At 68.7% G+C, this 54,946-nt stretch carries 55 protein-coding genes and 1 tRNA gene (2 of these 56 only partly in view); 17 read left to right on the top strand and 39 right to left on the bottom strand.

The features are described from left to right. The 10 genes from PLC66_RS00780 to PLC66_RS00735 all read right to left on the bottom strand — a co-directional run. Nucleotides 1–193, bottom strand: partial view of a hypothetical protein gene (locus tag PLC66_RS00780; protein ID WP_324536913.1) — the 5' portion only. The gene continues 362 nt to the left of window position 1, outside the view; the window shows 193 of its 555 coding nt (coding positions 1–193); the start codon lies at nt 191–193; its stop codon lies off the left edge, out of view. Next, nucleotides 190–747, bottom strand: coding sequence for a hypothetical protein (locus PLC66_RS00775; RefSeq protein ID WP_324536911.1), 558 nt, complete (start codon nt 745–747; stop codon nt 190–192). The genes PLC66_RS00780 and PLC66_RS00775 overlap by 4 nt, the downstream gene beginning before the upstream one ends. Then, nucleotides 744–1,496, bottom strand: a complete 753-nt coding sequence (locus PLC66_RS00770; protein ID WP_324536909.1) for a hypothetical protein — start codon at nt 1,494–1,496, stop codon at nt 744–746. Before PLC66_RS00770 ends, PLC66_RS00775 begins: the two co-directional genes overlap by 4 nt. Beyond that, nucleotides 1,477–3,162, bottom strand: coding sequence for a GspE/PulE family protein (locus PLC66_RS00765; RefSeq protein WP_324536907.1), 1,686 nt, complete (start codon nt 3,160–3,162; stop codon nt 1,477–1,479). The genes PLC66_RS00770 and PLC66_RS00765 overlap by 20 nt, the downstream gene beginning before the upstream one ends. Then, nucleotides 3,159–4,334, bottom strand: coding sequence for a type II secretion system F family protein (locus tag PLC66_RS00760; RefSeq protein ID WP_324536906.1), 1,176 nt, complete (start codon nt 4,332–4,334; stop codon nt 3,159–3,161). The genes PLC66_RS00765 and PLC66_RS00760 overlap by 4 nt, the downstream gene beginning before the upstream one ends. A gap of 12 nt (nt 4,335–4,346) precedes the next feature. Next, complete coding sequence (gene gspG, locus PLC66_RS00755; protein ID WP_324536904.1) at nt 4,347–4,751, bottom strand: type II secretion system major pseudopilin GspG; 405 nt, start codon at nt 4,749–4,751, stop codon at nt 4,347–4,349. Between the two features lie 140 nt (nt 4,752–4,891). Then, nucleotides 4,892–5,767 (bottom strand): AEC family transporter, encoded by an 876-nt coding sequence (locus PLC66_RS00750; RefSeq protein ID WP_324536902.1) that lies wholly within the window; start codon nt 5,765–5,767, stop codon nt 4,892–4,894. Between the two features lie 83 nt (nt 5,768–5,850). After that, complete coding sequence (gene hslU, locus PLC66_RS00745; RefSeq protein WP_324536900.1) at nt 5,851–7,185, bottom strand: ATP-dependent protease ATPase subunit HslU; 1,335 nt, start codon at nt 7,183–7,185, stop codon at nt 5,851–5,853. 10 nt (nt 7,186–7,195) lie between these two features. Then, nucleotides 7,196–7,732, bottom strand: a complete 537-nt coding sequence (gene hslV, locus PLC66_RS00740; RefSeq protein ID WP_324536898.1) for an ATP-dependent protease subunit HslV — start codon at nt 7,730–7,732, stop codon at nt 7,196–7,198. A gap of 39 nt (nt 7,733–7,771) precedes the next feature. After that, on the bottom strand, nt 7,772–8,938 hold the full coding sequence (locus tag PLC66_RS00735; protein ID WP_324536896.1) for an STAS domain-containing protein: 1,167 nt from the start codon (nt 8,936–8,938) through the stop codon (nt 7,772–7,774). A gap of 188 nt (nt 8,939–9,126) precedes the next feature. Here PLC66_RS00735 and ybgC point away from each other — a divergent pair, with 188 nt between their 5' ends. The 13 genes from ybgC to PLC66_RS00670 all read left to right on the top strand — a co-directional run bounded on the left by ybgC (nt 9,127) and on the right by PLC66_RS00670 (nt 18,771). Next, nucleotides 9,127–9,585: a tol-pal system-associated acyl-CoA thioesterase gene (gene ybgC / locus PLC66_RS00730; protein ID WP_324536894.1), complete on the top strand. Its 459-nt coding sequence runs from the start codon at nt 9,127–9,129 to the stop codon at nt 9,583–9,585. Beyond that, nucleotides 9,582–10,250, top strand: coding sequence for a protein TolQ (gene tolQ / locus PLC66_RS00725; protein WP_324536892.1), 669 nt, complete (start codon nt 9,582–9,584; stop codon nt 10,248–10,250). The genes ybgC and tolQ overlap by 4 nt, the downstream gene beginning before the upstream one ends. Before the next feature lie 20 nt (nt 10,251–10,270). Further along, on the top strand, nt 10,271–10,684 hold the full coding sequence (locus PLC66_RS00720) for an ExbD/TolR family protein (RefSeq protein ID WP_324536890.1): 414 nt from the start codon (nt 10,271–10,273) through the stop codon (nt 10,682–10,684). Next, on the top strand, nt 10,681–11,625 hold the full coding sequence (locus tag PLC66_RS00715) for an energy transducer TonB (RefSeq protein ID WP_324536888.1): 945 nt from the start codon (nt 10,681–10,683) through the stop codon (nt 11,623–11,625). The genes PLC66_RS00720 and PLC66_RS00715 overlap by 4 nt, the downstream gene beginning before the upstream one ends. A gap of 39 nt (nt 11,626–11,664) precedes the next feature. Further along, complete coding sequence (gene tolB, locus PLC66_RS00710) at nt 11,665–12,942, top strand: Tol-Pal system beta propeller repeat protein TolB (protein ID WP_324536886.1); 1,278 nt, start codon at nt 11,665–11,667, stop codon at nt 12,940–12,942. Between the two features lie 68 nt (nt 12,943–13,010). Continuing rightward, nucleotides 13,011–13,526, top strand: a complete 516-nt coding sequence (pal, locus tag PLC66_RS00705; RefSeq protein ID WP_324536884.1) for a peptidoglycan-associated lipoprotein Pal — start codon at nt 13,011–13,013, stop codon at nt 13,524–13,526. A 1-nt stretch (nt 13,527) separates the two neighbouring features. Next, nucleotides 13,528–14,247: a tol-pal system protein YbgF gene (gene ybgF / locus PLC66_RS00700; protein WP_324536882.1), complete on the top strand. Its 720-nt coding sequence runs from the start codon at nt 13,528–13,530 to the stop codon at nt 14,245–14,247. A 4-nt stretch (nt 14,248–14,251) separates the two neighbouring features. After that, a complete protein-coding gene (gene queE, locus PLC66_RS00695) occupies nt 14,252–14,923 on the top strand; it encodes a 7-carboxy-7-deazaguanine synthase QueE (RefSeq protein WP_324536880.1) in 672 nt (223 codons plus the stop codon). Nucleotides 14,924–14,955: 32 nt separating this feature from the next. Then, the gene (gene queC, locus PLC66_RS00690) at nt 14,956–15,648 is read left to right on the top strand and encodes a 7-cyano-7-deazaguanine synthase QueC (protein ID WP_324536878.1); all 693 of its coding nucleotides are present in this window, start codon (nt 14,956–14,958) and stop codon (nt 15,646–15,648) included. Nucleotides 15,649–15,714: 66 nt separating this feature from the next. Then, nucleotides 15,715–16,824, top strand: coding sequence for a YeeE/YedE family protein (locus tag PLC66_RS00685; protein WP_324536877.1), 1,110 nt, complete (start codon nt 15,715–15,717; stop codon nt 16,822–16,824). 88 nt (nt 16,825–16,912) lie between these two features. After that, a tRNA-Lys gene (locus PLC66_RS00680) sits at nt 16,913–16,988 on the top strand. Between the two features lie 452 nt (nt 16,989–17,440). Next, on the top strand, nt 17,441–17,707 hold the full coding sequence (gene infA, locus PLC66_RS00675) for a translation initiation factor IF-1 (protein ID WP_324536876.1): 267 nt from the start codon (nt 17,441–17,443) through the stop codon (nt 17,705–17,707). Between the two features lie 173 nt (nt 17,708–17,880). Beyond that, the gene (locus tag PLC66_RS00670) at nt 17,881–18,771 is read left to right on the top strand and encodes a dienelactone hydrolase family protein (protein WP_324536874.1); all 891 of its coding nucleotides are present in this window, start codon (nt 17,881–17,883) and stop codon (nt 18,769–18,771) included. A gap of 272 nt (nt 18,772–19,043) precedes the next feature. Here the strand turns inward: PLC66_RS00670 and PLC66_RS00665 are convergent, their stop codons facing one another. From PLC66_RS00665 to peaA, 13 genes are all read right to left on the bottom strand, one after another. Beyond that, a complete protein-coding gene (locus PLC66_RS00665; RefSeq protein ID WP_324536872.1) occupies nt 19,044–19,607 on the bottom strand; it encodes a Gx transporter family protein in 564 nt (187 codons plus the stop codon). Next, nucleotides 19,588–19,977: a NusG domain II-containing protein gene (locus tag PLC66_RS00660; RefSeq protein WP_324536870.1), complete on the bottom strand. Its 390-nt coding sequence runs from the start codon at nt 19,975–19,977 to the stop codon at nt 19,588–19,590. The genes PLC66_RS00665 and PLC66_RS00660 overlap by 20 nt, the downstream gene beginning before the upstream one ends. After that, nucleotides 19,974–20,894 (bottom strand): RNase adapter RapZ, encoded by a 921-nt coding sequence (rapZ, locus tag PLC66_RS00655; RefSeq protein ID WP_324536868.1) that lies wholly within the window; start codon nt 20,892–20,894, stop codon nt 19,974–19,976. The genes PLC66_RS00660 and rapZ overlap by 4 nt, the downstream gene beginning before the upstream one ends. A 72-nt stretch (nt 20,895–20,966) precedes the next feature. Further along, on the bottom strand, nt 20,967–22,421 hold the full coding sequence (locus PLC66_RS00650) for an alanine/glycine:cation symporter family protein (RefSeq protein WP_324536867.1): 1,455 nt from the start codon (nt 22,419–22,421) through the stop codon (nt 20,967–20,969). An 89-nt stretch (nt 22,422–22,510) separates the two neighbouring features. Further along, the gene (gene ccsA / locus PLC66_RS00645; protein WP_324536865.1) at nt 22,511–24,718 is read right to left on the bottom strand and encodes a cytochrome c biogenesis protein CcsA; all 2,208 of its coding nucleotides are present in this window, start codon (nt 24,716–24,718) and stop codon (nt 22,511–22,513) included. 1 nt (nt 24,719) lies between these two features. Further along, nucleotides 24,720–25,733, bottom strand: a complete 1,014-nt coding sequence (locus PLC66_RS00640; protein ID WP_324536863.1) for a U32 family peptidase — start codon at nt 25,731–25,733, stop codon at nt 24,720–24,722. Beyond that, nucleotides 25,730–26,596 carry a hypothetical protein gene (locus PLC66_RS00635; protein ID WP_324536861.1) on the bottom strand — a complete coding sequence of 289 codons (867 nt, stop codon included), beginning with the start codon at nt 26,594–26,596 and terminating at the stop codon, nt 25,730–25,732. Before PLC66_RS00635 ends, PLC66_RS00640 begins: the two co-directional genes overlap by 4 nt. Nucleotides 26,597–26,688: 92 nt before the next feature. Beyond that, on the bottom strand, nt 26,689–28,191 hold the full coding sequence (locus tag PLC66_RS00630) for an aldehyde dehydrogenase family protein (RefSeq protein ID WP_324536859.1): 1,503 nt from the start codon (nt 28,189–28,191) through the stop codon (nt 26,689–26,691). Nucleotides 28,192–28,261: 70 nt separating this feature from the next. Next, entirely contained in the window at nt 28,262–29,578 is a 1,317-nt protein-coding gene (locus PLC66_RS00625) for an alginate export family protein (protein ID WP_324536857.1), read from the bottom strand. Between the two features lie 115 nt (nt 29,579–29,693). Next, complete coding sequence (gene peaD / locus PLC66_RS00620) at nt 29,694–30,848, bottom strand: quinohemoprotein amine dehydrogenase subunit beta (RefSeq protein ID WP_324536855.1); 1,155 nt, start codon at nt 30,846–30,848, stop codon at nt 29,694–29,696. A gap of 10 nt (nt 30,849–30,858) precedes the next feature. Continuing rightward, the gene (gene qhpC / locus PLC66_RS00615) at nt 30,859–31,185 is read right to left on the bottom strand and encodes a quinohemoprotein amine dehydrogenase subunit gamma (protein WP_324536853.1); all 327 of its coding nucleotides are present in this window, start codon (nt 31,183–31,185) and stop codon (nt 30,859–30,861) included. Beyond that, on the bottom strand, nt 31,182–32,612 hold the full coding sequence (gene peaB, locus PLC66_RS00610; protein WP_324536851.1) for a quinohemoprotein amine dehydrogenase maturation protein: 1,431 nt from the start codon (nt 32,610–32,612) through the stop codon (nt 31,182–31,184). Before peaB ends, qhpC begins: the two co-directional genes overlap by 4 nt. A 69-nt stretch (nt 32,613–32,681) precedes the next feature. Beyond that, complete coding sequence (gene peaA, locus PLC66_RS00605; RefSeq protein WP_324536849.1) at nt 32,682–34,265, bottom strand: quinohemoprotein amine dehydrogenase subunit alpha; 1,584 nt, start codon at nt 34,263–34,265, stop codon at nt 32,682–32,684. 325 nt (nt 34,266–34,590) lie between these two features. Between peaA and PLC66_RS00600 the strand changes: the two genes are divergently transcribed. Next, nucleotides 34,591–35,580: a helix-turn-helix domain-containing protein gene (locus tag PLC66_RS00600; protein WP_324536847.1), complete on the top strand. Its 990-nt coding sequence runs from the start codon at nt 34,591–34,593 to the stop codon at nt 35,578–35,580. A 60-nt stretch (nt 35,581–35,640) separates the two neighbouring features. Here PLC66_RS00600 and PLC66_RS00595 read toward each other — a convergent pair whose 3' ends face one another. Continuing rightward, nucleotides 35,641–36,537, bottom strand: a complete 897-nt coding sequence (locus tag PLC66_RS00595) for a LysR family transcriptional regulator (RefSeq protein ID WP_324536845.1) — start codon at nt 36,535–36,537, stop codon at nt 35,641–35,643. Between the two features lie 122 nt (nt 36,538–36,659). Between PLC66_RS00595 and PLC66_RS00590 the strand changes: the two genes are divergently transcribed. After that, on the top strand, nt 36,660–38,261 hold the full coding sequence (locus tag PLC66_RS00590) for an amidase (protein WP_324536843.1): 1,602 nt from the start codon (nt 36,660–36,662) through the stop codon (nt 38,259–38,261). A 150-nt stretch (nt 38,262–38,411) separates the two neighbouring features. Then, the gene (locus tag PLC66_RS00585; protein WP_324536841.1) at nt 38,412–39,764 is read left to right on the top strand and encodes a DcaP family trimeric outer membrane transporter; all 1,353 of its coding nucleotides are present in this window, start codon (nt 38,412–38,414) and stop codon (nt 39,762–39,764) included. Nucleotides 39,765–39,776: 12 nt separating this feature from the next. On the opposite strand, the gene qhpG is transcribed toward PLC66_RS00585, so the two are convergent. The 15 genes from qhpG to PLC66_RS00510 all read right to left on the bottom strand — a co-directional run bounded on the left by qhpG (nt 39,777) and on the right by PLC66_RS00510 (nt 54,529). After that, nucleotides 39,777–41,120 carry a flavin-dependent monooxygenase QhpG gene (qhpG, locus tag PLC66_RS00580; RefSeq protein WP_324536839.1) on the bottom strand — a complete coding sequence of 448 codons (1,344 nt, stop codon included), beginning with the start codon at nt 41,118–41,120 and terminating at the stop codon, nt 39,777–39,779. Beyond that, nucleotides 41,110–41,793, bottom strand: coding sequence for a subtilisin-like serine protease QhpE (gene qhpE / locus PLC66_RS00575; RefSeq protein WP_324536837.1), 684 nt, complete (start codon nt 41,791–41,793; stop codon nt 41,110–41,112). The genes qhpG and qhpE overlap by 11 nt, the downstream gene beginning before the upstream one ends. A 2-nt stretch (nt 41,794–41,795) precedes the next feature. Continuing rightward, nucleotides 41,796–43,526, bottom strand: a complete 1,731-nt coding sequence (locus tag PLC66_RS00570; RefSeq protein WP_324536835.1) for an ABC transporter ATP-binding protein — start codon at nt 43,524–43,526, stop codon at nt 41,796–41,798. A 94-nt stretch (nt 43,527–43,620) separates the two neighbouring features. Beyond that, nucleotides 43,621–44,541 carry an MBL fold metallo-hydrolase gene (locus PLC66_RS00565; protein ID WP_324536833.1) on the bottom strand — a complete coding sequence of 307 codons (921 nt, stop codon included), beginning with the start codon at nt 44,539–44,541 and terminating at the stop codon, nt 43,621–43,623. Beyond that, the gene (locus PLC66_RS00560) at nt 44,538–44,735 is read right to left on the bottom strand and encodes a DUF1289 domain-containing protein (protein WP_324536831.1); all 198 of its coding nucleotides are present in this window, start codon (nt 44,733–44,735) and stop codon (nt 44,538–44,540) included. The genes PLC66_RS00565 and PLC66_RS00560 overlap by 4 nt, the downstream gene beginning before the upstream one ends. Beyond that, on the bottom strand, nt 44,732–44,932 hold the full coding sequence (locus PLC66_RS00555; protein ID WP_324536829.1) for a DUF1289 domain-containing protein: 201 nt from the start codon (nt 44,930–44,932) through the stop codon (nt 44,732–44,734). The genes PLC66_RS00560 and PLC66_RS00555 overlap by 4 nt, the downstream gene beginning before the upstream one ends. A 111-nt stretch (nt 44,933–45,043) precedes the next feature. Continuing rightward, the gene (locus PLC66_RS00550) at nt 45,044–45,979 is read right to left on the bottom strand and encodes a hydroxymethylglutaryl-CoA lyase (protein WP_324536827.1); all 936 of its coding nucleotides are present in this window, start codon (nt 45,977–45,979) and stop codon (nt 45,044–45,046) included. Between the two features lie 95 nt (nt 45,980–46,074). Beyond that, nucleotides 46,075–47,766: an AMP-binding protein gene (locus tag PLC66_RS00545; RefSeq protein WP_324536825.1), complete on the bottom strand. Its 1,692-nt coding sequence runs from the start codon at nt 47,764–47,766 to the stop codon at nt 46,075–46,077. 105 nt (nt 47,767–47,871) lie between these two features. Then, nucleotides 47,872–49,872 carry an acetyl/propionyl/methylcrotonyl-CoA carboxylase subunit alpha gene (locus PLC66_RS00540; protein ID WP_324536823.1) on the bottom strand — a complete coding sequence of 667 codons (2,001 nt, stop codon included), beginning with the start codon at nt 49,870–49,872 and terminating at the stop codon, nt 47,872–47,874. After that, nucleotides 49,865–49,990, bottom strand: coding sequence for a hypothetical protein (locus PLC66_RS00535; protein WP_324536821.1), 126 nt, complete (start codon nt 49,988–49,990; stop codon nt 49,865–49,867). The genes PLC66_RS00540 and PLC66_RS00535 overlap by 8 nt, the downstream gene beginning before the upstream one ends. A gap of 68 nt (nt 49,991–50,058) precedes the next feature. Then, nucleotides 50,059–50,847 carry an enoyl-CoA hydratase/isomerase family protein gene (locus PLC66_RS00530; protein ID WP_324536820.1) on the bottom strand — a complete coding sequence of 263 codons (789 nt, stop codon included), beginning with the start codon at nt 50,845–50,847 and terminating at the stop codon, nt 50,059–50,061. Nucleotides 50,848–50,873: 26 nt separating this feature from the next. Continuing rightward, on the bottom strand, nt 50,874–51,302 hold the full coding sequence (locus PLC66_RS00525; RefSeq protein WP_324536818.1) for a PIN domain-containing protein: 429 nt from the start codon (nt 51,300–51,302) through the stop codon (nt 50,874–50,876). Then, nucleotides 51,299–51,670 (bottom strand): type II toxin-antitoxin system Phd/YefM family antitoxin, encoded by a 372-nt coding sequence (locus tag PLC66_RS00520; RefSeq protein WP_324536816.1) that lies wholly within the window; start codon nt 51,668–51,670, stop codon nt 51,299–51,301. The genes PLC66_RS00525 and PLC66_RS00520 overlap by 4 nt, the downstream gene beginning before the upstream one ends. A 55-nt stretch (nt 51,671–51,725) precedes the next feature. Then, nucleotides 51,726–53,333: a carboxyl transferase domain-containing protein gene (locus PLC66_RS00515; protein WP_324536814.1), complete on the bottom strand. Its 1,608-nt coding sequence runs from the start codon at nt 53,331–53,333 to the stop codon at nt 51,726–51,728. A 14-nt stretch (nt 53,334–53,347) separates the two neighbouring features. Then, on the bottom strand, nt 53,348–54,529 hold the full coding sequence (locus PLC66_RS00510) for an isovaleryl-CoA dehydrogenase (protein WP_324536812.1): 1,182 nt from the start codon (nt 54,527–54,529) through the stop codon (nt 53,348–53,350). Nucleotides 54,530–54,690: 161 nt separating this feature from the next. Here PLC66_RS00510 and PLC66_RS00505 point away from each other — a divergent pair, with 161 nt between their 5' ends. Continuing rightward, nucleotides 54,691–54,946 carry the beginning of an AraC family transcriptional regulator gene (locus tag PLC66_RS00505; RefSeq protein WP_324536810.1) on the top strand. Its footprint extends 812 nt past the window's final position, so 256 of the gene's 1,068 nt are visible here — the first part of the coding sequence; the start codon lies at nt 54,691–54,693; its stop codon lies beyond the right edge, outside the window.

The raw sequence follows: 54,946 nt of genomic DNA, 5'->3' as shown, positions 1-54,946 counted from the left end.
GCGCCGGCGTGTCGCCGCCGAGCAGCACGGCGCGTTCGGCGCCGAGCGCCGCACGGCGCGTCTCGATGTCGCTCGCAGCTTGCTGGTCCACCGCCACGGCCAGTGCGAGCAGCAAGCCTCCGCAAGCCCCCGCCCAGCCGGCGCCGCGGAAAGCCCGGCGCAAGGCTTCGCGCACACGGAGCATCCGTTTCATGGCACCGTCCTCCAGTGCGCGGTGAGGATGAAGCGCACCACCATCTGCGGGCCCTGTGTCACCCACTCATGGCTGTCGATGCGGGCCTCGCGCAGTGCGGCGGTGCGCTGCAGCTTCTCCACATAGGCAAACGCCGCCTCCACCGATTGCGCCTCGCCGGTCATGCGCAGCGTGCCGCGCCCGGCGTCGCCCTGCAGGTCGAGCACCGCCACCTCGGGATGGCGGGCGCGGTCGAGGTCGGCGAACAGCGCAGCCCAGTCGGCATTGAGCACGCCCGCGACGCGCTGCGCGGGCTCACGCTCTTCGGGCGTAGCTGGCGTGGCGGTGCGCGCCGCCTGCTGCGGACGCGAGTCGCGCAATTCCGCGCGTAGCCTCGCGGTCAGCGCCTCGCGCTCGGCGAGCTCGGCCTGGGCGGCCTGCCAGTCGTAGGCCGCCAGGCCGAGCGCCGCCGCGCCGATCGCAAGCAGCAGCCAGCCAGGCAACCGCGGCCGGCGACGACGCGGCGGCGCGAAATCGAGTTCGATCGTGGCTGGCGCGTTGGAGAAAAGCTTCATGCCGGCAGCTCCACATCCACCCGCCGCCAGGCGACGGGCGGGCTGCCGGCAAAGCCTGCGGCATAGACCACACCCCCCGACTGCGTGCCCTCCACGGCCTGGTCGGCGGAGCTGGAGTGGGGACCGGCATCGCGCATCCAGGCCTCGAGCATCCGACGCAGCGCCGCGGCACCGTCGTCGCGCACCGCCTGGCTGCGCACGCCGGCCCAGGTTCCGCCCGACCACATGCCGACCGTGAGTCGGCCGTCGCGCAGCAGGGCAAGCGCGGCGTGCACGCCATCGGCCTCGTCGAAGCGCCGGCGCAAGACGTTGTAGGCAGTGACGAAATCCCCCGCAATGCCCTCGAGCAGGCAGCCGTGGCGTGCTGCGAAGCCCCGCGCCGCAGCCACTACCGCGGCGGGTGCGGCGCAGGCGAGCGCCGGCAGGTCGAACGCATCGCAGTCCGCCGCCAGCACCCAGTCCGGGGCGCCGACGCCATGTACCTCAGCGAAGCGATGGGCGAGGAAGGCGGCACGTTCGGCCGGCCCGCGCACGCCTTGCGGCCAGCGCACCACCAGGTAGCGCAGCCAGGCATCGCCGAGCCGTATCCTCAGGCGCCGTCCGCGCAGCACGCCGGCGGGTTGCAGGCGCTCGAGCGCCGCACCCGGCAACGCGCCATCGAGCGCGCAGCGCATCTGACCGCCGGGACCCTGCAGCACCCAGGCCTCGCGCTCGAGCCGTAGCCGGACTTCAGCCGTGGAGCGTGACACGGTTCAGTTCCTCCAGTGTGGTCTCGCCCGCGGCGACCAGTTCGACCACCGCCGCGCGCAGGTTGCGGAAGCCGCGCCGCGATGCGGCCTCGCGTACGGCACGGGCGGGCGCGCGGGCGAGGATCAGCTCACGCACCTCGTCGTCGAGCAGCAGCACTTCGGCCACCGCGCGCCGGCCGCGGTAGCCCGAGCCGCGACAGTGGCCGCAGCCGTGGCCGGCACGGAAGCGGAAGGCGGTCACGTCGCCGAGGCCGGAATCCGCCATCAGCGCGTGGTCGGGCACCACGTCCTCGCTGCAGTGCGGGCAGTTGATGCGCACCAGGCGCTGGGCGACGACGCCGTTCAAGGCGGCGACCAGGTTGTAGGGGTCGATGCCCATGTGCATGAAGCGGCCGATGACGTCGAAGACGTTGTTGGCATGCACCGTGGTGTACACCAGGTGGCCGGTGAGCGCGGCCTGGATGGCGATCTCGGCGGTCTCGCCGTCGCGGATCTCGCCGACCATGATGCGGTCGGGGTCGTGGCGCAGGATGGAGCGCAGGCCGCGGGCGAAGGTGAGGCCCTTCTTCTCGTTCACCGGGATCTGCAGCACGCCGGCGAGCTGGTACTCGACCGGGTCCTCGATGGTGATGACCTTGTCCGTGCCACGGTTGGTCTCGCCCAGCACCGCGTACAGCGTGGTGGTCTTGCCGCTGCCGGTGGGGCCGGTGACGAGCAGCATGCCGTAGGGCTCGTTGGCGAGCCGCCGCAGCACGCGGCGGGCCTCGGCATCGAAGCCGAGCACTTCCAGACTGAGCCCGCTCATCTCGCGGCTCAGGTGTTCCTTGTCGAGCACGCGCAGCACCGCGTCCTCGCCGTGGATGCTGGGCATGATGGAGACGCGGAAGTCGATCTCGCGCCCGCCGGCCTGAGCCTTGAAGCGCCCGTCCTGCGGCACGCGGCGCTCGGCGATGTCGAGCTCGGCCATCACCTTCAGGCGCGAGATCGCCTGCTCGGCCAGGTCCACCGCCGACACCGTGCCGACGCGCGACAGCACGCCGTCGATGCGGTACTTGATGACCAGGCCTCCGGGCTGCGATTCGAGGTGGATGTCGCTGGCGCCCTGCTTGAGGGCGTCGTACAGCGTCGAGTTCACCAGCTTGACCACCGGACTGGCGCCGGCGGTGATGCGCTGCAGCGACAGGTCCTCGACCTCGCCACCGCCGCCCGTGCCCTGGCGCCCCTCGTCCAGGCCGGCGGCGCGGCGGACCTGGTCCTCGTGGCGCGCGAGGCAGGCGGCGAGGTCGTCGCGGTCGGCGATCGCCAGCTCGAAGGGTTCGATGAGGCGCGCGGCGAGGCCGTCGAGCAGGTCGTTGTCGAAGGGGTTGGCGAGCACCAGCACCAGGCCGCCGGCCTCGTCGCGCAGGGCCACGCACTCGTGGCGCACCGCGGTCTCGAAGCCGACCGCGGCGAAGTCGGGCGTGCGTGCCATCAACGTGGCGTGGCCGAGCACCGGCAGGCCGCAGGTGGCGGCGATGCGGACGAGGCGCGCATCGGCGTCGGGGACCTGCTCGGCGAGCGCGTCCAGCAGACGGCTGCCGGCGGCGCGCGCAGCGGCCAGTTCCGCGCTCGAGAACGGCCGCGCCGGCGCGAGCGGCTCGTGACGGATGTCGGGCAAGGCACTCATCCGATGCTCTCCGCAAGTTGGAAGATGGGCAGGTACATCAGCACCACGATCAGGCCGATCGCGCCACCGATCACAAGCATCAGCACCGGGCCGAACAGGCGGGTCAGCCATTCGATCTCGCGTGCGGTGTCCTCCTCGTGGAATTCCGCCGAACGGGTGAGCATCTCGCCGAGATTGCCGGCGCGCTCACCGACGGCGAGCATGCGCTGCGCCACCGGCGTCGCCAGCCCGCAGGTGGCGAGCGTGGCGGTGAAGGGCTGGCCCTCGCGTACGCGCTCGATGGCGAGCTCCAGGCTGGCACGCAGCGTCGGCGACAGCAGGCCGGACACCATGCGCAGCGCCGCCACCGCCGGGATGCCGCCCGACAGCAGCATGCCCAGCGTGCGGTAGAAGCGTGCGAGCTCGAAGGCGCGCAGGCGCTCGCCGATGCCCGGCGTGCGCCAGGCCTGACGCCCCACCGCGGCCCATACCGCGTCGCTGCGCGCCGCCAGTACGAGGGCGGCGATCAGCACCAGCAGCGCGCCGCCCATCGCCAGCGCATGGGTCTCGACCAGCCGCCCCCAGTCGAGCAGCAGCTGCGACAGCCAGGGCAGATCGCTGCCGACGTCCTCATAGATGTGCGAGAAGCGCGGCACCACGTAGCCGAGCAGGAACAGCACCACCAACCCACCGACGCCGATCAGCAGCGCCGGGTAGATCGCCGCGCTTATGAGCTTGTCACGCAAGGTGTCGACCTGCTGCTGGTAGGCGACGTAGCGTTCGAGCGCACGCTCGAGGTCGCTGGTGCGCTCGGCGGCGCGGATCATGGCGACGTAGAGGGCGGGAAAGCCCTGGGGCGCGCGCTCGAGCGCGCGCGACAAGGGCTGCCCCTCGCGCAACGCGGCAACGAGGTCGGACAGCACGCTGCGCACGGGCGTGCGCGTCTCCTTCTCGGACAGCGCGGTCACCGCCTCGGCGAGCGGAATGCCGGCCCGCAGCAAAGCGAGCAGTTCCTGGTTGAACAGCAGCAGCGGAAAGCGCGCCCGCCCACCGCCGCGCCCTGCGCGCGCGAGCGACAGCACGGCCAAGCCGCGGCCGGCGGCGAGCACGCGCGCCTCGGCTTCGGAGGGGGCGTCGAGTTCGGTTTCGACGACCCGCGCGTCGGCGGCGATCGCCTTTACCCGGAAGCGCATCGGTGACTCAGCTCACCAGTTGGTGACGTCGGCGTTGCTACCCTCTCCGCCGGGCTGACCGTCCGCGCCGTAGGAAAAAATGTCGTACTCGCCGTGCTCGCCCGGGTGGCGGTAGCGATAGGGGCTGCCCCAGGGATCGACCGGCACCGACTTGCGCAGATAAGGCCCCTGCCAGCGCGACTCGCCCGCAGGCGCCGCCATCAAGGCGTCGAGCCCCTGCTCGGTGCCCGGATAGCGGCCGACATCGAGGCGATACTGGTCGAGCGCCTTCTCGAAGGCATCGACCTGGGCGCGCGCGGTGTTTACCTCGGACTTGCCGATCTGCGAGAAAAAGCGCGGTCCGACGTAGCCGGCGAGCAAGCCGATGATCACCATCACCACCAGCAGTTCGAGCAGGGTAAAGCCGCGTTGCCTCATGATCCGCATCATCCTCGCAGTCTGTCGGTCGCCCGCAGCAGCAAGGGCGCGGGCCAGGTGCGATAGCCTGCCAGCGGATTGTTACGGTTTCGATCACATGACAGTCATTTTTCCGCAACCGCACTGCCATGTTTCGCGCGCTAGTCGAGGACCAGGGCGAGCGCCAGCGGCAGGAACACGATCGCGGCGACGTTGCCGATCAGCACCATCGAAGCCACCTTGTCCGGCTCCTGACTGTAGCGTTCGGCGAACATGAAGTTCAGCACGGCCGGCGGCAAGGCGCCGAACACCAGCACGAGCGCCTGCTCGCGCGCCGGCAGGTCGATGAACTGAAGCACCATCCACGACAGCGCGAGCCCGACCAGCGGGCGCGCCACCGCACCGAACATGCCGACGCCGACCGCGCCGATGCGGGATTCGGCCAGGCGCACGCCGAGCCCGAACAGCATCAGGGGAATCGAGATCTCGCCGAGCATGCGGATCGCGGTGAGCAGCGGCGGCCACACCTCGAAATGGGTGAGGCTGACCGACAGCCCGAGCGCCGTCGCCATCACCGAGGGCACCCGCCACAGCATGTAGAAGCGCACGCGATGGTCGAGCAGCCAGGCGCCGAAGGAGAAGTGGATCAGGTTCGACACCATGAACATCACCACCATCGGCGCCAGCGCCGCCTCGCCGAAGGCCAGCACGGCAAGCGGCAGACCGAGGTTGCCGCAGTTGTTGAACATCATCGGCGGCACCAGCGTCTTCGGCTGGATGCCGGTGAGCCTGGCCAACCCCCAGCCGGCCAGGCCGGCGCCGACCATCATCAGCGTGGAAGCAAGAATCAGCGGCATGAAGGCGCCGACGTCGAAGGCCTTGTTCGCCAGCGCGGCAAACACCAGCGCCGGCACGAACACGTCCATGTTGAGCTTGTTGGCCTGCGACAGGTCCGGCTTCATCCGGCGGCCGACGAAATAGCCCAGCGCGGTGATCGAAAACAATGGGAACAGAATTTCGACGATTCGCAGCAGCATCAAAACCTACCTTGCTTCGCACGCGGCAAATGAAAACGGGCCGGACGTCGCCGCCGGCCCGCGGGTTACAACGCGAAACCGCGTTACAGCACGTAGCGCGCGAGATCCTCGCGCTGCGCCAGCATGTCTAGACGGCCATCGACGTAGCCGGCATCGACCACCACCTCGTCCAGCATGCCCTTGCCGGCCTCGAAGGAGACCTCCTCGAGCAACTTCTCCATCACCGTGTACAGCCGGCGCGCACCGATGTTCTCGGTCTTCTCATTCACCTGATAGGCGATCTCGGCCAGGCGGCGGATGCCGTCGGCGGTGAAGCTCAGGCGCACGCCATCGGTGGCGAGCAGGGCCTCGTACTGGCGGGTGAGGCAGGCATCGGTACTGGTGAGGATGCGGGCGAAGTCTTCCACCGACAGCGACTCGAGCTCGACGCGGATCGGAAAGCGGCCCTGCAGCTCGGGGATGAGGTCGGACGGCTTGGACAGGTGAAAGGCGCCGCTGGCGATGAACAGGATGTGATCGGTCTTGATCATGCCATACTTGGTCGAGATCGTCGTGCCCTCGACCAGCGGCAGCAGGTCGCGCTGCACCCCCTGGCGGGAGACGTCGGCGCCGTGCACGTCACTGCGCGCGGCGATCTTGTCCACCTCATCGAGGAAGACGATGCCGTTCTGCTCGACCGCCCGCACCGCCTCGAGCTTCACCTCCTCGTCATTGATCAGGCGCGCGGCTTCCTCGTCCGCGAGCAGTTTCAGTGCCTCGCGGATCTTGAGCTTGCGCTGCTTCTTCTTGCCACCGCCGAGGTTCTGGAACATGCCCTGGATCTGCTGGGTGAGCTCTTCCATGCCGGGCGGGGCGAAGATCTCGGCGCTCATCGACGGCGCGGCGACCTCGATGTCGATCTCCTTGTCGTCGAGCTCGCCCTCGCGCAGCTTCTTGCGGAATTTCTGCCGGGTGGCGGAGTCCTGCGCCGGCTCGGGCTCGGCGTTGAAGCCGACCGGGCGCGCCGGTGGCAGCAGGGCGTCGAGCACGCGGTCCTCGGCGGCGTCGAGCGCGCGGTCGCGCACCGATTTCATCGCGCGCTCGCGGCCATCCTTGATCGCGATTTCCATCAGGTCGCGGATGATGGTGTCCACATCGCGGCCAACATAGCCAACTTCAGTGAACTTGGTCGCCTCGATCTTGATGAAGGGCGCATGGGCGAGGCGCGCCAGGCGGCGCGCGATCTCGGTCTTGCCGACGCCGGTGGGACCGATCATCAGGATGTTCTTGGGGGTGATCTCGCTCCTCAGCGGCTCCTCGACCTGGGCGCGCCGCCAGCGGTTGCGCAGCGCGATGGCGACGGCCTTCTTGGCCCTGTCCTGGCCGACGATGTGCTTGTCGAGTTCGGAGACGATCTCCGGCGGGGTCATCTGGGTCATGCGGTCGCTCTCAATCCAGCACTTCGATGGTGTGGTGGTGATTGGTGTAGATGCACAGGTCGCCGGCGATGGTGAGCGCCTTGGCGACGACCTCCTTGGGCTCGAGCTCGCTGTTCTCGATCAGCGCACGCGCCGCGGCCTGCGCGTAGGCGCCGCCGCTGCCGATGGCGACGATGCCCTGCTCGGGCTCGAGCACGTCGCCGTTGCCGGTGATCACCAGCGAGTGTTCGCGGTCGGCCACCGCCAGCATGGCCTCGAGGCGGCGCAGCATGCGGTCGGTGCGCCAGTCCTTGGCGAGCTCGACCGCGCTGCGCAGCAGGTTGCCCTGGTGCTTGTCGAGCTTGGCCTCGAAGCGCTCGAACAAGGTGAAGGCGTCCGCCGTGCCTCCGGCAAAACCGGCCAGGATCTGGCCGTTGTACAGCGTGCGTACCTTGCGCGCCGAGGCCTTGATGACGATGTTGCCCAGGGTGACCTGGCCATCCCCGCCAAGGGCGACGCGGTTGCCGCGCCGCACCGACAGGATGGTGGTGCCGCGATATTGTTCCATGTTGATTCCCGCCGGCCGGGCGCCGGCGCCTTCAAGTGATCATTGGCGCAAGGTGACGTGCGCGACCTGGTCCACGCTCATGACGCGCAGCAGGGCCGCGACCATGGCATTGACGTTGACGAGGCTCACGAGTTTACCCTGAGCCTGCAGCGTGGCGAGAATGTTGAACAAGGTGCCCGCGCACACGAAGTCGATTCGGCGCAGGCGCGCACAGTCGATGCGCACCTGGCGGCGGTCGGCGGCGAAGCTCGCCAGTCGCTTGAGGGTGTCGCTGGACGTGCCGCTGAGCTCGCCCTCGAAACAGAACCCGTCGGGCTCGGTCGTCGCCAGTGCTGGAGTGGGCGCCTCGCGCAGCGCGGCGGTAGCGCCCCGGCACTCCCAGGACGGCGGCGATTCCTCGAAGGTCACGGCATAATCGACGGCGAGATTCTCAAAGCGCGCCTGGTCGTCGGCGTACTGCAACAGCTCGAGCAGCATCAGCCAGGTGTCGCGCTCCTGCGCCTTGCCCACCACGAGGCGCTTGCCGAGGATCTCGGCGAGCGGCTCGACACTGAGCAGCGTGACCTTCACCCGATCAGCCGCGAGATCGCCCAGCAGGCGCCGCCACACCCCGCAGCCGGCGTCATCGACGCCACGCACGCGACCCACGTCGAGACGCACGGCGCCACTGCGGCGACCCAGCGCCGCGACCTGCTGAAACTGCTTCTCCGCTTGGGCCGTCAGCTGTCCGGTGAGATTGATCAGGGGCGGCAACCCGCTGCGTGCCCGCCCGCCGGCGGCAGAGAGATCGACCCAGGGCGGTGGCGAGCGCTCGAAGCGCGTCGCGTAGTCGAGCACACGGGATTCGAAGCCCTGTTTGTTGCCAGCCAGCCGATAGAGGTCGAGCAGCATCAGCCACACGCCCTCGCCGACCTCGGCGTGTTCGCCATCCACCATCGCCTCGAGCAGCGCGAGCGCTTCGCCATCGTTGCCATTCGCATAAAGCACCGCCGCCTCCTCGAACGCCGCGCCGATGCCGCTGCCCACCTCCTGCACCTCGACCAGCCCCGCCGCCCGTGCCAGGCCGCGGCCATGGTCGGTGGCGGAGAAGTCCAGCCCCGACAGCTCGGTCGGCGGCGGTGCACCGTCTGCGGCATGCGCACGCTCGACGCCCCCGGCCAAAGGCTCGGCGGACGTCGGTTTCTTGCCGAAGAAGGGAAGTGCCACGTCTGTTTTCCTGCGCTCTCAAGACCCGATCGCCGGCGCCTTCATGCCTGCGCCAGCGGCGACGGAAAAACAATAGTATTTTTGGAAAAATGCTTGTACAACAACTATTAAGCTCGGTCAGCAAAAACAATCATCAACATTTGAAACAGGCAGTGCACCGCCCGCGCACGCTCGGCTAGAATGCTGCAATGCAACCGAAGACGAGTCGTAACGACGCGCCGGCCACAAGCCCGTCCGCGTCTGCGCCAGCCCACAGCCTTTCCCTGAGAGTCTATTACGAAGACACCGACGCCGGTGGCGTCGTGTACTACGCGAATTATCTCAAATACTGCGAGCGCGCCCGCACCGAGTGGCTGCGAGCGCTCGGCATCGCCCAGCAAGCCCTGCTCGACGAGGCAGGCATCGGCTTCATGGTGCGCTCGGTCCAGGCGGAATACCTGTCCTCGGCACGGCTGGACGACGAACTCATGGTCGCGAGCCGCATCCAAGGCCTGCGTCGCGCCAGCATCGTGTTCGACCAGCAGGTGAAGCGCGCGGGCGAAGTCCTGTTCACCGCCCGGACCCTGGTCGCCAGCATCGACATTCATCGCCACAAACCCACTGCCATCCCGGCCCCTCTGCACGCCCTTCTCGAAAGCCAAGCATGACCGTCACTCAAGATCTCTCCATCCTCAGCCTCATCAGCGAGGCGAGCGTGCTCGTGCAACTCGTCATGGCCCTGCTCGCCGGGCTGTCCCTGGTGTCGTGGTACTGGATCTTCCGCAAGTCATTCCAGATCCGCCAGGCACGCAACGAGACCGAGAGTTTCGAGCGTGACTTCTGGAGCGGCGGCGACCTCAACACGCTCTACGACGCCGCCAGCCGCCATCAGGCCGACGGCATGGAGCGGATCTTCGAGGCGGGCTACCGCGAGTTCACCAAGCTGCGTGCCAAGGGCCACGACCATGGTGCCACGCTCGACGGCGCGCGGCGCGCCATGCGGGCCACCTACCAGCGCGAGGTCGACGACCTCGAGGCCCATCTCGCCTTCCTCGCCTCGGTCGGCTCGGTGTCACCCTACATCGGTCTGCTCGGCACCGTGTGGGGCATCATGAACTCGTTCCGCGGCCTGGCCAGCGTCGGTTCGGCCACCCTTGCCCAGGTCGCGCCCGGCATCGCCGAAGCCCTGGTCGCCACCGCGATCGGCCTGTTCGCCGCGATTCCGGCGGTCGTCGCCTACAACCGCTTCGCGCACGACATCGACCGCCTGGGCATCCGCTTCGAGAGCTTCATGGAAGAGTTCTCCAACATCCTGCAGCGCAACCTGCGCTGAACGGACCGGAGACGCCCGCCATGCGCCAACGCCGCCTGATGAACCAGATCAACGTCGTCCCTTACATCGACGTCATGCTGGTGCTGCTGGTGATCTTCATGGTCACCGCACCGATGGTCCAGACCGGCAACATCAACGTGCCCTCCGCGGCGCCGGTCGCCGCGCCGCTGAGCGAGGCGGTGGTGATCCAGGTCGACGACAAGGGCGCCTATTCGATCATCCGTCGCAGTGGCGCGCAGCCCGAGGACGTACCCGCGGTGCGCCTGCAGACCACCCTCGCCGACCTGCTCGCGCAGAATCCGGAGCAGACCTTCCTGGTCGCCGCCCACCGCAGCCTCAACTACCAGCAGGTCATCGACGTGCTCGAGACCGCACGCCTGGCCGGCGTCCAGAAGATCAGCCTGCAGACGCAGTCGGGTGGCAGCAGCCGATGAACGAGCGCGTGACTCGCACTCGCGAGCTTCCGGGAAAATGGGCCTCGCTCGGCCTGACGATCGCGGTCCACCTCGGCCTCGCACTGTTCCTGTTCTTCGGCGTGCGCTGGCAGAGCAGCCCGCCGGCCGCGCTGGAGGTGCAGCTTGCCGCCGCGCCGAGCGCAGCGCCCACCCCGCCAAGGCCGCAGCCTGCACCCAGGCCCGAGCCACCGAAACCGCAGCCTGCCCCCGAGCCGCCCAAGCCGCAACCCGCGCCGGAGCCGCCCAAGCCGCAGCCGCGCCCCGAGCAGCCGAAGCCAACGCCCGCTCCGGCGCCGAAGCCGGAGATCGCGACCAAGGCGCCCGAGAAGAAGCCGGAGCCGCCCAGGCCAGCGCCCAAACCCGAACCCAAGCCTGAGCCCAAGCCGGCCCCGAAACCTGAACCGAAGCCGGAACCCAAGCCCGCGCCGAAACCGGAGCCCAAGCCCGCGCCGAAACCGGAGCCCAAGCCCGCGCCGAAGCCCGAACCCAAACCCGAGCCCAAACCGCAACCGAAGCCCGAACCCAAGCCGGCGCAGGACGACTACATGGCGCAGCGCCTGGCGCAGGAAACCCGGCGCGCCGAGGAGGCGCGCCTGGACAACCTGCTGCGCCAGGAGGGCGCCCGCGCGGCTGCGGCCGGTGACGTCGATCGCTACCGCAACGCCATCGCTACCAAGGTGCGCGGCAATCTGCTGCGCCCGCCCGGCTTGGCCGGAAACCCGGAGGCGATCTTCGAGGTCGACCAGCTTCCCAGCGGCGAGGTGCTCAACGTGCGCCTGAAGCGTTCATCCGGCGTTCCCGCACTGGACGACGCGATCGAGCGCGCCATCCGGCGCTCCAGCCCGCTGCCGCTGCCCGAGAACCGAAGCCTGTTCCAGCGCACGCTGGAACTGAAATTCCGCCCGCTGGCGGAAGATTGAGCCTGCCATGTCTATAATCCGCGGCTGGAGCACAACCGCATGAAAATGATTATCTCTGCCTTCCGCCTCTTCATCGTCACTGCGCTGGCCAGCCTTGCCCTGACTGCGCAGGCGCAACTCTCCATCGAGATCACCGGCGCGGGCGCCTCGCGTTTCCCGGTCATCATCCCGATCTTCGAGAACGAAGGCCGCCTGCCGCAAAGCGTGACCGACGTCGTGCGCGCCGACCTCGAGCGCAGCGGCCTGTTCAGCCTCGTCGATATGGGCCCGCTGCCCTTGCCCGAGTCGGTCATGCCCGACCTCGCCGCGGTCCGCGCCCGAGGTGCCGATGCAGTGCTGACCGGCAGCCTGATCCCGATGTCGGACGGCCGCTACGAGGTGCGCTTCCGCCTCTTCGACGCCCAGAAGCAGCTTGAGCTCGGCGCCATGGCTCTGCCGATGAGCCCGGCGCAGAACCGCATCGTCGGCCACCGCATTGCCGACTTCGTCTATGAGAAGCTCACCGGCCTGCCCGGCTACTTCGCCACCCGCATTGCCTACGTGATCAAGGCCGGGCCGAACTTCGAGCTGCAGGTCGCCGACGCCGACGGCATGAACGCGGCCACCGCGCTGCGTTCGCGCGAACCGATCATCTCGCCCGCCTGGTCGCCAGACGGCCAGAGCCTGGCCTACGTCTCCTTCGAGCAGAAGAAGCCGATCGTCTATGTGCATACGCTCGCCACCGGCCAGCGCCGCGTGGTCGCCAACTTCAAGGGTTCCAACTCGGCCCCGACCTGGTCGCCCGACGGCAGCCAGCTCGCGGTCGTGCTGACCAAGGACGGTCTGTCCCAGCTTTACGCCATCAATGCCGACGGCTCCGGCGTGCGCCGCCTGGCCCAGTCTGCAGGCATCGACACCGAGCCCTTCTGGGGCAGCGACGGGCACATCTACTTCACCTCCGATCGCGGCGGCAGTCCGCAGATCTACCGCATCCCGGCCAGCGGCGGCAGCGCCCAGCGGGTGAGCTTCGAAGGCAACTACAACGTCTCGCCCCGTTTGTCGGGCGACGGCAAGCTGCTCGCCTTCGTCACCCGCAATGCCGGCCGCTTCCAGGTGGCCGTGCAGGACCTCGCCACCCGGCAGACCACGATCCTCACCGATTCGGCACGCGACGAATCGCCCAGCTTCGCTCCCAACGGCCGCATGATCCTGTACGCCACCGACAGCGGTGGACGCGGTGTGCTGTCGGCGGTGTCGACAGACGGGCGCATCCGCCAGCGACTGACGGTGCAGGCTGCGGATGTCCGCGAGCCCGCGTGGGGCCCGCAGATCCGGTAATCAAAACGCGGCGCAAACGTCGCATCACTTCACTGCTGTCTTTCAACACAAATCCTGGAGCACTACCCATGAAGAAACTGATTGTCCCCGCCCTGCTCGCCATGATGCTCGCAGCGTGCTCGAGCACCGGCCCCGACGCCACCGGCGCCGCGGTCGAGGACCGCTCGGGCGCCGGCGTCGCCACCGTCACCGCCCCCGGCGCCACCGGCACCGGCATCGCTGCGCTGACCGACCCCAACAACATCCTGTCCAAGCGCAGCGTGTTCTTCGACTTCGACAGCTTCGTCATCAAGCCCGAAGCCCGCCCGCTGATCGAAGCGCACGCCCGCTTCCTGGTGCAGAACCCGCAGATGCGCATGCTGATCCAGGGCAACACCGATGAGCGCGGCAGCCGCGAGTACAACCTCGCGCTGGGCCAGAAGCGTGCCGACGTCGTGCGTCAGGCCCTGATGCTGCTGGGTGCCCGCGAGTCGCAGATCGAGTCGGTGAGCCTGGGCGAAGAGAAGCCGCGTTGCGAAGACCGCACCGAGGCCTGCTACGCCGAGAACCGTCGCGGCGACATGCTCTACTCGGGCGAGTTCTAAGATGAAACGCCTTCTGCCGCTCGCGACGTTCATCGTCCTGACCGCGGCGGGCAGTGCTCACGCCCAGTTGTTCGGCGGCGACACCGAAGCCCGCAACCAGATCATCCAGTTGCGCCAGGATCTCCAGGGCCAGCTCGAGACCACCAGCCGTGGCCAGCTCGAGCTCGCCATGCAGAACGAGCAGCTACGCGCCGAAGTGGCGCGCCTGCGTGGCCAGATCGAACTGCTGATGAACGAGGTCGAGACGCTGAAGCAGCGGCAGAGGGATTTCTACGTCGACCTGGACACGCGCCTGCGCCAGATCGAGACCGGTGGCGCCGCCCCCAGGGCGGCGGCCGCTGGCGACCCCGCAGCGGAGTCGGCCGACTACCAGGCCGCACTGAACCTGCTCAAGGACGGCAAGCAGGCCGAAGCGCTCGCCGCCTTCGAAACCTTCGTCGGCCGCTACCCGGCCGGCAGCTTCACCGCTGGCGCTCACTTCTGGGCGGGTAACGCGGCGCTGCAGGCACGCGATGTCGCCAGTGCGACCAAGCATTTCAATGCAGTCCTGCAGAAGTGGCCCGATGACGACGTCGCCCCCGACGCCATGCTCGGCCTCGCCAACAGCCAGCAGGCCCTCGGCGACGCCGCGGCAACGCGGCGCACCCTGCAGGCGCTGACCGAACGTTATCCGCAGAGCAACGCCGCCCAGGTCGCGCGCCAGCGCCTGGCCGTACGCTGAGTCGATGTCGGCGCACGAGCCATGGACGGCCGCGACCGTCCGTCTGCGCATCACCGAGATCTTTGCCTCCGTGCAGGGCGAATCGAGCCGGGTGGGCCTGCCCACGGTATTCGTCCGCCTCACCGGCTGCCCCCTGCGCTGCACCTGGTGTGACACCGCGTATGCCTTCACGGGCGGCGAGATGCGCACCCTCGACGAGATCGTGACCGAGGTCGCCAGCCACGGCTTGCAGCACGTGTGCGTGACCGGTGGCGAGCCGCTCGCACAGAAGGCCTGCCTCAGCCTGCTCACGGCCCTGTCCGACGCCGGCCATTCGGTGTCGCTAGAGACCAGCGGCGCGCTGGACATTGCCGGGGTGGACCCGCGCGTGTCGCGCATCATGGATCTCAAGGCACCGGGATCGGGCGAAGCGGACAAGAACCGCCTGGAGAACCTCGCCCTGCTCAATGCGCGCGACGAACTCAAGATCGTGCTCGCTGACGCTGCCGACTACGAGTGGGCACGGCAGCAGATCGCCACGCACCGCCTCCACGAACGCTGCAGCGTGCTGCTGTCACCCGTCGCCGGCGAGCTTGAGCCGACCACGCTCGCCGAATGGATCGTGCGCGATCGTCTGCCGGTGCGCTTCCAGCTCCAGCTGCACAAGCTGCTGTGGAACGACGCCCGCGGGCGCTGAAAACTTTTCCTCACACCCCGAACACCTGCCTCATGATCACCCCCCCCCGCGCCGTCGTGCTGTTGTCCGGCGGCCTCGATTCCGCCACCTGCCTCGCCATCGCGCGTGACATGGGCTTCGAAACCTACGCGCTGTCGGTCGCCTACGGCCAGCGCCACGCGGCCGAACTCAGCGCGTCGAAGCGCGTTGCCGAGGCGCTGGGAGCGCGCGAGCATCGCACTGCGCAGGTCAACCTTGGCCAGTTCGGCGGCTCCGCGCTCACCGATCCGGGCATCGCCGTGCCCGAGAACGAGGACAACACCGGCATCCCGGTCACCTACGTGCCGGCGCGCAACACCGTGATGCTGTCGATTGCGCTCGCGTGGGCCGAGGTCCTCAAGGCCAACGACATCTTCGTCGGCGTCAATGCGGTGGACTACTCCGGCTACCCCGACTGCCGACCGGCGTTCATCCAGGCCTTCGAGACCATGGCCAACCTCGCCACCAAGGTCGGCGTCGAAGGCGCCCACCTGCGCATCCACGCACCCCTGATCGAGCTGTCCAAGGCCGACATCATCCGTCGCGGCATCGCCCTGGGCGTCGACTACGGCCTCACGGTCACCTGCTATCAGGCCGATGACGCCGGTCGCGCCTGTGGCCGTTGCGAGGCCTGCCGCCTGCGCGCCGCCGGATTCGCAGCCGCCGGCGTACCCGACCCGACCCCTTATCAGCCCCTCCCGCGCTGAGCCCGGCGCCGTCCGCGGCGCCCTTTTTGGTTAGAATTCGGCCTCCCTTCGTCGCCGGCCCCCATCATGGAAGAATCTCTGGTCTCCGCCTCGACCATCGTCTGGCTCGCCTTCGCCGTGGGCGGCGTGTTCGGCTTCGTGGCCAACCGCACGAACTTCTGCACCATGGGCGCGGTATCCGACATCGTCAACATGGGCGACTGGAACCGCATGCGGATGTGGGCGCTGGCCATCGCCACCGCCATCCTGGGCACCGCCGCGCTGCAATGGCTGGGCCTGTTCGACGCGTCGAAATCGATCTATACCGGCAACCGGCTGACCTGGTTCTCCCATCTGCTCGGCGGCCTGTGCTTCGGCATCGGCATGACGCTTGCCTCGGGCTGCGGCAGCAAGACCCTGATCCGCATCGGCGGCGGCAACCTGAAGTCGATCGTCGTCTTCGTCTTTCTCGCCATCGGCGCCTACATGACAATGCGCGGGCTGTTCGGTGTCTGGCGCGTGCGTCACCTCGACAACATCGCCACCGAACTGCCCCACGGCCAGGACCTGCCCGCCTTCCTCGGCGCCGCCACCGGCATGGCATCCGGCACCGCGCTGCTCGCGACGGCGCTGGCGGTCGGCGGCGGGCTGCTGCTGTGGTCGCTCGCCCGCCGCGAGGCCTGGCGCAGCGACGTGATTCTCGGCGGTGTCGTCGTCGGCGTCACGGTGGTCGCAGGCTGGTACGTCTCGGCTCATATCGGCTACGTCGCCGAGCACCCCGAGACGCTCGAAGAGGCTTTCATCGCGACCAACAGCGGTCGCGCCGAGTCGCTCACTTTCGTCGCGCCCGTGGCCTACACGCTGGAGTTGCTGCTGTTGTGGAGCGACACCAGCCGGGTGGTCACCTTCGGCATCGCCAGCGTGCTTGGCGTCATCGCCGGCTCGGCCGCCTATGCCGTCGTGAGCCGCGGCTTTCGTATCGAGAGCTTTCGCGACGCTGGCGATCTCGTGCGCCACATGGCGGGCGGGCTGCTGATGGGCTTCGGCGGCGTCACCGCGCTGGGCTGCACCATCGGCCAGGGCATCACCGGCCTGTCCACGCTGGCGCTGGGCTCGATCCTGACCACCCTGGCGATCATCGTCGGCTCGGCGATCACGATGAAGATCCAGTACTGGCTGATGATGCGCGGAGCCTGACAGTGCCGCGACGGCCCTTCGCCGCGGCAGTCTGCGCAACGGCACTTGACGGACACGCTCGCGCTTACTAGAATTCGGCCTCGCTTTTGGGTCGTTAGCTCAGCTGGTAGAGCAGCGGACTTTTAATCCGTTGGTCGCTGGTTCGAATCCAGCACGGCCTACCAGGAACACGAGGAAATGCCCCGACTCCGGTCGGGGCGTTTTCTTTTGCGCCGAATCTACCGACCGCGCAGACAGCACAGCCTGCGACATGGACCTGAGCGTCCAAATCGCGTATAGTTTTGCACTAGACTTTTGCCGGTTTTGAATTTAAAGATTTAATTCGGCAATCAGCGGCTCAGTAACAGCAAGCTTTCGCCCGGCTAGAACGCCTTCGTTTCCTGCCTGGCGAAGTGTCGCTGACCCCGCCCCAAGTGCTCGCCCCCAACCCTGCCTTCGCGTTGCAGGGTTTTCGCTGCGAGTCCCATCGACCGGTCCGCCGAACATCGTGCCGATTTCTCCAGGCCATCGCCGCACATCGCGCGCTTCGCCCTGGTCCCTGATTCGCTCCCGGCGGAGGCGAGTCCGACTGGCTCTGCCCCTCGCGCAGTGCCAGCACAATGACAAGGAGCCGACCATGGCCAAGGAAGAACTCATCGAAATGCAAGGATCCGTCACCGAGGTGCTGCCCGACGGCCGCTACCGCGTGACGCTCGACAACGGTCACAACCTGATCGCCTACTCCGGCGGCAAGATGCGCAAGCATCACATCCGCATCATCGCCGGCGACAACGTGTCGCTGGAAATGTCGCCCTACGACCTGAGCAAGGGCCGCATCACCTTCCGCCACCTGCCGGGACGCCCCGCCGGCGCAAGCGCCGCACCCCCCCAGCGTCGCCGCTGAGTCCTCGCTGCGTCCCCTCTGCATCCCCTTCCGGGCTGCGCGCTGCATGCCGCAATACACGGCATGCAGCGGAACCCCCTGAGAGAAGAGGCGGTCTGCATGATGGTTCCGCGTGCTCGCAACGCGCGCGGACCTGCATTGGCAATTCACCCACCACGCAGGAGACAGACCTCATGACCGCACCCGACACCCTCTCAGAGCGCCAGGATTTCGACAGCCTGCTGCCCGCGGCCCGGCTCGACCGCCGCGGCTTCGTCACCACGCTCGTTGCCGCTGGCTTCGCGCTGGCAGTGCAACCCGTTCAGGCCAGCACGATGATCACCACCGCGAGCACCGGCCTCAGCACCGGCGAAGCCACCATCGACGTCAGCGGAGACAGCCTCCCGGTGTACTTCGCCCGCCCGGCAGATGCCGTCGGCAAGCTGCCCGTGGTGCTCGTCGTGCAGGAGATCTTCGGCGTGCACGAGCACATCCGGGACGTCTGCCGGCGTCTGGCTCACCAGGGTTATCTCGCAGTCGCGCCCGAGCTGTTCTTCCGTCAGGGTGACCCGAGCAAGCTCGAGAACGTCGGCGAGATCATCCAGAGCATCGTGTCCAAGGTGCCCGACGCGCAAGTCATGGCCGATCTCGACGCCTGCGCAGCCTGGGCGGTGTCCGCCCAAGGCGGCGACCCGGACTGGCTGGCGGTCACCGGCTTCTGCTGGGGCGGACGCATCACCTGGCTGTATGCCGCACATAATCCGGCGCTGAAAGCGGGTGTGGCCTGGTACGGCCGCCTGGACGGTGCCCCGTCGGAGAGCACCCCGCAGCACCCGATCGACGTCGTCGACAAGCTGCATGCGCCGGTGCTGGGGCTGTACGGTGGCCAGGATCAGGGCATTCCGCTCGACGACGTGCGGATGACACAGGAGGCGCTGCAGAAGGCCGGCAGCGCGAGCATGATTCACGTCTATCCCGACGCGCCGCACGCCTTCCATGCCGATTACCGGCCGAGCTACCGCAAGGACGAGGCCGAGGATGGCTGGAAGCGGCTGCTGGACTGGTTCGCCAGGCATCGCGCCTGAGCACTCGACGCGTGGGGCGGCTGACAAGGCCGTCCCTCGCTCTTGACCGCCACGGTCTCGCATCCCGCAGCGGGCGCACCTCGTTCTCCGATCGGGGCGGCATGCACCAGCCCCGACCCCGCGACCCAGCCGAAGGCGAGCCCGCACAGCGTTGCAAGCAGCGCGCTCAGCCATCGCCACCAGCCTCTCCGCATGTCTCCTCCGCGCCTTGAGTTGTGCCTTCATCAGGCATCGACGCGTGGTTGGACGTCAGCGCCCCGGCTGCGTTCCGACTATTTGGCCGCGCCCTTGCCGTCTGCGCCGCCCTCGCCCTTCGGCAGCGGGTCGAGCTCACCGAGCAGGCGGGCGGCAACCAGGCCATTGACCAGACCGAACACCACCGCCGCCAGCGCAAACACCGGCAACAGGTAGAACACGCCATCGTGCGGCACCAGCCACAGCCGTGCCACCAGCAGTTGCGCGCCGATGTGGGCGAAGGCGGCCAGAATGCTCTGGCTCACAGGCCCGAACCAGCGCCGCGGCAGATGCATTGCCAACCCCAGCACGAGCAGGCTGGCGACCGCGCCCGACAGGCTGAGAAAGAAGCCGGGCGCGAGAAACTGACCGAGCAGCAGGCTGCCCGCGAGCACGCGCAGCAAGGACACCCACACCGCCTCGCGCCAGCCCCAGCGGGCCAGCACGACAAGGGTGACGATGTTGGCCAATCCGGGCTTGACCCCCGGCAGCGGCAGCGGGATCGCGGCCTCGGCCACGGTCAGCACGATCGCCGCTGCCGCATGGCGGGCGATGCGGCGGTCCTCGACCGTCGGCGTCAGTTCAATAGTTGAGCGAGTCATAGTTCGCCGCACGTCCGGTGAGACTGAGGCTGACCTCATTCGGCGCGCAGATCGCCACCGCGCCGGCCTGAGTCAGCCACCCCTGACGCACACAGTACTGCCGCGGCCCCGGATCGGAGGCAACGCGGGCGCGCCCGGGCTGGATCTCGATCAGGGTCACGCCCAGCGGACCGGGCACCTCGATGAAGCGCTCGCGTGACAGGTCCACCTCGGCCACCACCTGGCCGCCCGCGCGCACCACCGCGCCGTCGGGCGCGCCGCCCTGCCACAGGGCGCGCACCGCCAGGCCACAGAGCAGCAGGCCGGCGAGCACGACGAGCACATCACCCGGGCGCAGCAGCGCCCACCAGTCGCCAGGCCGAAACCTCACACGCTGCCGCCAGCGCCTTCGCCGACCGGGCGGCTTGCGACATCATCGATCCGGCCCGCCGCACGATCGGCCGCACGTCGTGCCGCCGAGCGATGACGCACGATGACCTCGACCTGATCGCGAAACTGGTCGGCCAGCCACTCTGCCAGATACACCGAGCGATGCTGGCCGCCGGTGCAGCCGATGGCAACGGTGAGGTAGCTGCGATTGTCGCGCAGATAGGCCGGCAGCCAGTCGGCGACGAAGCGATGGATGTCGCGCGCCATGCGCCTGACCTCGGGCAGCTTCTCGAGGAAGTCGATGACCGGCTGGTCGCGCCCGGTGAGCGGCCGCAGATTGGGGTCGTAGTGCGGGTTGGGCAGGCAGCGCACGTCGAAGACGAGGTCCGCATCGAGCGGGATGCCGTACTTGAAGCCGAAGGACTCGAACATCAGCGTCATGCCCTCGGCGGCCGGCATCTGGATGAAGTCCTTCACCCAGGCGCGCAGGGTGTTCGGATGCAGGTCGCTGGTGTCGATCCGGTGACCAAGCGCGGCAATGCTCTCGAGCGCACCGCGCTCGCGCTGGATGGCCTCTTCGAGGCTGACATCGTCGATCGCCAGCGGATGGCGGCGGCGGGTCTCCGAAAAGCGGGCGATCAGCGCGTCGTCACGCGCCTCGAGGAAAATCACCCGCAGGTCGCGGACGGTGGCGCGCAAGGCCTCGACCTGCTGCGGCAGGGCCGCAATGCTGACCCCCGAGCGCATGTCCACCGCGACCGCCACCCGCCGCCAACCGGCACCACGCAGGTGGGCCACCAGTTGCGGCAGCAGGGCTGCAGGCAGGTTGTCGACGACGTAGTAGCCGGCATCCTCGAGCACGTTGAGCGCAATGCTCTTGCCCGATCCGGACAGCCCGCTGATGAGTACGATCTGCATGGTCCCCTACACGTAAAAAGCCCGCCGACACTATAGCGCAGCGTCGGCGGGCAATGACCTGAAGCGGGTCAATCAGGCCTCGCGCTTGCTGCGCTCGGCGCGCTCCACCCACCAGTCGGCCTTCTCGATGCCCAGCGGGCGTGGATCGAAGTCAGGCACGACGCGGCCCTGGGCCTGCTGCGCCTCGTAGTCCTTGAGCGCGAGCAGCGCGGGCTTCTGCAGCACCAGGATGGCGACGATGTTGAGCCAGGCCATGATGCCGACGCCGATGTCGCCCATGCCCCAGGCGAGGTCGCTGGTGCGCACGCAGCCATACAGCGCCGAGCCGATCAGCGCCACGCGCAGCACGAAGATCAGGGCCTCCGAACGCAGGTTGCGGGTGAGGTAGGCGAGGTTCGTCTCCGCGATGTAGTAGTAGGCCAGCACCGTGGTGAAGGCGAAGAAGAACAGCGCCACCGCGACGAAGACCGCGCCGAAACCGGGTAGCACACTTTCCATCGCCGCCTGCGTGTAGCCCGTGCCCGCCGCGATGTTGGCAAGGCCGGTGAACACCGGTTGGCCGTCGGCGCCCATCACGTTGTAGGTGCCGGTGATCAGGATCATGAAGGCAGTCGCCGAACACACGAACAGGGTGTCGACATAGACCGAGAAAGCCTGCACCAGACCCTGTGCCGCCGGATGCGGCACTTCGGCCGCGGCTGCAGCGTGCGGACCGGAGCCCTGGCCCGCCTCGTTCGAATACACGCCGCGCTTCACACCCCACTGGATCGCCAGGCCGATCATGGCGCCGAAGCCGGCCTCCAGGCCAAAGGCGGACGACAGGATCAGGCGGATGACCTCGGGCACCTTCTCTACGTTGAGCGCCACCACCACGGCCGCCGCCAGGATGTAGCCGAGGGCCATGAAGGGCACGACCACCTGGGTGACCTGGGCGATCCGGCGCACGCCACCGAAGATGATCAGGCCGAGCAGGATGACGATCACCGTGCCGGTCACCGCCGGCGCGATGCCGAAGGCGTTCTCCATGCCGGCCGCGATGCTGTTGGTCTGCACGCCGGGCAGCAGGATGCCGCACGCCAGCATCGTCGCCACCGCGAACACGATCGCATACACCCGCCAGCCCAGACCTTTCTCGATGTAGTAGGCCGGGCCACCACGGTACAGGCCATGATGCTCGATCTTGTAGATCTGACCGAGAGCGGACTCGACGTAGGCGGTCGCCGCCCCCAGGAAGGCGACCATCCACATCCAGAAGATGGCGCCCGGGCCGCCGAAGCCGATCGCGGTGGCGACGCCGGCGATGTTACCGGTGCCGACCCGGCCCGACAGCGCGAGGGTCAGCGCCTGAAAGGATGAAACGCCGGCAGCCGAACTCTTGCCGCGGAACATGGCCCGCACCATCTCGCCGAGATGGCGAACCTGCATGAAGCGGGTGCGGATCGAGAAGTACAGGCCCACCAGCAGGCACAGGTAGACGAGGGCGGGGCTCCACACCCAGCCGTTGATCCAGTCGACGGTTTCTTGCATGACGGCGTACCCGGAAAATGTGTGAGCCTGATTGTATCCGCTTGTTGCAGATCAATGCGCGGACGCAGCATCGGGAACAACCCGGACCATCAGTCAGCCACCCCATGCGGAGCACGCCCCGCCACCTTCCTGTCGGCAAGACCGGTCAACGCGAGCCAGCCCCCACCGAGCAGCATGAGCGCGAGACCAGTCCACAAGAGCGAAATCAGTGGGAACACCTTCACCACGACGAACACTGCCGTGCCGCCCGCCCGCCCCGTCATCGCCTCGACCACGCCGGCCGGCGACACCCAGAACTGTACCGCGCGCGACCAGTCCTGATCGATCAGCGGATCGAGGAGGTAGCCAGGAGTGCCGACATGGCGCGCGTAGCGGTAGTCGAGCATCTCGCAGACTTGGCGCAAGGGACCATCGTAGCGCTGGGGCGGCGAGCGCGAGTCGCGGTAAAGCGTCTGCCCATCCATCACTTCGCCTGACGCGCCGCGTGCTTCGATCACGGTGAGCGCCCGGACGCTGGAAGCCGCACCGAACGCCCCGTCGTGCACCGGCTCGAGCCGGATGGCGGAAAGACGGAAGGCGTAGCCGTTACGGTCCCGTTTCCACGCGCTCGGCTCGCCGTCGAAGACGATCTCATGCTCGGAGTAGCTGTTGAGTGCCGTCGCCAGCAGACCCCCACACAGTGCGAGCGCGACACCCGCATGAATCGCCATCAAGGGGATCGCCGGCACCACGCCGCGGCGACCATGGCGCCGAACCACGGCAACCGCCCACGCGATACCCCCCAGGGCCAGGTAGGCACTGGTGAGCAACGCCGCGTCCAGCAGCGGCAGCAGGGCCACCACTTGCTGCGAGAGAATGCCTTCGCCGGCGTAAAGCCGGGTCAGCGGCCCCGTCCACAAGACGCTCGCGGCCGCCACCACCAGTGCCAGCGCGAGGGAAAGGCGCCCCGCTGCGACAGACAATCGGCGGAAGAAATACCAACCACCTGTCAGGCCGAATCCGGCCAGCGGAACCAGCAAGCCGCGCGCGAGCGCATAGCCGTCGACATCCCATTGCTCGAACGCCGCGCGCAGCGCCGCCAGCTCACGCCCGGTCACCATGTTCGCAAGCATCGCGAGGAAGGGCTTGTACGCCTCCGGGCGTGGCATCTCCAGCGCCGTGGCCGCGAACGCGAACAGCAGCTGTCCGGCCGCGACGAGGGCTGCGGTAAGAAAGCATAGCTGGGCGAGCCACAAGCCGAGCGACGCGGCCGGCCGTGCCTGCGCCCCCGCCACTGCCAGTCCACGCCCGCGACCGGCCATAGCGCAGCCGAAGGTGAGCACGAGCAGGATGCTGCCGAGCGCCACGTGCGCCACCCAGGAATCGGCGCCAACGTAACGGTGCGAGCTGGCCAGGGCCGGATTGCGCGTCACCGCCATCACCAGCGGCACGGCCGCAGCGGCAAGCGCTGCTGCAGCCGGCATCAGCCGCCAGCGCCGACGCCCCGGCCCCCAGGCCGTCACCCCGTGCAGATGCGCCCCGAGCAGGCACCACAGGCAGAACACGGCGGTCTGCACCGGATCCCAGTGCCACACCTGACCGTACATCGCGTCCTCGAACGCCCACAGCATGCCGAAGCCGATGCCGGCGGTGAGCACGACCCAGGCGCGCCGGGCGCGCATACGGGCGAGCGGCGGCCAGGCCGTCTGGCGGCCGCGCAAGGCATCGAGCGCGGGGCCGGCGAGCATCAGCGTCCATCCGTAGGCCGCCACCACCAGCGGCGCATGGAAGAGCATCCACGGCTTCATCAGGTGTGCATTCATGCCTTGCGACGGCAGCTGCGCCAGCCAGTCGGCGGGCGTAGCGGCGAAGGGGGTCAGCCACAGCGCGAGCAGGCCGTGCCAGGCAAGCAGCGCCGCCGCCACCGAGCGCCGTCCATCATCGAGGCCGGCCCGTGCAGCACGTGCGGCCAGGCTGGCGAGACAGGCGGCCAGCAGCAAGGTCGTGCCCTCGTCCCCGCCCCAGACGTTGGCGATCTTCAGATGCAGCGGCAAGTCGGCACTGCTGTACAGCCAGACGTAGCGCAGCGCGAAGTGATCACGAGCGAAATGCCAGCCCAGCGCAAGGACGCAGGCCCACGCCAGCATCGCGGCAACGGCGAGCACCTGCACCCGCCGCGCCGGCCTCAAGGCGGCATGCACGGCAAGTGCCGCCACGGCCGCAAGGACGAGATTGCCGAGCGGCGGCCACAGCGCGGCCAGCGCCGCCACGACCACGGTGAGGGCCCAGCTCGGCAAACGGCGGGGCAGCCCGACCACCTCAGGCCACCTCGGTGCGCAGCACTTCGGGGTAGTAGCACATGTAGCCGGTCGCGCAGTGCACCTCCGAAGGACGCAGCTTCATCGCGAAATCGCGTACCTCCGCGTCATCCGTGCCCTCGCATGCGCGCTCGAGCACCGACTTCACCATGCGCACGCTCGCCAGCTTGCGCGCGGTGGGCGCCTCGCGCCCGGCGATCTTGATCGCCGCCACCCGCCCGCGTCGCAGCGCCGGCACCGCACACAAGCCGCAAGGTCCATAGGGCAGTCCTTCGGGCGTAGTGCTGAAGCCACAGGAGAAGCGGTACCACAGCCAGCGCTCGTACTCGGCATCGTTCTCCTGCAGGCGCGCCGCCAGCCGCGGCGACACGTCGCTGCCATCACGACGGCGGTAGCGGTACTCGAAGCGATCGAGGCAGATCGGCCCGCCGAGCTGGCCCGGCAGGTGGATGGTGTGGCAGGCGCCTTCCTCGAAGATGCAGCCGTCGTTGAGCACGAAAGCCTCGATCTCGATGTCGGGCACCTCGGCGGCGATGCTGGCGGCCTCGGCCAGGGTGACGTCGCGCGGCAGGATCAGGCGCTGCGCGCCGAGCTCGCGGCACAGCCGCGCCGCCCCGGCGTTGCGGCAGGTCGCCACCGAGCTGACGTGCATGCGCAGGGCCGGAAAGCGAATCGCCAGCGCATGGAGCAGGCCGAGATCACTGATGATCAGCGCATCGCCGCCCAGTTCGGCGAAACGCCCGGCGATGTCCTCCGCGGCACCGATCTGGGCGGCGGAATAGTGCTGGGCATTGAGCACCAGCGACACGGTTGCCTCATGCGCATGGGCGATGTCGATCGCGCTCGCCAGGTCCTCGTAGCGGGTCAGGTTGCCCGACGGACGGCGATTGGCATTGATCGCGTGGAAGCGGCCGAGCCAGTCGGGTGGCACCAGGCCGCAGTAGAACTCGTTCGCGCCTGCCTGCGCCAGCGGCTCGATCTCGGCGACGCGCGACACCGGGGCGACGATCCTCATAGCGGCGCTCCCGGCACGACCAGGCGGGCGACACGCCTGCTGTCGACCGCCTGCCTCAGGCTGTGCGCCATCGCCGCCGAATGGCGGCTGAACATGGTGTTGCCCAACTGGACGCTGGCCCCCGCGTCCGCCCGCCCGGGACGCGAGGCCAGCGCCGAGAAGCGCAGGCATTCCTTCTGGCAGCGGCGGCCGACGGCGAATCGCTCCGGTCCCTTCACCGCCAGCGAGCCCGCCCGGCACATGCGCCCCTTGGCCACATAGACGTAGGGCAGGTGCACCGCGGTGGGCAAGGGCAGGTCGGCGAACGCGGTGGCGTCGGCGAACAGCGGCACATCGATCTCCAGACTCTCGATTCCCAGCCGCGCGAACAGGCCGCGCATCGTCGGCGCCGCGAGGCCATGGCCGCAACGGCCCGCCCAGCCCGCATCGAGCCGCGGGTCCTTGGTCATGCGGCACAGCACGCGCCCGGCCACCGGACGCAGGTCCGGGAAGCGGCTCGCCAGCTCATGCGCGACGCCCCAGTCATTGACCACCACCTCACTGCCGGCCGGCAGCATGGTCAGCAGCGCATCGAGCCGCGCCAGGACCTCGGGCGAGGCGACCGGGGTCAGCAGGACCAGACGCAGGCCGACGTCCTCCGCCTGGCGCAAGGCCTCGCGCAGTACCCGCGTCGAGGGCAGCAGGTGTTCGCAGAACTCGCTGCCGAAATACAGATGGGTGGGCCGCAGCGGCGCCAGCCAGCCCGCCAGCTCGGCATCGCCATGGATGCGTTGCCAGTGGCGTGCGCGCTCCGCGGGCGCGGCCGCGATCCACGTCAGATCGAGCGTGTGGCAGGCCGCCACCGCCAGTTCGGGGGCATTCATTCCCTTTCCTCCTCGCAGCCACCGGGGCCGCGGGCCGGTGGCCCGCGGCCCCGCCCTGCGCGCGGCCGGCCACGCCGCAGCGCGCAGGGCGCTCACAGGGCCATGATCACCGACTTGCTCTCGGTATACAGGTCGAGCACCGCGCGCCCCATCTCGCGACCGATGCCCGACTGCTTGTAGCCGCCGAAGGGCATCGAGGCGTCGAGGATGTTGTGGCAGTTGACCCATACCGTGCCGGCCTTGATCTTCGGCAGCAGCCGATGCACCCGCGACAGATCGTTCGACCAGATGCTGGCGCCCAGGCCGTAGGGCGTGTCGTTGGCGCGGCGGGCGACCTCGTCGAGGTCGTCGTAAGGCATCGCGACCACCACCGGGCCGAAGATCTCCTCACGCACCACCTTCATGTCGTCGCGGGTGTCGACCAGCACCGTGGGCTTGACGAAGTAGCCCTCGCCCTCGCCCGCCGCGCCGCCCGCCAGCGCGCGCGCGCCTTGGTCGAAGCCGCTGCGGATGTAGCCGAGCACGCGCTGCTGCTGGGTGGCCGAGACCAGCGGACCGATCTGGGTCGTCGGGTCGATGCCGGCGCCCAGCTTCATGCCCGCAGCGATCTCGGACAAGCCCTCGACCACGCGCTCGAAACGACTCTTGTGCACATACAGGCGCGAACCCGCGCAGCACACCTGGCCCTGGTTGAAGAAGATCGCCTGCGCCGCACCCGCCGCCGCCGCCGCCGGATCGGCGTCGTCGAGCACGATCACCGGGCTCTTGCCGCCGAGCTCCAGCGACACCCGCGTCATGTTGTCGAGCGCGGCCTTGCCGACCAGCTTGCCGATCTCGGTCGAGCCAGTGAAGGCGACCTTCTCGATGCCGGTGTGCGCGGCCAGCGCCGCCCCCGCGGTGTGGCCGTGGCCGGTCACCACGTTGAACACCCCGGCCGGGTAGCCCGCCTCCAGCACCAGCTCGGCGAAGCGCAGCGCCGACAAGGGGGTCTCCTCTGCCGGCTTGAGCACCATGGTGCAGCCGGAGGCCAGCGCCGGCCCCGCCTTCCACGCCGCCATCAACAGCGGGAAGTTCCACGGGATGATCGCACCGACCACGCCCACCGGCTCGCGGCGGGTGAAGCCGAAGAACTCGCGGTTGCGCACCAGCGGCACCGACACTTCCATCGTCGAGCCCTCGATCTTGGTCGCCCAGCCCGCCATGTAGCGCAGGAAATCCACCATCAGCGCCAGGTCGACCGCGCGCGCCATGGTCACCGGCTTGCCGTTGTCGAGCGCCTCGATCTCGGCCAGTTCCTGCGCGTTCGCCTCCACCAGGTCGGCCAGGCGCAGCAGCAGGCGCTCACGGTCCACCGGGCGCATCTTCGGCCATTCGCCGTGCTCGAAAGCCTTACGCGCCGCGGCCACCGCGCGGTCGATGTCGGCCGCCTCGCCCGCCGGCACGCTGGCGAACACCTGCGCGCTGGCCGGGTCGACCACCTCAAGCGTGCCCCCGCCGACGGCCTCCAGCCACTCACTGCCGATCAGCATGCGCTTGGGCTGGGCCAGGAAGCGGCGTGTGTTGGCGCTCAGCAAATCACCCTTGTATCGATCCATCGTTCGTCTCCGTATTTGTATGCGTTTTGAGGTAATCGGGTTGCGCTGTCGGACGCGGAGTCCGCGCGCATCAGAAGTTGAACAGCATCACCGCCTGCAGATAGACGTTGCGGCGGTCGTTGCCCTGCAGCGCCTTCACGTCCCCGCCGCGCGGCTCGTAGATGCCGATCAGCGGCACGAAGGTGAAGTTGTCGTTGATCTGCCAGAAGGCGAACAGGTCGATCTCGCGCCCGTCGAGGTCGGCGGCATCGCCAATGGACTTGATGTCCCAGTACTGCAGGCTCACCGACAGGTCCGCGCGCGGCGCCAGCGTCAGCTCGAGCCGGTCCACCTTGTTGCCGCTATTCGCCGGGCCGGCATAGTTGGACGCGACCTCGCCCTGGAACCAGGTGCCGAGGCCACGGCTGAGGCCGAAGAACAGCGGATCGAAGGCCTCGTTGCGATCGGTCCCCGCCTTGTCGGCCGAGAAGCGCGCATGGCGGTAGTTCAGCGTCGGGCTCCACGGCAGCTCGGCGAAGGTCCACCCGCCCTCGACGGTCCACGCGTCGGCGTCGTTCGTCACCACGTCGCTGCCGCCGCGCTGGTCCACATACTCGAAGGACAGGAACAGGTTCTCCACCCCGAGGCTGCCCTGGCCGCGCACGCTGGTGATGCGCATGCCGTCGCGGCGGTCGAAGATGCCCAGGCCGCTGCCCTTGTCCACGTCGAGCACCTTCATCCAGCTCAGGCCCAGGGTGCCGTGCGTCTCCGACACATACTCCACATTGAGGCCGCCGAGCTCCGTGTCCTGGTGGTAGGGGTTGTTCGACTGCAGCCAGAAGGCGTCGCCGCGCACGGGGCCGTCCGGATCGACACGCAGGATGGCGGTGTTGCCGAAGCTCTTCTTGGCCGCAATGTAGTAGGCGCCACCGCGATCGACGTCGACACCGAGCACGTCCAGACCCTTGCCGAGGTTGATGCGGTCGCCCGCGATCAGGAAGCCGTCGCCGAGCTGGAACTGCTGGCGACCGAAGGAGAGGTCGAGCAGGCCGCCGGCGCTGCGCCAGCCGAGGTAGGCATCCTCCAGGTCGACGTCGCGCTCGCGTCCGGTGGTGTAGCCACCGGCGTCGCCGTCACCCCAGGTGCCCTGGGCGATCGCGCCCAGCCCGCCATACAGCTCACCCTCCCCGGCGCGGGTCTTGCCCACCAGCACGCCGTGCATGAAGGCCTCGCGCCACTGCCTGCCGCCTTCGCCGAGGTAGTCCTCGCGCGTCGAGAAGGCGCCGGCCATGCCGTCCACATTGAAGCCCAGGGTGGTGCCGTCGCGCTCATAGAAATCGGCGGCCTGTGCGCTGCCCAGCGTGGCCAGCCCCGCGAGCAAGGCGGCCACGGTCGTGTGAATGCGCATGATGTACGTCTCCTGATTGATTGTTTTGGCGTGCGGGGCCTCCTCGGGGCCGGTCAAGGCCCCGATGAACGCCCCGTGACGCGGGGTCAGCGGATCAGTGCTTGCGAGTTCGGGCTCAGCGCACGAAAACCTGCCCGGTGCCGAGCGACATGTCCCCACCCGGCAGCTTCACCTGGCCGACCTTGGCGAGCGTGTCGGCGTCATGGATGGAGATGTCGTTGAAGGTGCCGGTGAGGTACAGCCGGCTGCCGGCCTGGTTGGTCAGCAGCGTGTAGTAGGTGTGGTCGAGCTCGGCGGCCTGCACCAGCTTCTGCTGCGCGATGTCGTACTTGGTGAGGCGGTGCAGCAGGCCGTAGATGATGTTGCGGTCCTTCGGCGAGCGCAGGCCGGTGAAGTAGATCTCCGTCAGCGGGCCGAACTCGCGCGCCTCGGTCTCGCCACTCTTCAGGTTTACGTTGAGGAAGCCGTACTGGTACTCGGCGCTTGCCATGTCCTGCTTGTCATCCTGGAACTTCGCCGTGGTGTAGAGCAGGGTGAAATCCCGCTGCGGCGTCTGCACCGGCCAGATGTAGAGCACGTCGAGCGGCGCATGGGTGGGCCGCTGCCAATCGCGGATCGGCAGCGCCACCGTCATCGCGCCGGTCTTCACATCCACCTTGTAGATGTTCGGCCCGGCCAGATAGACCGCACCGTCGTCGCCCGCCTGCATGATGTTGGCCTGGCGCGGCGCCGGGAACATGCGCACCGGCTTGGCCTCCAGGCCCGCGCTCGTGTCGTACACCGCGAAGCGGGGCTCGCCCACGCGGTAGTGGTCGCGGTTGATCTGGGTCGGGTTCTGCACCGCGTACAGCTCCTTGCCGTCAGGACTGACGGTGAAGGATGCGATCGACTTGGCGCGCTCGTTGTCGCCCTGTGACATCTCGGCGCGGAAGGTGAGCTTGCAGCTGTCGAGATCGATGCCGTAGATCGTGCCGAAGCGGTTGTTGAGGATGTAGGCGGTGCGGCGGTCGGGCGCGATCTGGGTGGTGCCGGGCCCGAAGGCGTCGGGCAGCGTGCAGGTCTTGTAGACGCGCTCGCTGGCCAGATCGACCACGTTCAGGTTGTTCGGGTAGTTGGCCACCATGAGGTACTCGTTGCCGGGCTTGAGCGCCAGCGATTCGTTGGCCGCCGCGGCGGGATTGGCTGCAATCGCAGGCAAGGCGCCCGCAGCCAGACAGGCGAGCGTAGCCGCGCTGCGGCGCAGCGCGCCGCCGATCATCGTTTTCTTCATGGCTGCCCCCTTACAGCTTGTCGCCCGGGAAGACCGAGCCGAGATTGCGCCAGTCCTCGCGCGAGTTGGTCGCGTCCTTGTTCCAGTCCGGGTAGGTGTTCATCACGTCCGGCACCTGGGCCGGCCACCAGCACGGGTCGGCGCAGCCATAGAGATCGGACTCCATCGGCTGGCACAGCGAGGACACGCCACCGAAGGCGTCCACTTCCCAGCCCGGGTCCACGGTCGCCGCACAGCCGGCGATGGCGCTCATCGCCACCACTTCCTCGACCCGGTTCTCGCCCACCGCCTTGTCCAGCAGCCGCGCCTTGTTGTTGATCGCCTTGAGATGTTTCATGACGCCCTCCTCGGGGTGATGTGCTGTTCGATGAAGGCCGGGTTGCCGGCCATGATGCGGCTGTAGACCTCGATGCCGAAGTCCACCCAGTCGCGCATCAGATCGCAGTAGTGGTAGGTGGGATGTGCCGGGTCGCCGTAGCGCGCGTAGCTCTCGTGGTAGCAGCCGCCCGAGCACAGGTTGCGGATGCGGCAGCTGGCGCAGCCGGTATCGGTGCGATCCAGGCGCTGGGACAGGAAGTCGCCGAGCTGCTCGCGCTTGATGCCGTTCTTCACGTCGCCGAAGGTCGGCAGCGTGGAGCCGGTGAAGCGGTGGCACAGGTTCAGTTCGCCCTTGTGATCGACCGCCAGCATCTTCAGCCCGGCGCCGCAGGGCAGCGCCTTCTTGTGACCTTCGTGCAGGTCGGTGATGAGCTGGTGCATGTTCGAGAAGCCGATGTTGCGCCCCGCCAGCGCCGCTTCCAGGTAGCGCTCGCCAAGCCGCTTGAGCCCGGCGAATACCTCGACCAGCTCCTCGCCGGTGAGGTTGAAGGTGCTGATATCGCCCGAGGTCACCGGCGCGAAGCCCACTTCGGCGAAACCGAGTTCGTTGAACAGGTGGTCCCAGATGCGCTCGACCTCGGTGGTGCCGTGGGTCAGCGTCACCCGTGCCCCGACCGGCCGTGCGGTGTAGCGCGACAGCAGGCGCTCGGCCTTGCGCCGCACGGTCTCGTAGCTGCCCTGGCCGCCGACGGTAAGCCGGTTGCGGTCGTGGATCGCCTTGGGGCCGTCGATGCTGATCGACAGGCCAAAGCGATGGGCATTGAGCCAGGCGATGGTGTCGTCGGACAGCAGGGTCGCATTCGTCGTCATGACGAAATCGACCGGCTTGCCGAGCTCGGCGAAGCGCGCCTCGCAGTACGCCACCACGTCCTTGATCAGCGGCAGGTTGCTGAGCGGCTCGCCGCCGAAGAAGACGACGTTGTAGCGCGGCTCGTCGGGCGACTCGCGCAGCATCATCTCGATCGCGTCACGCGCGGTCTCGAAGGCCATCTTCTTGCCCGCCGAGGGCTTGTCGAGGTCTTCCTTGTAGCAGTAGGTGCAGCTCAGGTTGCAGCCGGTGTTGACGTTGAGCACCACCGTGGTGAGCGGGAAGCGTTCGAAGGTGTGTGCGAGCGCACTGGCGCCGGCCGGGCGGCCGTCGTCGATGAGCTCGAGCGCCACCAGCTCGCGGATCGCCTCGGCCACCTCGTCGGCGTCGAACTCCTTGCGCAGGCCATCGATCAGGGCCTCGGCGGTGAGGCTCTGACGACGGATGCGATCGATCAGCGCCGCGGTCAGCGGGTCGAGCGCGAACAGCGAACTGCTCGGGATGTGGAACAGCATGCGCGTTTCATCGACGCGCAGCTCGTGCAGGTTGTTCTGCACCAGATTCAAGACGGCACCCATGGGAGCCTCCTTCGGTGTCGGGGTTGCGGAGGGCAGGCCACGCCTGCCGGAAACATCGCGCGCGGCGGATCAGGGCAGCGGCGGGTTGTTCCAGCGCGGCGGGGCTACGATCACCTGCCCTTCGCCGCGCAGGCGCTCACCGCCCTGCGCCACTTCGGCCACCACCTTGAGGTTGCCCACGTTGCTCGCCGACATGCGGCGCGCCGGGTTGGGGCCGGCATCGCCCGGCACGAACACCCCGCTCGCGGCATCCATCAGGCCGGCGAACCTGACGTCCTCGTCGCGCACCGCGGCCTCGTCGAAGGGCTCGACCGACCACAGCGCCGGCACCACGCCGATGCGGAAGTCGTCCTCGGTGCCGGGCTTGCCGTCGGCACCGGCCGCCCAGGCCTCGGCATCGAAGCGCGCTTCGACCTTGGCTGTCGGTGTGCCGTTGCCGCCGATGCGGGCGACCGCGAACGCGGGCAGCACCTTCACCGCGGCGATGCTGTCGTACAGCGCCAGGCTGCCGCCCGACGCCGCGCCGACCGCGACCGGATGCACGCCGCGCGCCGCCGCGTCGGCCTGCACGCGGACCACGACCTCGGTGGCCGAGCGCTTGACCGTATCGAGCAGTTTCACGCCCTGCGGCAGCGTCACCTCGCCCGTCAGGCCGGAGCCGACGATGCGCAGCTCGGCCGCCTCGCCCGCCTTCAGGTAGGCTGGATGTACCGCCAGCACGCGGCTGTTGCCCGCCTGCTGCAGGCTGGCGAGCACGTCGGCGCCGACCTCGTCCTGATCACGCAGGAACATGCGCCCACGCATCACGCCGTCCTCCACCGCAAACACCTGACGCATCGGCGTGCCGTCCACCACCAGATCGCCACGCCACTCATAGCCGGTGTAGATCAAGGCCTGACCCTTGCCCTGCATCGGCTTGCCGTCGTCCCAGCGACCGTCGATGGCAAGCGTGTAGCGGTCCTGGCCCTCGCCCGCCGCAACCTTCATCACGCCCGAGAAGCCACCGCGGCCGGTCAGGTGGCCACTCATGCTCCACTCGCCCTTCACTTCCTGCGGCGCCCGCGCCTGCCACTGCGTCCAGGCTTCGGACGCCAGCGGCAGCTCGCTCGCCAGCTCGGGCACCATCTCCTTCAACGCGATGCCGAACCAGTCGCGGTCGCGCGCTAGGGCCTGGTACTCGGTGGTCGGGAACTGGCCAAGGTGGAAATGCACCAGGTGCTCCCACTCCTGCGCCGGGCGGCGCTGCAGCATCACCCGCGCCCCGGAATGGCAGCGCGCGCACATCTGGGTGAATTTCTCCGACTCGAAGGCCTCGACGGTATTGAGCCGACGCTCCACCGCGTAGCGCACGCCGGCGGTCTCGGACGGCGCCAGCCCCTGGGTGTCGGCCAGGTGCTTGACCACCGTGCGGCGCTCCTCGTCGCTGATCTTCAGGCCGTGGATGATCTGCATGCGCGCCACCGACATCAGCCAGCCTTCGGGGGTCTTGCGCTGCTGGCTGATGCGGCTGAGGCCTTCATCGCCCTGGGTGTGACAGGGCAGGCATTTGGCGCGGATCAGCGCTTCGGCCGAGGCGACGGCCGGCGGGGATGCCAGCGCGACGCCAAGGGCTACCAGGCTGCTCGCTGCAGCCGTCGTTGTTTTGATCTTCAAGGCCGGATCTCCTCTTGTGTCCTCTGATGAAGCGCCCACCGCTCCCGATCGTCGCCGGGCTCCTGCAGAAGGCTTCATTCATCCTAGGCCACCGTTCGCCAGTCGCGTTAGCCGAAAACGGCAAGCGGAGATCCGGCGTCCGGCTTGCCACGGCGTGCGCTGACGTGCCATTCTGAAATCGGATCGGGGATCACACAGCCAAGGCGGAAGTCCTTGATCAGCTCCTGTCTGAAGTCCATAACGACAACGACGATCGCACGCCGATCGGGAAAGGAAGAGACATGTTGGCCAACACCACCGGGCCGCTCCCGGGGGAGTGCAGGCAATGAGCCCGGCCGCCGCGAAGACGGGGAAGCTCCCTTATTCGCATGCTCGACGCGACACGCAGGATGCCGACGATCACGCCGCCTGCCTGAGTAACTGGCAGCAGCGCTACGATCAGCTGAGCGCCGGCAGCTTCGCCGGACTGTTCGAGGAGTTCTGCTTCGACAAGGTGCAGCTGTTCCGCGAAGGGCTGAACCAGTCGGTACACCAGACCGGTGGGGCCTGGCCGGGGTCGCGCACATTCGCGGTCCCAGTCGCGATCGACGGCACGGGGTGGTTTGCGGGCGAGGTCTATGGCGCGCACTCCATGCTGACGCTGGGGGGGACGGACGAGCTGGACTTTCGCACACCTCGCCAGCTCGAGATCCTGGCCTGTACGGCAGATGCGAAGGCGCTCGGCGACTACGCGCAACAGGTCGATCATCGAAACCTCGAGGCCGAGCTCGCCGGGCGCAGGATGGCGCCGGCGACGCCCGAGCGGATCGAGGCACTCGGCAGACTGCTGGCCACGATGATGACCAGCCTGCGCGCAACGCCCGAATTGCTGCAGCACGCGCAGATGCGCAAGGCGATGGAGCAGGCGCTGTTCGCGACCCTGCTCGACACGCTGTCGTGGGACGCCGGCCAGCAGACCGCCGCCCCCTCGTGCCACGCCCGCCAGCTCGTGGTGGCGCGCGCCCGCGCCTACATGGAAGCCCACATCGACGAACCGATCACCGTCGCCGACCTGTGCATCGAGCTCGGTGTGTCGCGCCGCACCCTGCAATACAGCTTCCAGGACGTACTCGACCTGAATCCGGTGAAGTTCCTGCGCGCAATTCGCCTCAATGCGGTACGGCGCGCGTTGAAGGCCACCGACCCGGGCGGCCGCACGACCGTCGCCGATATCGCCGCGCGCTGGGGTTTCTGGCACCTATCGCACTTCGCCGCCGAATACAAGACGATGTTCGGCGAACTGCCCTCGGAGACGCTCCGACGGACCGAGCGATAGATTTTGCTTTTGACGCCATTAGCCCAAATCGGCAACCGGACGCCAGCACGGACCTCACGCTCAGGCTTGGAAACAGGCCCTCGCCTGCTCGTGGATGTGCACCAGCGCGGGTGACAGCGTGCGCCCCGGCAAGCGCACGATGGCATAGCTCCCGTGAAGCACGCCGGGCATCACACCGAGCGGCACCAGCTCGCCCGCCTCGATCTCGGCCCGCATGATCGCCAGAACGCTCATCAACACGGTGTCGCTCTGCATCACGACCTGGCGCTGAATCTCGTAGCTGTCGCAGCGGTAGGTCATCAGCCGGTTCGGGTGAGCCGCCGGGCCAAAGGTTTCAACCAGTGTCTGCGCCAGCGCATCACTGACTGCCGAGCAGGCCACCGGATAGTTCAGCAGCGCAGCGAAGTCCACCGCCGGCAGGTCCAGCAGCGGATGGCCACGGCGGCACAGGAAGTCACCCGGCAGCGTGGCGAGATGTTCAATCGCCAGCCCATCAGGATCGCCGATGTCGGTCGCATCGACGACAACCACATCGAGACGCTCGGCGCGCAGCATCTGCAGCAGTTCCCGCGTGCGTCCCATAGTGACATTGATGCGCAGCCGCGGACGCAGTCGCGCCTGCTCGACCAGGCAACGGCGCAGCAGCATCGAGGCCGGCGTCGGACTGACGCCCAATGCGAGCTCACCGAACTCGCCCGCGTGCACCAGGGCCAGCTCGCGCTGCAGCTCGGTTTCCTCCTGCAAGACCCGGCGCGCGCGAACCAGCAGCGACTGCCCGAACGCGGTCAGCCGCGTGCGGTGGCCGATGCGGTCGACCAGCCGCGCGCCCAGCTCCTGCTCCAGCGCCTGGATGCTGCGGCTGAGTGCCGACTGGCTCAGGTGCACCGCCTCGGCGGCGCGGTTGAAGGTGCCGTATTCGCACAGTGCGACGAAATGCCTGAGCTTGCGGGTGTCCATATCAGCTCCATAAGTGGATGCAGTATCTGCATCCATTCAATGAATATTATGCGCTTGAGTAATCTTCACTGCGTTTCCAGAATCCGCCGCGGGCGCTTGCCCAGCACAACAAGGAGACGAGGATGGACAATATGCGCAACAAGGCGGGCGGCGGACCGGCCGGCACGCCGCAGACACCGGGCATGGGCCGGCGCGAGTTTCTGCGCCGCGCCGGCCTGCTCGCGGCCGCGGCGGCCGTGCCCGGCGTGCCGGGGGGCCATGCCGTAGCGGCAGGCGGTGGCGCCGCCACCGCCACGGACATCGTGATGGCCGACGCGCTCGAGCTGTCGGGCTGGATCAGCGCGCGCAAGCTGTCGTGCCGAGAGGTGATGAACGCCTTTCTCGACCACATCGAGCGCGTCAACCCGGTGGTCAATGCCCTGGTGTCGCTGCAGGACCGCGAGCAGCTGCTGAAGCAGGCCGACGAGCGCGACACCCAGCTCGCGCGCGGCCAGTACCTGGGCTGGATGCACGGCCTGCCGCAGGCGCCGAAGGACCTCACCAACACCGCCGACATCCCCACCACCAACGGCTCGCCGATCTTCAAGGACTACGTGCCGAGGCAGGACTCGATCATGGTCGAGCGCATGCGCCGCAGCGGCGCGATCATGATCGGCAAGTCCAACACGCCGGAATTCGGGCTCGGCTCGGTGTGCTACAACACCGTCTTCGGCATCACCCGTAATGCCTACGATCCCGGCCGCAATGCCGGCGGCAGCAGCGGCGGCGCCGCGGTGGCGCTGGCGACCCGCATGCTGCCGGTCGCAGACGGCAGCGACATGATGGGCTCGCTGCGCAATCCCGCGGCCTACAACAACGTCTTCGGCTTCCGCCCCTCGCAGGGACGCGTACCCTTCGGCCCCACCGGTGAGGTCTTCTTCCAGCAGATGGCCTACGAAGGCCCGATGGCGCGCAGCGTGCGCGACCTCGCGATGCTGCTTTCGGTTCAGGCCGGTCACGATGCGCGCACGCCGCTGTCGATCGACCAGGATCCGGCAATCTTCACCGCCTCGCTGCAGCGCGACTTCAGCGGCACCCGCATCGGCTGGATGGGCGACTACCGCGGCTACCTGCCGATGGAGTCCGGCGTGCTCGAGCTGTGCCGCGAGGCGCTGAAGGGCTTCGAGGCGATCGGCTGCGTGGTCGAGGAGGCGATGCCCGACTACCCGATGGCGCAGCTGTGGGACACCTGGCTGACCCTGCGCCACTTCACCATCGCCGGCCTGGGTGGAGGCTTGTATGCCGACCCCGCCAAGCGCGCGCTGATGAAGCCCGAGCTGATCTGGGAGATCGAAGGCGGACTGAAGCTGGGCGCGACGGAGGTATGGCAGGCAAGCGTGCAGCGCAGCAAGTGGTACGAGGCCCTGCGCCGCCTGTTCGAGACCTACGACTACCTGGTGCTGCCGACCGCCCAGGTGTTCCCCTTCGACGCCGGGCTGCACTGGGCGACCGAAGTCGCCGGGCGGCCGATGGACACCTACCACCGCTGGATGGAAGTGGTGATCGGCGGCACGCTCGCCGGGCTACCGATCATCAACGTCCCGGCCGGCTTCGACGCCCGGGGCCTGCCGATGGGCCTGCAGGTGATCGGCCGCGCCCAGGCCGACCGTGCCGTGCTGCAGCTCGCCCACGCGTACGAGCAGGCGACGCGCTGGGTCCAGCAGCGCAAGCCGGCCCTGCTCTAAGCCGGGCGCACCCGCCCCGCGGGCAGTCGCCGGCCACATCCCCGCTCGAGTCCAACCCGACGACCGCGCCTCCGGCACGGCCGGCGGCCGGCGCACGCCCCTACCGCCCACCAGCCCGGGCCGATCGCACGAACAATGAAGGAGACAGACATGAATCACCACCGCCTCGCGCAGCCCACGCTGCGCACCCTCGCCGCCGGCCTGCTGCTGGCGTCCACCACGACCGCCCTGGCAAACGACGACGTGGCCGAGCTGCGCCGCATGGTGCGCGACCTGCAGGCCGAAGTCGCCGCGCTGAAGGAACCGCTGCGTACCGCGGCCGCACCGGGCCCCGCCACCACGCCGCCTGCCGGCCGCTACGTGGAGGTCGGCGAGCTGCCGGGCTCGTTCAAGCTGCCCGGCACGGACACCTCGATCAAGGTCTACGGCCATGCCCGCCTCGATGCCACCTACGACATCAAGGGCCGACTGTCGAACATCAACACCGTGGGCTGGGCCAACAGCCTGTTCGTGCAGCCGCTCGACCACAGCGCAGCCGGCGGCCGCCACGGCCAGACCTACGCCACCGCGCGCGGCTCGCGCTTCGGCTTGCTCGCCTCGACGCCGACCGCGACCGACGCCGGCCCGCTCACCGCCAAGCTCGAGGCCGACTTCGACGGCCGCAACGACCTCGGCGGCGAGACCCAGACCAGCCTGCGCCTGCGCGAAGCCTATGTGAAGCTCGGCGGCCTGCTCGCCGGGCAGACCTGGAGCACCTTCGTCGATCTGCGCGCGATTCCCGAACTGGTCGAATGGAACAGCACCGGCATCGTCCCCACCATCCGTCAGGCGATGCTGCGCTACGGCCTGCCGCTGGGCGAGCGCGGACGCGTCGAGTTCGCGGTCGAGAACTCGATCGGCAACAGCTGGACACGGCCGCCCAACGCCGACTTCGACACCGGTTACGACCTTGTCGCGCGCTATGACCAGGACACGGACTGGGGCCACTTCTCGCTGCGCGGCGTGACGATGCAGTACGACAACGAGCGCCACGACCGCCGCGGTTACGGGCTCGCCGCCAGTGCGCGGGTCAACCTGGGTACGCGCGACAGCGTCGTGCTGCTGGCGGCCGGCGGCGAAGGCATCGGCCGCTACATGTACAACGGCCTGGTGCAGCAGGCGGTTGACAGCACCGAGGGCATCCGGCTGTGGCAGGGCTGGGGGGCCCATCTGGGCTACACGCACAAATGGAGCGACGCCCTGCGCAGCACCGCCGCCTTCGCCTGGACGCGCTTCGCCCGCGACGACGAGGCGAACGCCGCCCAGCTCGCCGCGGTGGGCGGCCCGCTGTCGGACTTCGCGCCCAACCGCCGCCTGCGCCAGCTCTTCCTCAACACCTTCTGGAATCCGTACCGCAACGTCGACGTCGGCGTCGACTACAGCTTCGGCGAGCGTGAGACCTTCCAGCACGACAAGGGCACGATCAGCCGGGTCAGCGCGATGATGCGCTATCGCTTCGAGTAGTCCCGGCGGCGCTCAGGGCAGCCAGCGCTGGGCGCGCATCCAGCTCAGCAGTGCGCGCGCACGCGCCGGCGTGAGGCCGAAGCGCGCGCACAGCAGCGCCTGAGCCGCTTGCGGGGCATGCGTCGTGCCCCCCTGCTCGCGCACGGCGCGCAACAGCGGCGCCACCGCGATGTCGTCGACATGCCAAACACCGAGCGGCTGGTCGGGCGTCACCACGACTTCCTCCTCGAGGATGCGGCCCTCGCACACCACCGGCCGGCGTGCGACATCGACGCGGTCTGGCGTCACCACGGCGTGCAGCGGGGCGGCATCGGGCCAGCCGCGGCGCGGCGCCCAGAACGGCGACTGCGGCCAGCGCGTCTCCTGGGCGTAGAAGTCGCGGCCGATGCGCGCGAAGCGGTAGAACAGGTGCTCGATGCGCTGGGTGTGGAATTGCTGCGCGAGCTGTGCGCGTGCCGGGTCGTGGCGCAGCGTGGCAACCACCGCCGGCGCCTGCAGTGCAGAAGACAGGGCCTGGAAGATGCCGTTGCCCGACAGCGGATCGACTGCCATTGCCGCATCGCCGACGCGGATCCAGTCCTCGCCCGCCACCGCTTCGTTGAGCACCGCCGTACTGCTGCGGGCATGTGGCTCGCCGACCGGGGCCGCGTCGCGCAGGAAGGGCGCCGCCGCCGCGACTGCACGAAAACGCGCGTTGCAGTAGTCGCCCAGCGCTCTCTTCGGCGGCAGCGCGGCGCTGGCGACGTCCACCGTCAATTGCAGATAACGCCGTCCATCGGCCAGGGCGGCCATCCACATCCAGCCGTCCTCGACGCTGAGCACGGCCGAGCCGGCCTCGCCCACCGGGCCCCGCCAGTACTGCAGCAGCGATACCGTCTCCACCCCGCGCACCCGCGGCGTGCCGCCGCCCGGCGCAGCGCGTCCCCGCGCCTCGACGAGGAAACCGGCGGCCAGCCTGCGCAGCCCAGCGTCAGTGTCGATCTCCAGCTCGTGGCGACCCGCCGTCGAATGCAGCGCCGTCACCCGGCCACGCACCACCGGCACGCCCAGGCGCTCGAGATCGTCCAGCAGCCCGTGGTCGAAGCGCTGGCGGTCGACCAGGCTTTCCTGGTTGGCCTCGGTGTAGGTGCCATTCCAGCTCGCCCGCCGCGGCGAAGGCGGCGCGAAGGCCTTCAGCGCCTGCTGCAGGCCAAGGCCGCGTAGCGCATCGATGACCCGGCCCGATACGCCCTCGACCGCTGCGAAGCGGCGCGGCTCGCCCACCAGCACCACCGGCTCGCCCATGCGTGCCAGTCCGATCGCAACGGCCGCGCCGGCCGGCCCCGCGCCGATGATGACGATGCCTTCAGCCGCCATGCTGTCTTGTCCTCGGGTTGTCCACGCCGTGGTGGCTGGCCTGCGCCGCCAGCGCGGCGCGCAGGCCGTCCGCGCTGCCCCCTGCCACCAGGTAGCGCGCCGCCAGGCCGCTGAACCAGGCGCAGGCCATGCTCGCACCGGCGCCCGTGAGGCTGCCGTCGAGCGGGCGCACATGGGCGCCGAAATCGACCTGGGCGGTGCCGATCGTAGCGAGCTCGGCGGGCGCACAACGCGCATCGCCGGTCACCCGCAGCACGCCAGGGAAGGCCGCGGGATACACCGCCGCACCACGCGCGGGCGCCGCCGCGCACAGGACGACCCCAGCCGCCGTTGCGCGTGCGCACGCTTCGGCCAGCACCGGGCGCGGTTCGCGCAGGCCAAGGCTGAGATTGACGAGTTGGGCGTCACTGGCCACCGCCCAGTCGATTGCCGCCGCCACCTGCGCCGCAGTGGTCGTCAGGCGTTCGCGGAACACCTGGGCGACCAGCAGGTCGGCCTGCGGGGCACAGTGCAGCAGGATGTCTGCCACCCGGCTGCCATGACCGAGCGTGTCGCCAGTGGCCGGCACCTGATTCAGGCCGATGTGGTCGACCACGAAAGCGGCCGCCGCGCGCACCCGTGGCGCATGCGCCACCGCACAGCCGCTATCGACCACCGCGATCCGCAGCGCCATCGCTACACCGGCTCCGCCGCGGGCGGCAGGACCTCGAGCCGCCCGCGCTCGAGCCGCACGCGCACATCGCAGCCGGCGAGCGTCGCCGCGCGATGGCTGATCAGGATGCGGGTGCGTCCGGCGAAGAGCGCATCGACTTCGGCAATGATCGCCGCCTCTGTCGCCTCGTCGACCGCCGAGGTCGCCTCGTCCAGCACCAGCACGCAGGGATCCTGCAACAGCGCGCGTGCGATCGCGATGCGCTGGCGCTGGCCGCCGGAGAGCTGCTGGCCGCGCTCGCCTAGCAGCGTATCCAGGCCCTGCGGCAGGCTGGCCACGAGCGCATCGAGATGCGCCCGCCGCGCCGCCGCGCGCACCGCGTCGTCGTCTGCCTGCGGTGCGGCATAGCGGATGTTGTCGGCGAGCGTGCCGCGGAACAGGACGATGTCCTGGCTCACGACCGCCACCGTGCGGCGCAGCTCGCCGAGCGGGACCGCGCGCAGGTCGACGCCGTCGAGACGGATGACCCCGCCTTGGGGGTCATAGTGGCGGTGCAGGAGATCGATCAGCGTGGACTTGCCGACGCCGGAGGCGCCGGTCAGCGCCAGCTTGCTGCCTGCCGGGATCGTCAGCCGGGCACGGTCGAGCACCGCCTCCGCACGCCCCTGGTGGCGGAAGCTGACTCCCTCGAACGCGATCTGGCCTCGCCAGGCTGGCGCGGGCGCCGGCGCCAAGGCGGCATCCGCGCCCTCCACGACATCGGCCGAGGCCTCGCGCAGCTCGCTGACCCGCATCAGGCTTACGCTCATGCGCTGGATCGCGACGTAGAGGCCGAGCAGGCTGTTGACCGGCCCGGTGGCCATGCCGAGGTAGGTCGAGAAGGCGATCAGGGCGCCGAGCTGCCAGCTGCCCTCGATCACCCACCAGCCGCCGATCATGAAGGCGGCGGCGCGGGTCAGCGAGGTCAACGTCGCCGGGATCGCATGCGTCATGAACTCGGTGCGCTGCAAGCGCAGCAGGTCGTCGAGGTAGCGCGTGCCGAGGCCGTCGAGCCGGCTGCGCTCGTCGGCCTCGCGGCGCGAGGCCTGGATGAACTTCATCGCCGGCAGGGTCTCGACCAGGAAGCTCGACACATCGGCCGCGCGCTCGCGCACGGTGCGCGTGCGGACCTCGACCTTGCGCCGCATCCAGCGCAGCCACAGGGCCTCGAGCGGCACCAGCACCAGCACCAGCAGCGACAGCTGCCACGACAGGCTCAGCATCAGCGCCACCGCCCCGACCAGACCGATCACGCTGCTGACCGCGGCGAACAGGCTGTCGACCGCGAAGCGCTGGATCTCGGCGACGTCGCCGTCGAGGCGCGACATCAGGTCGCCCATGCGCTGGCGGCCGTAGAAGGCCGGCGACAGCGTCTGCAGGTGGCGGTAGAGGTCGCTGCGCAGGGCGAACAGGATCATGCCGGAGAGCCGCGTGTGCAGTTGCCGGTTCACCCCGGCGAGCACGGTGCCGGCGATGCCGACCACGATCATCGCGCCGGCGACCAGCAGCAGCGTGCGGTAATCGCGCGCCAGCAGGCCGTCGTCGATCAACAGCTTGGTCAGCCAGGGCTGCAGCAGCACCAGCAGCGTGGCGGCGAACGACAGCAGCAGCAGACCGGCGATGCGACGCCGCTGCGGGCGCACGAAGCCATACAGCCAGCGCAGACCGCGGCGTAGCTCGTCCGGTCGCTCGGCGTGGATCAGGCCGGCGAGCATGATCGGGCTCGTGACGACCGCCTGCCCGAGGGGGCGGCGCCTCGCGAGCGGTCGCGCACAGCGAGGCGGCGGCCGAGCAGGCCCATCACCCGGCTCAGCTCGCCACCAGCATGCCGTGCTCGCGTCGCGCCACGCCGGCCCGTTCGAGCTCCTTCACCAGCCAGCCGGCAAGGGCGTCCGGCGCCAGCCCGAGGAAGCGCTGGTTGGCCTCGCGGTACAGCGGCGTCTCGTCCAGATGGCGCGGCAGCTCGTCGAGCGCCATGCTGCGCACATCGAGCAGGCGGAAGGTGATGCAGGCGCGGATGGCGTTGCGCGCCATGCGCGCGCCGTCGGCCTCGAAGGCGCGCAGGCGGGCGAAGGCGCGCTCGAGCGCGTCGTCGAACTCGGCGAAGGGTGCGCCGTGGCCGGGGATGACCACGTCGACCGCCAGCCGGCCGATGCCTTCCAGCGTGCGCCGCGCCTCGCCGAGGCCGTCGCCGGTGCCCAGCACGTCGGCGAACAGGATGCCGAAGCCGTCGCGCCACAGCGCGTCGCCCGACATCAGGACGCGGCGCTCGGCGTTGTAGTAGGCGAGCGCGTCCATATCGTGGCCGGGGGCGGCAATCGCCTGCCATTCGAGTTCGCCGGCGAGAAAGCGGTCGCCGGGCGCGAGCGTGGCGTCGACGTGGAAACGCTCGCCGGCCTGGGCGGCGGTCGACAGCAGCAGCGCCGCCTCGTCCCAGTGCGTCACCGCGCGCTCCATGCCGACCGGCACGGTGATGCTGCAGCCGAAGGCGCGCTGCACGCTGGCGTTGCCGCCGATGTGGTCGGAATGCGAATGGGTGTTGATCAGCCGCGTCAGCTGCCGGTTGTGGAGCGCGGCGCGCAGCAGCGCCACCGTTTGCGCGGCGTGGCTGACGTAGCCCGAATCGATCAGGGTCACCTCACCGCCGTCGAACAGCAGCACGTTGTTGGCCGACAGCCAGCCGCGCTCGAAGACCTGCAGGGTATCGGGCAGGCGGGGGCGTGCGCTCAATCGCTGCCCTCCCCGAGCTGGGCGGCGACGTTGGCCGGTAGCGGCGTGGGCTTGTCGTTCGCGGGCACCAGCGCCTCGGGCGGCGGCGCCACCGGCACGCCGTTGATCTCGTCGGCGGTGCGCCCACAGCCCAGGCACACGCCCGAATCCCAGTCGATCATGCACACGCCGACGCACAGCGCATCGCCACTCATGCGCGCCGCTCCACCGCAGGCACGGCCGCGTCCATCCATTCTCGGCGCTCGGCGACCGCGGCGAGGATGGCACGGCGGTCCTCGTCGCTGGTCCGGCTCCAGCGCGTGATCTCCTCGATCGTGCGCTGGCAGCCTTCACACCAACCCGTTTCGGGGCTCATGCGACAGATGTTGATGCAGGGGGAAGCAACACTCATGTCGAAATCTCTGTAGGGGCGGCGGGCGGCCCATGCGTGTGGTTCGCCTCGTGAAACTGAAACCGGATTATGAACCAGCCGGCGCAGACGCGCGCGCCCACCGGCCCAGCTTCAGGTGCCGAACGCCTTGGCGCGCTTGGCCAGCACCGCACGCGCCACCCGCGAGGCCGGCTCGCGGCCGAGCTGGGCACTGATCCAGGCGGCGGTATCGACCAGCGCATCGAGCTCGATGCCGGTCCCGATGCCCAGCCCATGCAGCAACCAGACCACATCCTCGGTGGCGACGTTCCCCGAGGCGCCGGCCGCGTAGGGGCAGCCACCCAGGCCGCCGACCGAGGCGTCGAACACCGCCACGCCCATCTGCAGCGAGGCAAAGACATTGGCCACCGCCATGCCGTAGGTGTCATGGTAGTGGCCCGCGAGCTTGGCCACCGGCACGCGCTTCGCCACCGCCTCGAGCATGCGGGCGATGCTAGCCGGGGTACCAACGCCGATGGTGTCGCCAAGCGAGACCTCGTAGCAGCCCATCTCCATCAGCGTCGCCGCCACGTTCGCCACCGCCTGCGGCGCGATCGCGCCCTCGTAGGGGCAGCCGACCACACAGGAGACGTAGCCGCGCACGCGCACCCCGGCGGCGTGCGCCGCCTCGGTGACGGGGCGGAAGCGTTCCAGCGACTCGGCGATCGAGCAGTTGATGTTCTTCTGGCTGAAGGACTCGGAGGCGGCGCCAAACACCGCGACCTCCTTCGCCCCGGCGGCGAGCGCGGCCTCGAAGCCCTTGAGGTTGGGGGTGAGCACCGGGTAGGCGACACCGGGCGCGGCGGCGGCGAGCACGCGCGGCAGCAGCTCGGCGTTGTCGCCCATCTGCGGCACCCACTTGGGCGACACGAAGGAGGTGGTCTCGATCGCCTTCAGCCCGGCGCGCTCGAGGCGCCGCACCAGTTCGAGCTTGGTGTCGGTGGAGACGAGCTGCTTCTCGTTCTGCAGGCCGTCGCGCGGGCCCATCTCGACGATGCGGACGGCGGTGGGCAGGCTGGTGGTCGTCATGAATCGGTTTCCTGTCGAATGACGATCGCGCCCGGCGCTCCCAGGGGGGAGGAAACGGTCGCGATGCGGGTTGGCCTCGATCGGGCGGCCGGCGCTCAGGCGGTCTTCGCCTCGTCGAGCCCGAGCTCTTCCTTCATCTTCTGGCGGATCAGGAACTTCTGGATCTTGCCGGTCACCGTCATCGGAAAGCTGTCGACGAAGCGGATGTAGCGCGGGATCTTGTAGTGCGCGATCTGGCCCTGGCAATGGGCGCGCACCTCGTCCTCGGTAAGACGTTCGCCCTCGCGGACGATGATCCAGGCGCACAGCTCCTCGCCGTACTTCTGGTCGGGAATGCCGACCACCTGCACGTCGAGCACCTTGGGATGGGCGTAGAGGAACTCCTCGATCTCGCGCGGGTAGATGTTCTCGCCGCCACGGATCACCATGTCCTTGATGCGGCCGACGATGTTGCAGAAGCCCTCGTCGTCGATCACCGCGAGGTCGCCAGTGTGCATCCAGCCGCCGGCGTCGATCGCCTCCTTCGTCTTGGCCTCGTCGTCCCAGTAGCCGAGCATCACCGAGTAACCGCGGGTGCACAGCTCGCCCGCCTGGCCGCGCGGCACGATGCGGCCTTCGGTGTCGACGATCTTCACTTCCAGATGCGGCTGGACACGGCCAACGGTGGACACGCGGCGGTCGATGGGGTCGTCGGTGCCGCTCTGGAAGCTCACCGGCGAGGTCTCGGTCATGCCGTAGGCGATGGTCACCTCCGACATGTTCATCTTGCCGATGACCCGCTTCATGACCTCGATCGGGCACGGGCTGCCGGCCATGATGCCGGTGCGCAGGCTGCCGAGGTCGAACTCGGCGAAGCGCGGATGATCGAGCGCGGCGATGAACATCGTCGGCACGCCGTAGAGGGCGGTGCATCTTTCCTGCGCCACAGTCTCCAGCACCGCCAGCGGCTCGAAGGCCTCGGCGGGGTAGACCATGGTGGCGCCGTGAGTCAGGCAGCCGAGGTTGCCCATCACCATGCCGAAGCAGTGGTAGAGCGGCACCGGGATGCACAGGCGGTCGCCCGGCACGAGCTTGATCGCCTCGCCGACGAAGAAGCCGTTGTTGAGGATGTTGTGGTGCGACAGCGTCGCGCCCTTGGGGTGGCCGGTGGTGCCGGAGGTAAACTGGATGTTGATCGGATCGTCGAACTGCAGCTTCTCGGACAGCACGGCGAGCGCGGTCAGCTCCTCGCGGCTGGGCGTCCGCAGCAGCGCATCGAAATTGATCATGCCGGGCGAGGTGTCCGCGCCCATGCGGATCACCATCTCCAGGCTGGGCAGACGGTGGCTGCGCAGCAGGCCGGGCTCGCAGTGGCCGAGCTCGGGCGCGAGGTCGGCGATCATCTCGAGGTAGTTGCTCGACTTGAAGGCGGGCGACAGCACCAGCGCGCGGCAGCCGACCTTGTTGAGCGCGTATTCGAGCTCGGAGCGGCGGTAGGCGGGGTTGATGTTCACCAGAACGAGGCCGGCCTTGGCGCTGGCGAACTGGGTCAGCGCCCACTCCATGGTGTTCTGCGACCAGATGCCGATGCGCTCGCCCGGCTCGAGGCCAAGGCGCATCAGCCCGCAGGCGAGCGCGTCGACGCGGCTCTTCAGCTGCGCGTAGGTGAGGCGCACATTCTGGTGGCGCACCACCAGGGCCTCGCGCTCGGCGTGGCGCGCGCAGGCCTCATCGAAGAAGCGGCCGATGGTCTGGCCGATCAGTGGCTTGTCGGATGCGCCGTGGACGTAGCTCTGCGTATTGCTCATCGAGTTGTATCTCCTCTCCATGCAAGGCGCGCCGGCTCTTGCGGCCGGATCGCGCCCTCGGGCTCAGGCCCTTTTCAGCGTGTTCGCTCGCGACTGCCGCGCCGGTCAGGCGGCGGCTTCGAACTCGACCAGCTCGGCCCCGTCGCCCACCTGGTCGCCGACGCCGAAGCGGAAGGCCTTCACCGTACCGGCCGCAGGCGCGGTGATCGTGTGTTCCATCTTCATCGCCTCCAGGATCAGCAGCGGCGCGCCCTTCTCGACCTTGGCGCCCTCGGCGGCGACCAGGGCGATGACCTTGCCCGGCATTGGCGCCAGCAGGCCGCCTTCGGCACCGCCGCCTTCACCGCCGTGGTGCAGCGGGTCGACCGCGGCGAGCTGCCAGGCGCGGCCCTTGGCGAAGACGTGACGGCGGCCGGCGGCGGCGATCACGGTGGCGTCCATGCGCGTGCCGTCGAGCTCGACGCGCAGCAGGCCGCGTTCGTTCAACTCGCCGCGCGCCTCGACGCTGCGGCCGGCAATCGTCAGCCGCCAGGCGCCGGGCAGGTAGGCAACATCGACGGCATGGTCGGTGTCAGCATGGCGGAACAACAGGGTGCGACGCGCGGTGGCGTTCATGCGCCAGCCGTCGCGGGCATGCCAGGGTGAGCGCGCATCCGCCGTGCGCTGGGCGCGCTTGTCGGCCAGTGCCGTCTCACGCAGCAGCTCGGCGAGCGCGGCGATCTGGAAGACCTCGTCGGGCACGCCCTCGTCGGCGGGAAAGAGATAGGCCTTCTCGCGCTCGATCAGGCCGGTGTCGAGGTCGGCACCGGAGAACGCCGGGCAGGCGGTCAGTCGCGACAGGAACTCGATGTTGTTGGCCACCCCCACCACGCGGTAGTCGGCCAGCGCCTGCAGCATGCGGGCGAGCGCGCGGTCGCGGTTGATGTCCCACACGATGAGCTTGGCGATCATCGGGTCGTAGTGCGGGCTGATCTCGTCGCCCTCCTCGACGCCGGTGTCGACGCGCACGTGCAACGATTCGGCCGGCGGCGCCAGGTGCACCAGCTTGCCGGTGGAGGGCAGGAAGCCCTTGGCCGGGTCCTCGGCGTAGATGCGCGCCTCCAGCGCATGGCCGCGGATCTGCAACTGCTCCTGCTGCAGCGGCAGCTTCTCGCCCGAGGCCACGCGCAACTGCCACTCCACCAGGTCGAGCCCGGTGATCATCTCGGTGACCGGGTGCTCGACCTGCAGGCGGGTGTTCATCTCCATGAAGTAGAAGGAGCCGTCCTGGTTGGCGATGAACTCGACCGTGCCGGCACCGACGTAACCCACCGCCTTGGCGGCATCGACCGCGGCCTTGCCCATCGCCGCGCGGCGCTCGGGCGTCATGCCGGGCGCGGGGGCTTCTTCGAGCACCTTCTGGTGGCGGCGCTGCACCGAGCAGTCGCGCTCGAACAGGTACACCACATTGCCGTGGGTGTCGCCGAAGACCTGGATCTCGATGTGGCGCGGCTTGGTGATGTACTTCTCGACCAGCACATGGTCGTCGCCGAAGCTGGAGATCGCCTCGCGCTTGCAGGACGCGAGCAGGTCGATGAAGTCCTCGGACTTCTCCACCAGGCGCATGCCCTTGCCGCCGCCACCGGCCGCGGCCTTGATCAGCACCGGGTAGCCGATGGCATCGGCCTGCTGGTGGAGGTAGGCGGGCTCCTGGTCGTCGCCGTGGTAGCCGGGGGTGAGCGGCACGCCGGCCGCTTCCATCAGCTTCTTCGCCTCGGACTTCGAGCCCATGGCGCGGATCGCCGACACCGGCGGGCCGATGAAGACGATGCCTTCGCGCTCGCAGGCGTGGCAGAAGTCCTCGTTCTCGGACAGGAAGCCGTAGCCGGGGTGGATGGCCTGGGCGCCCGTGGCCTTGGCCGCAGCGATGATCTTGTCGATCACCAGGTAGCTCTCGCGCGCCGCCGCCGGGCCGATCAGCACCGCCTCGTCGGCCAGGCGCACGTGGCGGGCGTTGGCATCGGCCTCGGAATACACCGCAACGGTCTTGATGCCCATGCGGCGGGCGGTCTTGATGACGCGGCAGGCGATTTCACCTCGGTTAGCGATAAGGATTTTGTCAAACATCGCGGTGCTCCTCGGTGAAATCTGCCGAGCATGCTGCGCATGCAAGGCGATTTGACTTCGTCGCTGCGGCGCTGCGCGCCTGGTCCCCGCGATTGGCAATCAGGATCTTGTCGAACATGTTGTCTCCAGCGTGTCTTGTGTCGGTTTGGCCCGAGTCTGGGCGCGAGTCCGGCCCGATCGCGGCATTCAGCCCTGCGCGATCCAGGCTGCGGGGCGCTTGTCGAGGAAGGCGGCGAGGCCTTCCTTCGCCTCGGGCGTGGCGCGCAGGCCGGCGATGCGGCGCGCGGTGTCCTCCACCACCGCGTCGCTCACCGGACGGTTGGCCACCGCGCGGATCAGGTCCTTGGCCGCGGCCTGCGACTTCGGGCCGCCCTGCAACAGCGCCTCGACCACTTCGCTCACCTTGGCGTCCAGTTCCTCGGTCGCCACCGCTTCGTGCGCCAGCCCCAGCGTAGCCGCACGCGTGGCATTGATGCGCTCGGCGGTCTGGAAGTAGCGATAAGCCTGGCGCTCGCCGATGGCGCGGATCACATAGGGGCTGATCGCCGAGGGGATGATCCCGAACTTGACCTCGGAGGTGGCGAACACCGCCTTATCCCCGGCGATGCAGATGTCGCAGGCGCTCGCCAGGCCCATGCCGCCACCGAGCGCCGCGCCATGCACGCGCGCGATGGTCGGCTTCTTCATCTCGGCCAGGGTACGCAGCATGCCAGCGAGCTTCATCGCATCGGCGAAGTTCTCCGCCTCGCTCGCCTCCCCGGCGGCCTTCATCCAGTTGAGGTCGGCGCCGGCCGAAAAGCTCTTGCCCCGCCCCGCCAGCACCACCGCGCGCACCGTATCGTCGGCATCGAGCTCGATGCAGGCGGTGGTGAGGTCGGCGATCAATTGCGCGTTGAAGGCGTTATGCACGTCCGGACGGTTCATCCAGATCGTCGTCACGCCGGTTTCACGTTGAATTTCAAGCGTTTCGTACATCGTATCTCCTCGCCTCGGTGGGCGTTTCACTCGTTCCCGGTTGCGAACCAGTTCTCCAGTCGCAAGCCGTCGAAGCATTCGAAGTCGCGCGTGTTGCGCGTGACCAAGGTGAGGTTCCGGGTCGCGGCCGTGGCCGCGATCTGGCCATCGAGCAAGGGCGGCGGGCGTCCGATCGCGGCGAGTCGCGCACGTTCACTCGCCAGCCAGCGCGCGGCATCGGTATCGAAGGGCAGCACCTGCAGCCTGCCGATCCCGAACATGCGCTGATAGCCCTCGCGCAGGTAGCAACCACGCGCCGTATCACCCAGCAACGCCACCCCCGACCACAACTCCAGATAAACCACACTGGAACTCACACAAACGGCCTCATGGGCCCTCGCCAAGGCCGCAACCCTCGGGTCCGGGCGCGGCCGCAGCAACTCGGAGAGGATGTTGGCGTCGAGCAGATACTTCACGGCTTGCTCCTGCGCCCCCTGCCGGACTGCGCGCCAACCTCCGGTTCTGCGACGCGCAGCGTCGTAGCACCATCCAGGTCGGCGTATTCGTCGGAGCCGAAGTCCACCCGTGGCATGTAGGGTTCGCGATCCCGCACCGCCTCGAGTTCGGCCTCCGTCAGACCCTCGATCCCCTCGGGCAAGCTTGCCCGCCAGGCGTCGAGCTGGTCCATCCACGAGACCGTCGCCCCCCGAACCCGCTCGTACTCCTCGAACGACACCACCACCGCCACCGGCTTGCCGCGGCGGGTGATCGTGACCGGCTTACCCGCTTCGGCCTGATGGATCAGCGCGGGCAACTGGTTCTTCGCATCGGCAATCGAGATCATCTGCACCTCCTTTGATGGCTATCTACATAGCCATTCTAGACCTCGCCTCGCTGCATTACATCCGGAACACGCCGAACTTCGTCGGCTGGATCGGCGCGTTGAGCGCGGCGGACAGCGACAGGCCGAGGATGCGCCGCGACTGCGCCGGATCGACCACGCCGTCGTCCCACATGCGCGCGGTGGCGTAGTAGGGATGACCCTGGAACTCGTACTGCTCGCGGATCGGCGCCTTGAAGGCCTCTTCCTCTTCCTTGCTCCAGGCGCCGCCCTTGGCCTCGATGCCGTCGCGGCGTACGGTGGACAGCACGCTCGCGGCCTGCTCGCCGCCCATCACGCTGATGCGCGAATTCGGCCACATCCACAGGAAGCGCGGCGAATAGGCGCGGCCGCACATGCCGTAGTTGCCGGCACCGAAGCTGCCGCCGATCAGCATGGTGATCTTGGGCACCTGTACGGTGGCGACCGCGGTCACCATCTTGGCGCCGTCCTTGGCGATGCCGCCGTTCTCGTACTTGCGCCCGACCATGAAGCCGGTGATGTTCTGCAGGAACAGCAGCGGGATACCGCGCTGGCCGCACAGCTCGATGAAGTGCGCGCCCTTCTGCGCCGATTCGCCGAACAGGATGCCGTTGTTGGCGACGATGCCCACCGGGTAGCCGTGGAGTTGGGCGAAGCCGCACACCAGGGTGGTGCCGTACCTCGCCTTGAACTCGTCGAAGCGCGAGCCATCGACCACGCGGGCGATGATCTCGCGCACATCGAAGGGCTTGCGGGTGTCGCTGGGGATGATGCCGTAGATCTCTTCCGGGTCGTACAACGGCGCCTCGCCTTGCCCCAGTGCCAGGCCGATCGGCTTGGTCCGGTTGAGGTTGGAGACGATGCGGCGCGCGATGTAGAGCGCGTGGGCGTCGTTCTCGGCCAGGTGGTCGGCCACGCCGGACAGGCGTGTATGCACGTCACCGCCGCCCAGGTCCTCGGCACTCACCACCTCGCCGGTGGCCGCCTTCACCAGCGGCGGGCCGCCGAGGAAGATCGTGCCCTGGTTCTTGACGATGATGGTCTCGTCCGACATCGCCGGCACGTAGGCCCCGCCCGCGGTGCACGAGCCCATCACCACCGCGACCTGCGGGATGCCCTTGGCCGACATGTTGGCCTGGTTGAAGAAGATGCGGCCGAAGTGGTCGCGGTCAGGGAAGACCTCGTCCTGCCGCGGCAGGAAGGCGCCGCCCGAGTCGACCAGGTAGATGCAGGGCAGGTTGTTCTGCTCGGCGATCTCCTGCGCGCGCAGGTGCTTCTTGACCGTCATCGGGTAGTAGGTGCCGCCCTTCACCGTGGCGTCGTTGGCCACGATCATGCACTCGACGCCCTGCACGCGGCCGATGCCGGTGATGACGCCCGCAGACGGCGCCTCGTCGTCATACATGCCGTACGCAGCCATCTGGCCGACCTCGAGAAAGGGCGTACCCGGGTCGAGCAGATGGCCGACGCGGTCGCGCGGCAGCAGCTTGCCGCGCGCGGTGTGCTTGGCGCGCGCCGACTCGCCGCCGCCGAGGCTGACCTGGGCGGCCTTGGCGCGCAGGTCCTCGACCTGGGCGCGCAGACTGGCGGCGTTGGCCTGGAAGTCCTCGCTGCGGGTGTTGATGCTGGATTTGATCACGCTCATCGCAGACGCTCCGCTCAACGGGTTTCGGAAAACAGCTCGCGGCCGATCAGCATGCGACGGATCTCGCTGGTGCCGGCGCCGATCTCGTACAGCTTGGCGTCGCGCCACAGGCGGCCGACCGCATATTCATTGGTATAGCCCACGCCGCCCAGGGCCTGGATCGCCTCGCCCGCCATCCAGGTGGCCTTCTCGGCGGTGTAGAGGATGACGCCGGCGGCGTCCTTGCGCAGCGTGCGCGCATGGTCGATGCGGTCGCAGGCCTGGCCCACGGCATAGGCGTAGGCGCGGCAGGCGCTCCAGGTGGAATACAGGTCGGCGATCTTGCCCTGCATGAGCTGGAACTCGCCGATCGGAGTATCGAACTGCTTGCGCTCGTGCATGTAGGGCACGACCGCATCCATGCACGCCGCCATGATGCCGAGCGGGCCGCCCGACAGCACCGCGCGCTCGTAATCCAGGCCGCTCATCAGCACCTGCACGCCGCGGCCGATGTTGGCCTCGCCGCCGAGCACGTTCTCGACCGGCACCTCGACGTCGTCGAAGAACAGCGGATAGGTGTTGGAGCCGCGCATGCCGAGCTTGTCGAGGTGGGTGCCGTGGGAGAAGCCCTTCATGCCCTTCTCGATGATGAAGGCGGTGATACCCTTGGGGCCGGCGGCGAGGTCGGTCTTGGCATAGACCACCAGAGTGTCGGCGTCGCCGCCGTTGGTGATCCACATCTTGGCGCCGTTGAGGATGAAGCGATCACCATGGCGATCGGCGCGCAGCTTCATGCTCACCACGTCGGAACCGGCATTGGGCTCCGACATCGCCAGCGCGCCGACGTGATCGCCCGAGATCAGCTTGGGCAGGTACTTCTGCTTCTGCGCCTCGGTGCCGTTGCGGCGGATCTGGTTGATGCACAGGTTGGAGTGCGCGCCGTACGAGAGGCCCACCGAGGCCGACGCGCGCGAGATCTCCTCCATCGCCACGATGTGGGCGAGGTAGCCCATATCGGTGCCGCCGTACTCCTCGCTCACCGTCATGCCATGCACGCCGAGGTCGCCGAGCTTCTTCCACAGGTCGGCGGGAAACTCATTGACGCGGTCGATCTCGGCCGCGCGCGGGGCGATCTCCGCCGCGCAGAAGGCCTGCAAGGTATCGCGCAGGGCGTCGATGGTCTCGCCGAGGTTGAAGTTCAGGCTGGGCACGTTCATGGGGTGTCTCCTTCTCGAGGTTGTCCTGGCGCTGTGGGCTCGTTGCGCAAATCCATTATGGACGGCGCATGCCCGAGGATGGGCGCAGATTAGCCGCCCCGACAGCCTCATGAGTGCCATCATGGTTGCAATTCGTGCCATTGGGGCTAGCATTCCGGCACATGAAGATCCTCACCCCCTCGGCCGCCGAACTCACCCTGGGCCGCGCGGCTACGCCGATCGCCTTCATCCGCGCGATCGTCACCGCGTATCGCCGCCGGGGCATGGATCCGGCCAGCGCGCTGGCGCAGGCGCAGATCCCGCCAGCACTGCTCGACGACCCGCATGCCGGCGTCACCGCCGCGCAGATGGAGGTGATGTCGGGCGTGGCGATGCAGGAGCTCGACGACGAGACCCTGGGCTGGTTCTCGCGCCGGC

Origin of the sequence: Thauera sp. (genome assembly GCF_035444905.1) — a bacterium.
GTDB lineage: Bacteria > Pseudomonadota > Gammaproteobacteria > Burkholderiales > Rhodocyclaceae > Thauera.
The sequence above is the reverse complement of the archived record's forward strand: the minus strand, read 5'-3'. Positions and strand labels throughout refer to the sequence as shown.

What these genes read in the sequence shown, in the direction of transcription:
- queC (WP_324536878.1), top strand. Translation starts at nt 14,956, where the DNA reads ATGATCACCCCCCCCCGCGCCGTCGTGCTGTTGTCCGGCGGCCTCGAT.
- PLC66_RS00685 (WP_324536877.1), top strand. Translation starts at nt 15,715, where the DNA reads ATGGAAGAATCTCTGGTCTCCGCCTCGACCATCGTCTGGCTCGCCTTC.
- PLC66_RS00545 (WP_324536825.1), bottom strand. Translation starts at nt 47,766, where the DNA reads ATGAGCAATACGCAGAGCTACGTCCACGGCGCATCCGACAAGCCACTG.
- PLC66_RS00530 (WP_324536820.1), bottom strand. Translation starts at nt 50,847, where the DNA reads ATGTACGAAACGCTTGAAATTCAACGTGAAACCGGCGTGACGACGATC.
- PLC66_RS00635 (WP_324536861.1), bottom strand. Translation starts at nt 26,596, where the DNA reads ATGAATGCCCCCGAACTGGCGGTGGCGGCCTGCCACACGCTCGATCTG.
- PLC66_RS00775 (WP_324536911.1), bottom strand. Translation starts at nt 747, where the DNA reads ATGAAGCTTTTCTCCAACGCGCCAGCCACGATCGAACTCGATTTCGCG.
- PLC66_RS00535 (WP_324536821.1), bottom strand. Translation starts at nt 49,990, where the DNA reads ATGTTCGACAAGATCCTGATTGCCAATCGCGGGGACCAGGCGCGCAGC.
- PLC66_RS00520 (WP_324536816.1), bottom strand. Translation starts at nt 51,670, where the DNA reads ATGATCTCGATTGCCGATGCGAAGAACCAGTTGCCCGCGCTGATCCAT.
- PLC66_RS00590 (WP_324536843.1), top strand. Translation starts at nt 36,660, where the DNA reads ATGGACAATATGCGCAACAAGGCGGGCGGCGGACCGGCCGGCACGCCG.
- PLC66_RS00570 (WP_324536835.1), bottom strand. Translation starts at nt 43,526, where the DNA reads ATGCTCGCCGGCCTGATCCACGCCGAGCGACCGGACGAGCTACGCCGC.
- ybgF (WP_324536882.1), top strand. Translation starts at nt 13,528, where the DNA reads ATGAAACGCCTTCTGCCGCTCGCGACGTTCATCGTCCTGACCGCGGCG.
- PLC66_RS00715 (WP_324536888.1), top strand. Translation starts at nt 10,681, where the DNA reads ATGAACGAGCGCGTGACTCGCACTCGCGAGCTTCCGGGAAAATGGGCC.
- gspG (WP_324536904.1), bottom strand. Translation starts at nt 4,751, where the DNA reads ATGAGGCAACGCGGCTTTACCCTGCTCGAACTGCTGGTGGTGATGGTG.
- peaD (WP_324536855.1), bottom strand. Translation starts at nt 30,848, where the DNA reads ATGAAGAAAACGATGATCGGCGGCGCGCTGCGCCGCAGCGCGGCTACG.
- qhpC (WP_324536853.1), bottom strand. Translation starts at nt 31,185, where the DNA reads ATGAAACATCTCAAGGCGATCAACAACAAGGCGCGGCTGCTGGACAAG.
- ybgC (WP_324536894.1), top strand. Translation starts at nt 9,127, where the DNA reads ATGCAACCGAAGACGAGTCGTAACGACGCGCCGGCCACAAGCCCGTCC.
- hslU (WP_324536900.1), bottom strand. Translation starts at nt 7,185, where the DNA reads ATGACCCAGATGACCCCGCCGGAGATCGTCTCCGAACTCGACAAGCAC.
- PLC66_RS00560 (WP_324536831.1), bottom strand. Translation starts at nt 44,735, where the DNA reads ATGAGTGGCGATGCGCTGTGCGTCGGCGTGTGCATGATCGACTGGGAT.
- PLC66_RS00595 (WP_324536845.1), bottom strand. Translation starts at nt 36,537, where the DNA reads ATGGACACCCGCAAGCTCAGGCATTTCGTCGCACTGTGCGAATACGGC.
- PLC66_RS00555 (WP_324536829.1), bottom strand. Translation starts at nt 44,932, where the DNA reads ATGAGTGTTGCTTCCCCCTGCATCAACATCTGTCGCATGAGCCCCGAA.
- qhpG (WP_324536839.1), bottom strand. Translation starts at nt 41,120, where the DNA reads ATGGCGGCTGAAGGCATCGTCATCATCGGCGCGGGGCCGGCCGGCGCG.
- peaB (WP_324536851.1), bottom strand. Translation starts at nt 32,612, where the DNA reads ATGGGTGCCGTCTTGAATCTGGTGCAGAACAACCTGCACGAGCTGCGC.
- PLC66_RS00720 (WP_324536890.1), top strand. Translation starts at nt 10,271, where the DNA reads ATGCGCCAACGCCGCCTGATGAACCAGATCAACGTCGTCCCTTACATC.
- PLC66_RS00630 (WP_324536859.1), bottom strand. Translation starts at nt 28,191, where the DNA reads ATGGATCGATACAAGGGTGATTTGCTGAGCGCCAACACACGCCGCTTC.
- PLC66_RS00650 (WP_324536867.1), bottom strand. Translation starts at nt 22,421, where the DNA reads ATGCAAGAAACCGTCGACTGGATCAACGGCTGGGTGTGGAGCCCCGCC.
- PLC66_RS00640 (WP_324536863.1), bottom strand. Translation starts at nt 25,733, where the DNA reads ATGAGGATCGTCGCCCCGGTGTCGCGCGTCGCCGAGATCGAGCCGCTG.
- PLC66_RS00515 (WP_324536814.1), bottom strand. Translation starts at nt 53,333, where the DNA reads ATGAGCGTGATCAAATCCAGCATCAACACCCGCAGCGAGGACTTCCAG.
- PLC66_RS00760 (WP_324536906.1), bottom strand. Translation starts at nt 4,334, where the DNA reads ATGCGCTTCCGGGTAAAGGCGATCGCCGCCGACGCGCGGGTCGTCGAA.
- qhpE (WP_324536837.1), bottom strand. Translation starts at nt 41,793, where the DNA reads ATGGCGCTGCGGATCGCGGTGGTCGATAGCGGCTGTGCGGTGGCGCAT.
- PLC66_RS00585 (WP_324536841.1), top strand. Translation starts at nt 38,412, where the DNA reads ATGAATCACCACCGCCTCGCGCAGCCCACGCTGCGCACCCTCGCCGCC.
- PLC66_RS00665 (WP_324536872.1), bottom strand. Translation starts at nt 19,607, where the DNA reads ATGACTCGCTCAACTATTGAACTGACGCCGACGGTCGAGGACCGCCGC.
- PLC66_RS00540 (WP_324536823.1), bottom strand. Translation starts at nt 49,872, where the DNA reads ATGTTTGACAAAATCCTTATCGCTAACCGAGGTGAAATCGCCTGCCGC.
- queE (WP_324536880.1), top strand. Translation starts at nt 14,252, where the DNA reads ATGTCGGCGCACGAGCCATGGACGGCCGCGACCGTCCGTCTGCGCATC.
- PLC66_RS00550 (WP_324536827.1), bottom strand. Translation starts at nt 45,979, where the DNA reads ATGACGACCACCAGCCTGCCCACCGCCGTCCGCATCGTCGAGATGGGC.
- PLC66_RS00600 (WP_324536847.1), top strand. Translation starts at nt 34,591, where the DNA reads ATGAGCCCGGCCGCCGCGAAGACGGGGAAGCTCCCTTATTCGCATGCT.
- PLC66_RS00765 (WP_324536907.1), bottom strand. Translation starts at nt 3,162, where the DNA reads ATGAGTGCCTTGCCCGACATCCGTCACGAGCCGCTCGCGCCGGCGCGG.
- PLC66_RS00625 (WP_324536857.1), bottom strand. Translation starts at nt 29,578, where the DNA reads ATGCGCATTCACACGACCGTGGCCGCCTTGCTCGCGGGGCTGGCCACG.
- PLC66_RS00670 (WP_324536874.1), top strand. Translation starts at nt 17,881, where the DNA reads ATGACCGCACCCGACACCCTCTCAGAGCGCCAGGATTTCGACAGCCTG.
- PLC66_RS00510 (WP_324536812.1), bottom strand. Translation starts at nt 54,529, where the DNA reads ATGAACGTGCCCAGCCTGAACTTCAACCTCGGCGAGACCATCGACGCC.
- tolB (WP_324536886.1), top strand. Translation starts at nt 11,665, where the DNA reads ATGAAAATGATTATCTCTGCCTTCCGCCTCTTCATCGTCACTGCGCTG.
- infA (WP_324536876.1), top strand. Translation starts at nt 17,441, where the DNA reads ATGGCCAAGGAAGAACTCATCGAAATGCAAGGATCCGTCACCGAGGTG.
- tolQ (WP_324536892.1), top strand. Translation starts at nt 9,582, where the DNA reads ATGACCGTCACTCAAGATCTCTCCATCCTCAGCCTCATCAGCGAGGCG.
- hslV (WP_324536898.1), bottom strand. Translation starts at nt 7,732, where the DNA reads ATGGAACAATATCGCGGCACCACCATCCTGTCGGTGCGGCGCGGCAAC.
- PLC66_RS00750 (WP_324536902.1), bottom strand. Translation starts at nt 5,767, where the DNA reads ATGCTGCTGCGAATCGTCGAAATTCTGTTCCCATTGTTTTCGATCACC.
- rapZ (WP_324536868.1), bottom strand. Translation starts at nt 20,894, where the DNA reads ATGCAGATCGTACTCATCAGCGGGCTGTCCGGATCGGGCAAGAGCATT.
- pal (WP_324536884.1), top strand. Translation starts at nt 13,011, where the DNA reads ATGAAGAAACTGATTGTCCCCGCCCTGCTCGCCATGATGCTCGCAGCG.